Origin of the sequence: Kribbella pittospori, assembly GCF_004331465.1 — a bacterium.
GTDB lineage: Bacteria > Actinomycetota > Actinomycetes > Propionibacteriales > Kribbellaceae > Kribbella > Kribbella pittospori.
Genome location: NZ_SJKB01000002.1, coordinates 394,443 through 448,297, shown reverse-complemented (window position 1 = coordinate 448,297; position 53,855 = coordinate 394,443). Strand labels below are relative to the sequence as shown.

At 67.9% G+C, this 53,855-nt stretch carries 60 protein-coding genes and 1 riboswitch (2 of these 61 cut by a window edge); of the genes, 30 read left to right on the top strand and 30 right to left on the bottom strand.

Annotated features, from left to right (window positions below; all coding sequences use genetic code 11):
• Together E0H73_RS08675 and otsB are read left to right on the top strand one after the other, a co-directional pair.
• Window positions 1-146: the 3' portion of a LytR C-terminal domain-containing protein gene (locus tag E0H73_RS08675; RefSeq protein WP_131352966.1), read on the top strand. It extends 490 nt beyond the left edge of the window; only the last 146 of its 636 coding nucleotides appear in the window; the start codon falls outside the window, past its left edge; it ends in the stop codon at window positions 144-146.
• The gene (otsB, locus tag E0H73_RS08670) at window positions 143-976 is read left to right on the top strand and encodes a trehalose-phosphatase (protein ID WP_131352965.1); all 834 of its coding nucleotides are present in this window, start codon (window positions 143-145) and stop codon (window positions 974-976) included. Before E0H73_RS08675 ends, otsB begins: the two co-directional genes overlap by 4 nt.
• On the opposite strand, the gene E0H73_RS08665 is transcribed toward otsB, so the two are convergent.
• On the bottom strand, window positions 942-1,355 hold the full coding sequence (locus tag E0H73_RS08665; RefSeq protein WP_238163922.1) for a hypothetical protein: 414 nt from the start codon (window positions 1,353-1,355) through the stop codon (window positions 942-944). The two genes, otsB and E0H73_RS08665, sit on opposite strands and share 35 nt — an antisense overlap.
• Before the next feature lie 240 nt (window positions 1,356-1,595).
• Between E0H73_RS08665 and E0H73_RS08660 the strand changes: the two genes are divergently transcribed.
• The 7 genes from E0H73_RS08660 (at window position 1,596) to E0H73_RS08630 (ending at window position 7,415) form a co-directional block, all read left to right on the top strand.
• A complete protein-coding gene (locus tag E0H73_RS08660) occupies window positions 1,596-2,543 on the top strand; it encodes a DNA-3-methyladenine glycosylase family protein (protein WP_238163893.1) in 948 nt (315 codons plus the stop codon).
• A 27-nt stretch (window positions 2,544-2,570) separates the two neighbouring features.
• Window positions 2,571-3,809 (top strand): cation:proton antiporter, encoded by a 1,239-nt coding sequence (locus E0H73_RS08655; protein WP_131352962.1) that lies wholly within the window; start codon window positions 2,571-2,573, stop codon window positions 3,807-3,809.
• A 76-nt stretch (window positions 3,810-3,885) separates the two neighbouring features.
• Window positions 3,886-4,027, top strand: a riboswitch (SAM riboswitch).
• Between the two features lie 13 nt (window positions 4,028-4,040).
• Window positions 4,041-5,300: a threonine synthase gene (thrC, locus tag E0H73_RS08650; RefSeq protein ID WP_131352961.1), complete on the top strand. Its 1,260-nt coding sequence runs from the start codon at window positions 4,041-4,043 to the stop codon at window positions 5,298-5,300.
• Window positions 5,297-5,572 carry a ubiquitin-like small modifier protein 1 gene (locus tag E0H73_RS08645; RefSeq protein WP_131352960.1) on the top strand — a complete coding sequence of 92 codons (276 nt, stop codon included), beginning with the start codon at window positions 5,297-5,299 and terminating at the stop codon, window positions 5,570-5,572. The genes thrC and E0H73_RS08645 overlap by 4 nt, the downstream gene beginning before the upstream one ends.
• Before the next feature lie 50 nt (window positions 5,573-5,622).
• Window positions 5,623-6,003 (top strand): VOC family protein, encoded by a 381-nt coding sequence (locus E0H73_RS08640; RefSeq protein WP_131352959.1) that lies wholly within the window; start codon window positions 5,623-5,625, stop codon window positions 6,001-6,003.
• Between the two features lie 13 nt (window positions 6,004-6,016).
• Window positions 6,017-7,033 carry a zinc-dependent alcohol dehydrogenase family protein gene (locus E0H73_RS08635; RefSeq protein WP_131352958.1) on the top strand — a complete coding sequence of 339 codons (1,017 nt, stop codon included), beginning with the start codon at window positions 6,017-6,019 and terminating at the stop codon, window positions 7,031-7,033.
• A 28-nt stretch (window positions 7,034-7,061) separates the two neighbouring features.
• Window positions 7,062-7,415: a putative quinol monooxygenase gene (locus E0H73_RS08630; protein WP_131352957.1), complete on the top strand. Its 354-nt coding sequence runs from the start codon at window positions 7,062-7,064 to the stop codon at window positions 7,413-7,415.
• Window positions 7,416-7,540: 125 nt separating this feature from the next.
• Here the strand turns inward: E0H73_RS08630 and E0H73_RS08625 are convergent, their stop codons facing one another.
• From E0H73_RS08625 to E0H73_RS08610, 4 genes are all read right to left on the bottom strand, one after another.
• Complete coding sequence (locus tag E0H73_RS08625; protein WP_131352956.1) at window positions 7,541-7,981, bottom strand: Imm1 family immunity protein; 441 nt, start codon at window positions 7,979-7,981, stop codon at window positions 7,541-7,543.
• Window positions 7,982-7,984: 3 nt separating this feature from the next.
• Window positions 7,985-8,812: a DddA-like double-stranded DNA deaminase toxin gene (locus tag E0H73_RS08620; RefSeq protein WP_238163892.1), complete on the bottom strand. Its 828-nt coding sequence runs from the start codon at window positions 8,810-8,812 to the stop codon at window positions 7,985-7,987.
• A gap of 18 nt (window positions 8,813-8,830) precedes the next feature.
• Window positions 8,831-9,091, bottom strand: a complete 261-nt coding sequence (locus E0H73_RS08615; RefSeq protein ID WP_131352955.1) for a hypothetical protein — start codon at window positions 9,089-9,091, stop codon at window positions 8,831-8,833.
• A gap of 438 nt (window positions 9,092-9,529) precedes the next feature.
• Window positions 9,530-9,718 carry a hypothetical protein gene (locus tag E0H73_RS08610; protein WP_131352954.1) on the bottom strand — a complete coding sequence of 63 codons (189 nt, stop codon included), beginning with the start codon at window positions 9,716-9,718 and terminating at the stop codon, window positions 9,530-9,532.
• Between the two features lie 238 nt (window positions 9,719-9,956).
• Here E0H73_RS08610 and E0H73_RS08605 point away from each other — a divergent pair, with 238 nt between their 5' ends.
• On the top strand, window positions 9,957-11,156 hold the full coding sequence (locus tag E0H73_RS08605; RefSeq protein ID WP_131352953.1) for a helix-turn-helix domain-containing protein: 1,200 nt from the start codon (window positions 9,957-9,959) through the stop codon (window positions 11,154-11,156).
• A gap of 19 nt (window positions 11,157-11,175) precedes the next feature.
• Window positions 11,176-11,733, top strand: coding sequence for a flavoprotein (locus E0H73_RS08600; protein ID WP_131352952.1), 558 nt, complete (start codon window positions 11,176-11,178; stop codon window positions 11,731-11,733).
• 230 nt (window positions 11,734-11,963) lie between these two features.
• Here E0H73_RS08600 and E0H73_RS08595 read toward each other — a convergent pair whose 3' ends face one another.
• From E0H73_RS08595 to E0H73_RS08585, 3 genes are all read right to left on the bottom strand, one after another.
• The gene (locus tag E0H73_RS08595) at window positions 11,964-13,187 is read right to left on the bottom strand and encodes a response regulator (protein WP_131352951.1); all 1,224 of its coding nucleotides are present in this window, start codon (window positions 13,185-13,187) and stop codon (window positions 11,964-11,966) included.
• A 66-nt stretch (window positions 13,188-13,253) separates the two neighbouring features.
• Window positions 13,254-14,216: a dihydrodipicolinate synthase family protein gene (locus tag E0H73_RS08590; RefSeq protein ID WP_131352950.1), complete on the bottom strand. Its 963-nt coding sequence runs from the start codon at window positions 14,214-14,216 to the stop codon at window positions 13,254-13,256.
• 8 nt (window positions 14,217-14,224) lie between these two features.
• Entirely contained in the window at window positions 14,225-15,340 is a 1,116-nt protein-coding gene (locus E0H73_RS08585; RefSeq protein WP_202867262.1) for a mandelate racemase/muconate lactonizing enzyme family protein, read from the bottom strand.
• A gap of 96 nt (window positions 15,341-15,436) precedes the next feature.
• On the opposite strand from E0H73_RS08585, the gene E0H73_RS08580 reads away from it, so the two are divergent.
• Window positions 15,437-16,405 (top strand): LLM class flavin-dependent oxidoreductase, encoded by a 969-nt coding sequence (locus tag E0H73_RS08580; RefSeq protein WP_131352949.1) that lies wholly within the window; start codon window positions 15,437-15,439, stop codon window positions 16,403-16,405.
• Window positions 16,406-16,532: 127 nt separating this feature from the next.
• Here the strand turns inward: E0H73_RS08580 and E0H73_RS08575 are convergent, their stop codons facing one another.
• Window positions 16,533-17,009, bottom strand: a complete 477-nt coding sequence (locus E0H73_RS08575; RefSeq protein ID WP_420323420.1) for an AI-2E family transporter — start codon at window positions 17,007-17,009, stop codon at window positions 16,533-16,535.
• Window positions 17,010-17,338: 329 nt separating this feature from the next.
• Here E0H73_RS08575 and E0H73_RS08570 point away from each other — a divergent pair, with 329 nt between their 5' ends.
• From E0H73_RS08570 to E0H73_RS08560, 3 genes are read left to right on the top strand one after another with little or no spacing between them, the layout of a single operon-like run.
• Window positions 17,339-17,749, top strand: a complete 411-nt coding sequence (locus tag E0H73_RS08570) for a DUF7144 family membrane protein (RefSeq protein ID WP_131352948.1) — start codon at window positions 17,339-17,341, stop codon at window positions 17,747-17,749.
• A 16-nt stretch (window positions 17,750-17,765) separates the two neighbouring features.
• The gene (locus E0H73_RS08565; protein ID WP_202867261.1) at window positions 17,766-18,887 is read left to right on the top strand and encodes a hypothetical protein; all 1,122 of its coding nucleotides are present in this window, start codon (window positions 17,766-17,768) and stop codon (window positions 18,885-18,887) included.
• Window positions 18,874-19,410: a DUF7144 family membrane protein gene (locus E0H73_RS08560; protein WP_131352947.1), complete on the top strand. Its 537-nt coding sequence runs from the start codon at window positions 18,874-18,876 to the stop codon at window positions 19,408-19,410. Before E0H73_RS08565 ends, E0H73_RS08560 begins: the two co-directional genes overlap by 14 nt.
• On the opposite strand, the gene E0H73_RS08555 is transcribed toward E0H73_RS08560, so the two are convergent.
• The 9 genes from E0H73_RS08555 to E0H73_RS08515 form a co-directional block, all read right to left on the bottom strand.
• Window positions 19,400-20,272, bottom strand: a complete 873-nt coding sequence (locus E0H73_RS08555) for a carbohydrate ABC transporter permease (RefSeq protein WP_131352946.1) — start codon at window positions 20,270-20,272, stop codon at window positions 19,400-19,402. The two genes, E0H73_RS08560 and E0H73_RS08555, sit on opposite strands and share 11 nt — an antisense overlap.
• Window positions 20,272-21,177, bottom strand: coding sequence for a carbohydrate ABC transporter permease (locus E0H73_RS08550; RefSeq protein ID WP_165555537.1), 906 nt, complete (start codon window positions 21,175-21,177; stop codon window positions 20,272-20,274). The genes E0H73_RS08555 and E0H73_RS08550 overlap by 1 nt, the downstream gene beginning before the upstream one ends.
• A complete protein-coding gene (locus E0H73_RS08545) occupies window positions 21,174-22,451 on the bottom strand; it encodes an ABC transporter substrate-binding protein (protein WP_131352945.1) in 1,278 nt (425 codons plus the stop codon). The genes E0H73_RS08550 and E0H73_RS08545 overlap by 4 nt, the downstream gene beginning before the upstream one ends.
• Window positions 22,452-22,541: 90 nt before the next feature.
• Window positions 22,542-24,554 carry a hypothetical protein gene (locus E0H73_RS08540; RefSeq protein WP_131352944.1) on the bottom strand — a complete coding sequence of 671 codons (2,013 nt, stop codon included), beginning with the start codon at window positions 24,552-24,554 and terminating at the stop codon, window positions 22,542-22,544.
• A 115-nt stretch (window positions 24,555-24,669) separates the two neighbouring features.
• Entirely contained in the window at window positions 24,670-25,245 is a 576-nt protein-coding gene (locus tag E0H73_RS08535) for a hypothetical protein (protein WP_131352943.1), read from the bottom strand.
• Entirely contained in the window at window positions 25,242-26,396 is a 1,155-nt protein-coding gene (locus tag E0H73_RS08530) for an L-histidine N(alpha)-methyltransferase (protein ID WP_131352942.1), read from the bottom strand. Before E0H73_RS08530 ends, E0H73_RS08535 begins: the two co-directional genes overlap by 4 nt.
• Before the next feature lie 138 nt (window positions 26,397-26,534).
• Window positions 26,535-26,735 (bottom strand): cold-shock protein, encoded by a 201-nt coding sequence (locus tag E0H73_RS08525; protein WP_131352941.1) that lies wholly within the window; start codon window positions 26,733-26,735, stop codon window positions 26,535-26,537.
• 239 nt (window positions 26,736-26,974) lie between these two features.
• Window positions 26,975-27,154, bottom strand: coding sequence for a hypothetical protein (locus tag E0H73_RS08520; protein ID WP_131352940.1), 180 nt, complete (start codon window positions 27,152-27,154; stop codon window positions 26,975-26,977).
• Entirely contained in the window at window positions 27,151-28,494 is a 1,344-nt protein-coding gene (locus tag E0H73_RS08515; RefSeq protein WP_131352939.1) for a PspC domain-containing protein, read from the bottom strand. The genes E0H73_RS08520 and E0H73_RS08515 overlap by 4 nt, the downstream gene beginning before the upstream one ends.
• A 183-nt stretch (window positions 28,495-28,677) precedes the next feature.
• Between E0H73_RS08515 and E0H73_RS08510 the strand changes: the two genes are divergently transcribed.
• Together E0H73_RS08510 and E0H73_RS08505 are read left to right on the top strand one after the other, a co-directional pair.
• The gene (locus E0H73_RS08510; protein ID WP_131352938.1) at window positions 28,678-30,225 is read left to right on the top strand and encodes an ATP-binding protein; all 1,548 of its coding nucleotides are present in this window, start codon (window positions 28,678-28,680) and stop codon (window positions 30,223-30,225) included.
• Complete coding sequence (locus E0H73_RS08505; RefSeq protein ID WP_131352937.1) at window positions 30,222-30,863, top strand: response regulator; 642 nt, start codon at window positions 30,222-30,224, stop codon at window positions 30,861-30,863. Before E0H73_RS08510 ends, E0H73_RS08505 begins: the two co-directional genes overlap by 4 nt.
• Window positions 30,864-30,916: 53 nt before the next feature.
• On the opposite strand, the gene rpsR is transcribed toward E0H73_RS08505, so the two are convergent.
• Window positions 30,917-31,159 (bottom strand): 30S ribosomal protein S18, encoded by a 243-nt coding sequence (gene rpsR, locus E0H73_RS08500; protein ID WP_131352936.1) that lies wholly within the window; start codon window positions 31,157-31,159, stop codon window positions 30,917-30,919.
• Window positions 31,160-31,298: 139 nt separating this feature from the next.
• Between rpsR and E0H73_RS08495 the strand changes: the two genes are divergently transcribed.
• Window positions 31,299-32,621, top strand: coding sequence for a C1 family peptidase (locus tag E0H73_RS08495; protein WP_131352935.1), 1,323 nt, complete (start codon window positions 31,299-31,301; stop codon window positions 32,619-32,621).
• A gap of 10 nt (window positions 32,622-32,631) precedes the next feature.
• Here the strand turns inward: E0H73_RS08495 and E0H73_RS08490 are convergent, their stop codons facing one another.
• Window positions 32,632-33,363, bottom strand: coding sequence for an alpha/beta fold hydrolase (locus tag E0H73_RS08490; RefSeq protein ID WP_131352934.1), 732 nt, complete (start codon window positions 33,361-33,363; stop codon window positions 32,632-32,634).
• A 40-nt stretch (window positions 33,364-33,403) separates the two neighbouring features.
• Window positions 33,404-34,132: a PIG-L deacetylase family protein gene (locus tag E0H73_RS08485; protein ID WP_238163891.1), complete on the bottom strand. Its 729-nt coding sequence runs from the start codon at window positions 34,130-34,132 to the stop codon at window positions 33,404-33,406.
• A gap of 58 nt (window positions 34,133-34,190) precedes the next feature.
• On the opposite strand from E0H73_RS08485, the gene E0H73_RS08480 reads away from it, so the two are divergent.
• On the top strand, window positions 34,191-35,321 hold the full coding sequence (locus tag E0H73_RS08480) for a serine hydrolase domain-containing protein (protein ID WP_131352933.1): 1,131 nt from the start codon (window positions 34,191-34,193) through the stop codon (window positions 35,319-35,321).
• On the opposite strand, the gene E0H73_RS08475 is transcribed toward E0H73_RS08480, so the two are convergent.
• A complete protein-coding gene (locus E0H73_RS08475; protein ID WP_131352932.1) occupies window positions 35,301-35,909 on the bottom strand; it encodes a ClpP family protease in 609 nt (202 codons plus the stop codon). The genes E0H73_RS08480 and E0H73_RS08475 overlap by 21 nt on opposite strands.
• Before the next feature lie 76 nt (window positions 35,910-35,985).
• Window positions 35,986-36,585, bottom strand: coding sequence for a ClpP family protease (locus tag E0H73_RS08470; RefSeq protein WP_131352931.1), 600 nt, complete (start codon window positions 36,583-36,585; stop codon window positions 35,986-35,988).
• Between the two features lie 97 nt (window positions 36,586-36,682).
• On the opposite strand from E0H73_RS08470, the gene E0H73_RS08465 reads away from it, so the two are divergent.
• Window positions 36,683-37,060 (top strand): hypothetical protein, encoded by a 378-nt coding sequence (locus E0H73_RS08465; protein ID WP_131352930.1) that lies wholly within the window; start codon window positions 36,683-36,685, stop codon window positions 37,058-37,060.
• On the opposite strand, the gene E0H73_RS08460 is transcribed toward E0H73_RS08465, so the two are convergent.
• Window positions 37,057-37,938 (bottom strand): alpha/beta hydrolase, encoded by an 882-nt coding sequence (locus tag E0H73_RS08460; protein WP_131352929.1) that lies wholly within the window; start codon window positions 37,936-37,938, stop codon window positions 37,057-37,059. The genes E0H73_RS08465 and E0H73_RS08460 overlap by 4 nt on opposite strands.
• The gene (locus E0H73_RS08455) at window positions 37,938-38,582 is read right to left on the bottom strand and encodes a class I SAM-dependent methyltransferase (RefSeq protein WP_131352928.1); all 645 of its coding nucleotides are present in this window, start codon (window positions 38,580-38,582) and stop codon (window positions 37,938-37,940) included. The genes E0H73_RS08460 and E0H73_RS08455 overlap by 1 nt, the downstream gene beginning before the upstream one ends.
• Before the next feature lie 108 nt (window positions 38,583-38,690).
• Here E0H73_RS08455 and pcrA point away from each other — a divergent pair, with 108 nt between their 5' ends.
• The 4 genes from pcrA to E0H73_RS08435 all read left to right on the top strand — a co-directional run bounded on the left by pcrA (window position 38,691) and on the right by E0H73_RS08435 (window position 43,467).
• Window positions 38,691-41,009, top strand: a complete 2,319-nt coding sequence (gene pcrA / locus E0H73_RS08450) for a DNA helicase PcrA (protein ID WP_131352927.1) — start codon at window positions 38,691-38,693, stop codon at window positions 41,007-41,009.
• A gap of 117 nt (window positions 41,010-41,126) precedes the next feature.
• The gene (locus E0H73_RS08445; protein ID WP_131352926.1) at window positions 41,127-41,690 is read left to right on the top strand and encodes a hypothetical protein; all 564 of its coding nucleotides are present in this window, start codon (window positions 41,127-41,129) and stop codon (window positions 41,688-41,690) included.
• Window positions 41,691-41,730: 40 nt separating this feature from the next.
• Window positions 41,731-42,408, top strand: a complete 678-nt coding sequence (locus tag E0H73_RS08440; RefSeq protein ID WP_202867260.1) for a TetR/AcrR family transcriptional regulator — start codon at window positions 41,731-41,733, stop codon at window positions 42,406-42,408.
• A gap of 78 nt (window positions 42,409-42,486) precedes the next feature.
• Window positions 42,487-43,467 (top strand): NAD(P)-dependent alcohol dehydrogenase, encoded by a 981-nt coding sequence (locus E0H73_RS08435; protein ID WP_131352925.1) that lies wholly within the window; start codon window positions 42,487-42,489, stop codon window positions 43,465-43,467.
• On the opposite strand, the gene E0H73_RS08430 is transcribed toward E0H73_RS08435, so the two are convergent.
• From E0H73_RS08430 to E0H73_RS08415, 4 genes are all read right to left on the bottom strand, one after another.
• Window positions 43,457-44,755, bottom strand: a complete 1,299-nt coding sequence (locus E0H73_RS08430) for a lanthionine synthetase LanC family protein (RefSeq protein ID WP_202867259.1) — start codon at window positions 44,753-44,755, stop codon at window positions 43,457-43,459. The two genes, E0H73_RS08435 and E0H73_RS08430, sit on opposite strands and share 11 nt — an antisense overlap.
• Window positions 44,752-45,270, bottom strand: a complete 519-nt coding sequence (locus tag E0H73_RS08425; RefSeq protein ID WP_131352924.1) for a DUF6886 family protein — start codon at window positions 45,268-45,270, stop codon at window positions 44,752-44,754. Before E0H73_RS08425 ends, E0H73_RS08430 begins: the two co-directional genes overlap by 4 nt.
• A 42-nt stretch (window positions 45,271-45,312) precedes the next feature.
• Window positions 45,313-46,038, bottom strand: a complete 726-nt coding sequence (locus E0H73_RS08420) for a M23 family metallopeptidase (RefSeq protein ID WP_238163890.1) — start codon at window positions 46,036-46,038, stop codon at window positions 45,313-45,315.
• Window positions 46,039-46,433: 395 nt separating this feature from the next.
• The gene (locus E0H73_RS08415) at window positions 46,434-47,294 is read right to left on the bottom strand and encodes an esterase/lipase family protein (protein ID WP_131352923.1); all 861 of its coding nucleotides are present in this window, start codon (window positions 47,292-47,294) and stop codon (window positions 46,434-46,436) included.
• Between the two features lie 133 nt (window positions 47,295-47,427).
• Here E0H73_RS08415 and E0H73_RS08410 point away from each other — a divergent pair, with 133 nt between their 5' ends.
• From E0H73_RS08410 to E0H73_RS08390, 5 genes are all read left to right on the top strand, one after another.
• Window positions 47,428-47,847, top strand: coding sequence for a coenzyme B12-dependent isobutyryl CoA mutase small subunit (locus tag E0H73_RS08410; protein ID WP_131352922.1), 420 nt, complete (start codon window positions 47,428-47,430; stop codon window positions 47,845-47,847).
• A gap of 315 nt (window positions 47,848-48,162) precedes the next feature.
• A complete protein-coding gene (locus E0H73_RS08405; protein WP_131352921.1) occupies window positions 48,163-49,488 on the top strand; it encodes an ABC transporter substrate-binding protein in 1,326 nt (441 codons plus the stop codon).
• Between the two features lie 93 nt (window positions 49,489-49,581).
• Window positions 49,582-50,643, top strand: a complete 1,062-nt coding sequence (locus E0H73_RS08400; protein WP_131352920.1) for a carbohydrate ABC transporter permease — start codon at window positions 49,582-49,584, stop codon at window positions 50,641-50,643.
• A gap of 131 nt (window positions 50,644-50,774) precedes the next feature.
• The gene (locus E0H73_RS08395) at window positions 50,775-51,521 is read left to right on the top strand and encodes a carbohydrate ABC transporter permease (RefSeq protein WP_202867299.1); all 747 of its coding nucleotides are present in this window, start codon (window positions 50,775-50,777) and stop codon (window positions 51,519-51,521) included.
• A 104-nt stretch (window positions 51,522-51,625) separates the two neighbouring features.
• The gene (locus tag E0H73_RS08390; protein WP_131352918.1) at window positions 51,626-51,874 is read left to right on the top strand and encodes a hypothetical protein; all 249 of its coding nucleotides are present in this window, start codon (window positions 51,626-51,628) and stop codon (window positions 51,872-51,874) included.
• Window positions 51,875-51,931: 57 nt separating this feature from the next.
• Here the strand turns inward: E0H73_RS08390 and E0H73_RS08385 are convergent, their stop codons facing one another.
• Window positions 51,932-53,569, bottom strand: a complete 1,638-nt coding sequence (locus tag E0H73_RS08385) for a glycoside hydrolase family 13 protein (protein WP_131352917.1) — start codon at window positions 53,567-53,569, stop codon at window positions 51,932-51,934.
• 189 nt (window positions 53,570-53,758) lie between these two features.
• On the opposite strand from E0H73_RS08385, the gene sucC reads away from it, so the two are divergent.
• Window positions 53,759-53,855 carry the 5' portion of an ADP-forming succinate--CoA ligase subunit beta gene (sucC, locus tag E0H73_RS08380; protein WP_131352916.1) on the top strand. It continues 1,076 nt past the right edge of the window, so only the first 97 of its 1,173 coding nucleotides appear in the window; its start codon is at window positions 53,759-53,761; its stop codon lies off the right edge, out of view.

Sequence of the window (53,855 nt, the reverse complement as noted above, 5' to 3'; positions counted from 1 at the left end):
AGAGCACCGTGTACTACCCGCCGGGGATGCTCGACGCCGCCAACCAGCTCGCCCGCGACCTCGGCATCAGCCGGACCAAGGGCGCGCTGGACAACATGAAGAAGGACCGCCTCACCGTGATCCTCACCTCGGACTACACCGGATGAGTACTCCGGTCATCCAGACGGACGCAGGTCAGGAGGGCTGGGAGGCGATCGTCGCCGACCCGGCCGGAGCGGTCATCTCGTCGGACTTCGACGGGGTGCTGTCGCCGCTGGTCGAGGACCCGGCGCGGGCTCGTCCGGTTGACGGCGCCCTGGACGCTCTGGCGCGGCTGGCGCGGTCGGTCAAGCAGGTCGCGATCGTCACCGGCCGCCCGGCACTCGTGGCGACGGAGCTCACGGGTGTCACCGGCCACGCTGGTTTGGGGAGTCTCGTCGTACTCGGGCACTACGGTCTGGAGCGGTGGGATGCGTCGACTGGACGGGTGACGAGCGAGCCGGTGCCTGAGGGTGTCGCTGTGGCTCGCTCGCGGCTGCCGGGGCTGCTGCAGGAGGCTGGTCTGGCGGACGCCTTCGTCGAGGACAAAGAGAGCTCGCTGGCAGTGCACACCCGCCGGCTGCCCGATCCGGTCGGCGCGCTGGAGCGGCTGCGTACGCCGTTGACTGAGCTGGCCGCGGCCACCGAGCTGCGGCTGGAGCCGGGCAACCTGGTGCTCGAGCTGCGGCCGCCCGGCATCGACAAGGGTGTCGCGCTACGCGGTCTGATCGAGTCGACCGGCGCTCGGTCGGTTCTGTATGCCGGGGACGATCTCGGCGACCTGGCGGCGTTCCGGGCGATCGACGAGCACCGCAAGGCCGGACTGCGCGCAGTACTGCTGGCCACGCGGTCGTCGGGCGCGACCGAGCTGATCGAGGCCGCGGACATCGTGGTCGACGACCCGACCGGTGTGGTGACGGTACTCACGGCCCTTTCGGACGCGATCGCAGCACGCTGAACGCCTGGGTCAGGGTCTGACCGATCGGCTGGATCGGCCGCTCGACGTACCCGCCGTCCTTGAGGCTCGCCATCCGCTCGAACGGGTTGCGTGACGCCGGATCGCCGGTGAGCAGGAACGAGACGATCACACCGACGACGTACAGCGGCAGCATCGGCAACCCGAGCAGCCAGAAGTACTGCCACGAGTGCCGCTCCTCGTGCCGCACCAGCGCCTCGTCGTCGAAGTACGACCGCTCGTGCTTGCTCAGCACGACGTTCCCGATCGTGAACGCCCCCGCCACCGGAAACTTGATCCGGTACCCGTTCGCGAAGTACAACCCCCGCGGCCCCCGACTGACCCGAGCCCGCCCGATCACCCCCACCAGCAACCCCGTCACAGTCGACAAATTCAGAAAGTTCCAAACCACCTTCACTCGCTGCCACCCACCCATGGGGCTCAGTATGTCTCGATGTCTCAATTCTTAGGACATGTGCAGACCGACAGGAGGTGTGTCCTGTCCTGCCGCCCATCGCCTGCTCACCCCGCAGGCGGGACGTCAGCGCACCTCGACACCTCCTGTCGAGCTGTACGCGGTCCCATGGAATGGAATGTCCGTGGGGTGAGTAAGACTTGGCGGGTGAGTTCGGTGGTGCGGGTTTGGCGGGCTGGGCGGATGGTTGATCCGCATTCGGTGATCGGAGGGTTGCGGAAGGGGCCTGGCGACCCTGCGTACTACTTCGAGGGTGGCCGTCGTACGGTCTGGCGGGCTACCCGGACGCCGGATGGGCCGGTGCTGCTGCGACTGACGCCGTACGCCGGGGAGGTCGAGGCGGAGGCTTGGGGTCCGGGAGCGGCCTGGGTGCTTGATGGGGTGCCGGAGTTGCTCGGTGAGGCGGACAGTTGGGACGGGTTCGAGCCGTTGCCGGAGCATCAGGCGCTGGTGGATGCGGCGCGGCGGTTCCCGCACGTACGGGTGCCGCGGACTCGCGCTGTGTTCGAGGCGATGGCGGCGGCGGGGATCGAGCAGGTCGTGACCGGCAAGGAGGCGTTCCGGGCTTGGCGGGTGCTGCTGCGTGAGTACGGCGAGCCGGCGCCGGGCCCGAGCACGCGGGATGGGCGCGTGATGATCGTCCCGCCGTCGCCGGAGGAGTGGCGGCAGATTCCATCGTGGCAATGGCTGCGGGCAGGAGTGGAAGGCCGGCGTTCGCGGGTTGTGCTGACGGCTGCGACGCGTGCCAAGGCGCTGGAGCGGACGCTGGAGCTGACCGACTCGGCGGAGATCGAGCGACGGCTGCGGTCGCTGCCCGGAGTTGGGGTGTGGACCGCCGCCGAGGTGCGGCAGCGGGCTCACGGCGACGCCGACGCGTTCTCGTTCGCGGACTACCATGTGCCCCGCGACGTGTCGTACGCGCTCATCGGCGAGGAACTCGACGACGACGGCTGCGCCGAACTGATCGAGCCGTACCGCGGCCACCGGTTCCGGGTCCAGCGCCTCCTCGAAATGGCCGGCATCCGTCATCCCCGCCACGGCCCACGCAAGTCCCTCCCCACCCACACCCCGGGAGCAACCCATCGCTTGAGGTAGCCGTCGCCGGGGCACTGGAGCGGCACCATGACGATCGACGGGGACGGGCTCTACCTGGTGGCGGGGCTGGCTCTGCTGCTCGGCGCAGTGCTCCCGCGTCTCCTCCGCCGGTACGCCGTTTCCGCGCCGATCGCGTTCCTCGGCGCCGGCCTGCTCCTCGGCCTGGCGGTCGGCGACCGGGAGCTCAGCCCGCTCGCCGAACCCGAGATCACCAAACACCTGGCCGAACTGACGGTGATCGTCGCCTTGATGGGCGTCGGCCTGGCCATCGACCGCCCGATCAGCCTGCTGCAGTGGAGCGTCACCTGGCGACTGCTGTTCGTCGCGATGCCCGCAGGCGTCGCGGCACTGACCGGAGTCGGCTGGTTGCTCGGCCTCGCGCCGGCGACTGCGCTGCTCATCGCCGCCGTACTGGCGCCCACCGATCCGGTGCTGGCGTCCGACGTCCAGGTCGGCGGGCCGACCACAGGGGAGGAAGCCGAGCTCGACGAGGACGACGAAGTACGGTTCGCGCTGACCTCAGAGGCCGGCCTGAACGACGGCCTGGCCGCTCCGCTCGTCTACCTCGCCGTGTTCATTGCCACCAAGAGCCTCTCGCCGGTCGAGTGGCTGGCTTGGGACGTGGTCGGCAAGTCGGTCATCGGAGTCGCCGTCGGCTTCGGGGCGGGTTGGCTGCTGGGGAGAATGACCTTCTCGGCCCCGTCGCGGACCTTCCGGCTGGCGGACTCTCGCGAGCCGGTGCTGGCGCTGGCCATGACGCTTGGCGTCTACGGGCTCACCCAGGTTCTGCACGGCTACGGCTTCATCGCGGTGTTCGTCGCGGCGCTCACGCTCCGGTCAGCCGAGCGTCGTCACGACTTCCACGAGGAGCTGCACGACTTCATCGGTGAGCTCGAACACATCCTGACCTGGGGAGTGCTGCTGCTCCTCGGTGTCGCGATCACCGGCGGTCTGCTCAGGCCACTCACGCCGGCCGGCGCAGCGATCGGCGTACTGCTCGTGCTGGTGGTGCGGCCACTGGTTGCCTGGCTGTCGCTCGCGCGCACGGAGCTGGACCGGTCGGAGCGCTGGGCGACCGCCGCCTTCGGGGTCCGAGGGGTGTCGTCGATCTACTACCTGGCAGCGGTCGGCGCGCACTTCCGCTCCGATCTGCCGTGGTTGTGGGCGACTCTCGGTTTCACCGTGGTCCTGAGCGTCGTGCTGCACGGCGTCGCGGCCACGCCAGTAATGCGCTTCCTGGAACAGCGGAGTCAGCCCGTCGGCTAGTAGTGCGCTGAGATCGGGCGTCTCGGATGCTGGGAAGCGAGGACACAATATGGACGTGATTGGGTAATCTCGGGGGAGCTCATCCAGAGGGACTGAGGGAAACGGCCCGTTGAAGTCCCGGCAACCCTCCCCGTTGAGGTCCCCTCCTGGGATCCCTCGCGGCGGAACGGTGCCAAATCCGTCCCGCGCCGAGATCCGGCTCCCGGGGAAGATGAGAGGGGAACCTCACTCATGAGCCAGACCGCCACCCACACGATCCGTGAAGGTGCCTTCGGCAACGGAACGCACCTGAGCTGTCGCGCCTGTGGGGCGAAGTCGCCGCTCGGTCCGTTCTACGCCTGTATGGAGTGCTTCGGTCCACTCGAGGTCGGGTACGACTACCCGACCATCACCCGCGAGCAGATCGAGGCCGGACCCAAGAACATCTGGCGCTACCAACCGCTGCTGCCCGTCCCGGTCGACGTGGCCGGCTTCCCGAACACCGAGCCGGGCTACACCCGGCTGATCGACGCCGGCAACCTCGCCCGTGAACTCGGCCTGCGCAAGCTGTGGGTCAAGGACGACTCGGGCAACCCGACCCACTCCTTCAAGGACCGCGTGGTCGCGAGCGCACTCAGCGCAACCCGCGAGCTCGGCCTGAAGGTCTTCGCCTGCCCCTCCACCGGCAACCTGGCCAACGCCGTCGCCGCGGCCGCCGCCCGGGCCGGCATCCGCTCGGTCGTGTTCATCCCGCACGACCTCGAGCGCCCGAAGGTGATCACCACCGCCGTGTACGGCGGCACCCTGGTCGCCGTCGAGGGCAACTACGACGACGTGAACAAGCTGGCGTCGGAGATCGCCGGCGAGGAGGAGGGCTGGGCGTTCGTCAACGTCAACGTCCGTCCGTACTACTCCGAGGGCTCCAAGACGCTGGCCTTCGAGATCGCCGAGCAGCTCGGCTGGCGGCTGCCGCAGCAGATCGTCATCCCGGTCGCCTCCGGTTCGCAGCTGACCAAGATCGACAAGGGCTTCACCGAGCTCGGCAAGCTCGGCCTGGTCGACGCCACGGACTACAAGGTGTACGGCGCTCAGGCGACCGGCTGCTCGCCCGTCGCGCAGGCGTTCCGTGACGGCCACGACGTGGTCAAGCCGGTGAAGCCGTCGACCATCGCGAAGTCGCTGGCGATCGGCAATCCGGCCGACGGACCGTACGTGCTGGACGTCGCCCGCCGTACCGGTGGCGCGATCGCGGACGTCAGCGATGAGGAAGTCGTCGAGGGCATCCAGTTGCTGGCCCGGACCGAGGGCATCTTCACCGAGACCGCGGGCGGGGTGACGGTCGCGACGCTGAAGAAGCTCATCGAGACCGGTCAGCTCGACCCCGAGGCCGAGACGGTGATCATCAACTCCGGCGACGGGCTGAAGACGCTCGACGCCGTGGCCGACCGGGTCGGCCCCAAGGTGACCATCCCCGCGTCGTACGACGCCTTCGTGAAGGCAGGCCTGCAGTGAGCGTGAGCGTACGGGTCCCGACCATCCTGCGGCCCTACACCCAGGGCGCGTCCGAGGTGTCCGCCGAGGGCGCGACGCTGGTCGAGGTGCTCGACTCGCTGGACAGCTCCTACCCCGGGATCAAGGGCCGGGTGCTGGACGAGTCGGGCGAGCTGCGCCGGTTCGTGAACGTGTACGTCGACGATGACGACGTACGGTTCGCCGACGGCCTGCACACCTCGATCAAGGACGGCGGCCAGGTCTCGATCATCCCCGCGGTCGCCGGCGGCTGAGCTGCTGTTCCGGGCGTGAACTGTCCGGAATAGGCGCTACCGTCGCCTGCATGGCGACTCACTGGACCATCGGCGGGGATGCGGCTGATCCGCAGCGACTGGCGGAGTTCTGGGCGGCTGCGCTCGGCTACATCCTCGAGCCCGGGTACGACGACCCGGACGGAGCCTCGATCGTCGATCCCGATGACGTGGGACCGGCGATCGGGTTCCTCCGCGTCCCCGAACCGAAGACCTCGAAGAACCGGCTGCACATCGACATCCGGGTGGCCGGGCCTGGCGAACGCGACGCCGCCTCCGCGGAACGCATGCGCACGAAGGCCGCGTCGTTGGTGGAGCTGGGCGCGACCCAGGTACGCGAGGACTTCTACGGCCCCGAACTCGGCCACATCGTGATGCTCGATCCCGAGGGCAACGAGTTCTGCGTGGGCTGACTACGATGCCGCCATGCGCGCTGTCGTTGTCGAGCAGTACGGCGTACTGCCCGTCGTACAAGAGGTTCCGCGGCCTGAGCCGGCGGATGGTTCGGTCGTCCTGAAGGTCGAGGCGACCGGGTTGTGCCGGAGCGACTGGCACGGGTGGATGGGGCACGACTCCGACATCGTGCTGCCGCATGTGCCGGGGCACGAGCTCGCCGGGACGATCGCTGCGGTCGGTTCCGGCGTACACGGATGGCAGGTCGGGGAGCGCGTGACGACGCCGTTTATCTGCGCGTGTGGCGCGTGCGAGCAGTGCCGCGAGGGGAATCAGCAGGTCTGCCCCAACCAGTTGCAGCCTGGGTTCAACTACTGGGGTTCATTCGCGGAGTACGTCGCGGTGCCCTACGCCGAGGTGAATCTCGTCAGGCTCCCCGACGACCTGGACTTCGCCACTGCTGCGGGTCTGGGTTGCCGGTTTGCCACGTCCTTCCGCGCGATCCACCAGGTGGGCAAGGTCGTCGCCGGGGAGAACGTGGTCGTCTTCGGTTGCGGAGGCGTCGGGCTGTCGGCCGTCATGATCGCGGCGGCTCTCGGTGCGCGGGTGATCGCTGTCGACACCAATCCCGATGCGTTGAAGCTCGCCCGCGAGTACGGCGCATCCGACACCCTGCAAGCCTCGTCGACCACCGTGCAGGAGATCCGGGACCTCGGTGGCGCACACGTGACCATGGACGCCCTGGGCTCCAACGACATCGTCCAGCAAGCTCTGCTCTCACTGCGACCCCGCGGTCGCCACCTCCAGGTCGGCCTCCTCCCATCGGGAGTGCAACTGGACGTAGGCCGCCTCATCGGCCAGGAACTCCAATGGCTAGGCAGCCACGGCATGCCCGCCCACGCCTACCCCGAAATGCTCACCTTAGTTGCCACCGGCAACCTCAAACCCGCCGACCTGATCACCCGCACCATCACCCTCGAACAAACCCCCGCCGCCCTGGCCGCCCTCACCAACGGAACCCCGGCCGGCGTCACAGTCATCAAGCCGTAGGCAAATCAGATCGCGCTAGCCTCGGTGGATGACGGCTGCATCGAACGAGATCCACGGCACGTCCCGGATCGTGATCCACGACGGCAAGCTCGAGGAGTTCAAACGGCTCGCCGCACAGTGCGTCGAGATCGTCCGCACCAAGGACACCGGCACCCTGGAGTACGACCACTTCCTGAACGCAGACGGCACGGAGTGCTTCGTCCACGAGCGCTACCGCGACTCCGCCGCGGGCCTCGAACACATGGTCAACATCCCCCCCATGTTCGAGCCCCTCTCCAAGGTCTGCACCATCACCGGCGAAGTCTGCGGCACCCCCACCCCCGAACTACGCGAGGCCCTCGAATCCGCCGGCGTCCCGATCTACACCCCACTCACCCTCTGACTATCCCGGGTGAGCATCGGCCGCCGAAGAACCCTGAGTACAACGGACCAGGCTGAGCGATCGCTCGAGTCGGCCAACACGAAAGTCGGACGCCTGCCACGCGGAGTTCACTCGCGCCAACGGTGTCACTGGCGCTTCGGCCACTCCAGCCATTCGACACCGCGGGGACGCTCGCTTCCACCGACCTCGAGGAAGCTGTTAGCGACCCCAAGCAGCGTGTCTAGTTCAGCCAATGAGTCGGCCGGAAAAAGATCTTCATGGCCCATGTACTGATACCGGATCGGGCCAACGCCGTCGGAGTGCCCCGAAGCGTAGACCGCGTCACGACCGTTGACGAAGCGGGCACTCCCGAGCTTCCGATCGGCCAGGACTCCGATCTTCAGCTCGTGGTCGGGCACACCAATCTCGTGCAAGGGACGCTCGTTGATGTAGAGCACGACGACCGACGTCTGTCGCGGCTGGGAGAGCATCGCGTCGATCAAGGCTCGTAGGTCATCAGTACCGTCGATCTCGATCGGCTCGTCCTCGTGCTCAGGCAGGTAGTAGGCCTTGGCCGTGTAGGTCATCGTTCAGCTCTTTCCGTCGAAGGTTTCTGGTCCGCCATCTGGCCAATGGATGGTGAGTTTGGCGCCGGGGGGCAGGAACGAACCAAGCCATCGTCGACAACTCGCGGGACCCTTGCATGGGTCGTTGTTGAGGTAGATCGTCTCATCGCGCAATCCTCGCTCCCGCATGAACATGGCGAACTTGATCTCGACGTGCGTCGCTTTCGCGAGGGGACCGAGGCCAAGACGCTCGTCCGCGTACCGGTCCGCCATCTCCTGATATCGGTCGTAGCCGCTGACAAGTGGAGACTCAGAGCCATCTCTTCCAAACCACAGTCCCCGCGTCTTGCCGGTGTTCTCTTCCCGCACCGGCAACCGCCGGATGATCGCTTGCGCCCTCGGATCTATCTCGGTCTCATTGGCCGATGGATCCTGCTTGAAGCCCTCGCGCGGCGAGCCGCCACCTTGACCGCCAGGGCTGCCCGTCTGACGGCCCGCGTCGCTGCCCTTGTCGGGCCGAGTCCCTGTCCCTTGTCTGTCCTCGAGCGCTCTTCGGGGCGTCGATCCACCCGCGGGCTCGGATGTTCGGATTCCGCTGACCATCTGCCCGACCCAGTCACGTGCCCTCGGAGGCGCCATCGACAAGTAATGAGCAGCCTCCTCACAGCGCTGGGCAGCGGAGTCCAGTTGTACGGCGGCTATGTGAGTTTGGGAGTTGCCACTGAGACTGCCGATCCAGGCAGCCGCGTCACCGTACTTGCCGGCTCTGTCGTGCAGGTAGTTCACGACGCGCGGGATCTCATCCAGTGCGTTGAGCAGTTCCTGCGCGACCCGTTGTAGCTCCGAGGGCATGCCTGACGCCTTGGCCGGCTAGATCTGGTTGGCGTAGCTTCGGCAGCCCGCCTCAGCAATCTGCAAGGCCTGAACGGCTTGGTCTACCGACTTTGCCGCGGCCTCGAGCATCGTTGTGATGTCCTGGTCGGCGCTCGTCGCCGTACCGCGGATGAGGGCCTGAACGTGTTGGCTCGCCTGCCCGAAGCGCTGTTTGAAGCCAGCCAGGCTGCCCGCCCCTTGCCGCGATTGGTCGGCCAGACCATGAAGTTGCATTTTGAGTTGTTCGACTTGCGACATTGCTCTCCTGACGTGGTTGGACTGCCAGCGGGCTCTGGTCCAGATCGGAGCGCGTCGGCGTGGCATGGAACAGCAGGCGGGCGTCCGCTCTGCAGGCTGTGCGCCCGCCTGCTGGTAGCTGGAGGAGCCTTCAATCTCGGGAGTTCGCAGGCTCCTGGTTGGCGGGTGAGACAGGCGCCGCGAGGTGGTCCTTCGTCGCAGCGATCGGGGGCACATCTCGCGGAGCAGACGTGTGCTTCTCGGTTCCGCGGATCGTTGGGCGATCGCCGGGATACGTCGCTTCAGGCACCGTGATCCTGTCGCAGCGGATCTGGTCGTTCGGATAGAGCAGCCCGAGCACCTTGGCGTACTGCTCTGCGAGTTCGGTAGGTGCCGAGCGGCTGGTGACAATCGCGGAGCCGCGCACAACACAGACTCGCCACCACATGCGCGCCGTCATCAGCTGTTGTGGGCTACGGACTCGTTGGTCATGCGGAGCGCGCGGAACAGTCGTCGCATTGCCGCTTCGTACCGGGAGGCGTGGCCGGGATCTCCGATCCAGTCTGAAATCAGGTGATCTCCAAGCCAGAGCTGGATTCGCCGCAACTCGCACTCACGCTCGCCCGGCGCTGTCATCAGAAGCTTCATGTCGCGGCTCAATTCGCCCTCCGTCCAGGTGGCGCTCCCCTCGGAGCCAGCCCTCGAACGCTGACCGGTTCTCGGGCGGACAACGTCTGACGTAGTCCTCGATCTCGTCGTCGGTCAGTTCGAACATTTCTCCAACCCTCCGTGTCACCGCCTGGTCGCGTACGGTTGATGGTGGAGGACGCTGATTGCCTGGGGCGCCACAAAATCGACACAGCTGGGTTGGGTAGGAAAGAGGACCATGAGCGAGACGAGGGCCACACGCATCGGCCGTCGCGTCGCTGAGCTGCGAAAGATCCACGGCGCAACACAGATCGGCCTGGCTCAGCGGGCGAACGTGTCCGAATCGGCCATCAGGAAGATCGAGTCCGGCGAAAGGGTGGCGTCGCCCGCGATGGTCGCGGCCATTGCGCGGGCGCTCAGCGTCAACGTCACAGATATCACCGAGCAGCCGTATGGCGCCTGGAACGCCAGCCCTGAGTCCGATCAGGCTGCAGTGCCGGCTGTCCGGCAGGCGCTGGTAGAGGGTGAAGATCCAGACCTGGACGTACCTACGCGCGCTATCGATGAGTTGCGGGCCGAGGTCTCTCGGCTCAAGGAGTGGGATCGGCGCACCTCGCATGCCGAGGTCATTCGTGCTCTACCCGACCTACTTCGTCACCTTCATCGTGCGCATCAAGACGCACCGACTGCTCAGCGAGCGATGGTCGCAGAGTTGCTGGCCTCCACGTACTGTTTCGCTGTCATTGGGCTGTACCGGCTTGGGCATCTGGACCTTGCCCACCTGGCCGACGAACGGGCCCGCCGCATAGCTGCGGATGGAGACGATCCGCTGAGGGCTGCGGCCGCGGAATGGCACCATGCACTGATCCTGCTCTGCGACGGCTCATATCGTGCCGGTCTCCGAACTGTCGACCGCGCGGAGGGGCTCGTCGATCAGTCACTTCATCCCGAGGCGGCCCGCGCGATCCGTGGCGCGCTGCATCTACGGGCATCGATCCTCGCCGCTCGCATGACTGATACCGATCTCGCGGATGTCCACCTCGCTGAGGCGCATCGACTGGCTGACCCGGCCCAAGAGGCGGCCAATTTCTACGGGACCAAGTTCAGTCCAAGAAACGTCGACATCCATCGTGTTGCCGTCCCAGTCGAGATGGCAGATGGCACCACGGCGGTGTCCCGCGCTGCCGAAATTCGACTTCCGAGCGACATTGCTCCGAGTCGGTCTGGGCACTACTGGATCGACCTCTCACGGGGTTGGCTGTTGCACGGCGATCGGCAGCGGGCCTTGGAGGCACTCAACACGGCAAGGGGAATTGCACCGCTGCTGACCAGGTATCACCCGCAGGTCCATGAGACCGTACAGTCGCTCGCGAACAATGACTCGCGGATGACTGTCAGCCTGGCTCGCTTCGCAGCTTGGTGTGGCATCCGCACTTAGCCGGAGGTGCCAGAACCTGATGAGCGATTCGCGAGTTCTGTATGCGATCGTGACGGGGTCTCCAGCCGCTCGGGATATCGGGAAGCTGGTCGACATCGCTCAGGCTGACGGTTGGGAAGTCTGTGTCATCGCGTCGCCGAGCGGGTTGCGTTTCATCGATGCGGACGCGCTGGCGTCGAAGACCGGGCATCAGGTTCGCAGCTCGTACAAGGAGCCGGATGCACCTGATGTCTTGCCGCCGGCCGATGCGATGATCGTCGCTCCCATCACCTGCAACAGCCTTGCAAAGTGGGCGGCTGGAATCAGTGACACGCTTCCGCTGGGCTTCCTGGTCGAGGCCGTCGGTAAGCGTCAGCCGGTGGTGGCCATGCCGTTCTCCAACTACGCTCAGATCCGGTTTCCAGCCGTGCAAATGGCGATGAAGAATCTCTCGGACTGGGGCGTCACGGTTCTGGTCGGAGACGAGGTCTACAAGCAGCATGAGCCTGGAACGGGCGAGCGATACATCCATCTGTTCCCGTGGAAGCTCGCCTGGCAGGCACTACTCGATCATCCGTGGCTCGACAACGAGTCGTGATCAGCGGATCCGGTCGCGTCGAGGACAGTCAGCTCGATCACAGGCGGTCGCCGGGTGCGCGGCAGCGCGCAGACCGCGGGCGGTAGCCCGCACAATGCGGCGACAGCCGCAAGGAAGATCCGGGTGGGTGGGAGCGCGCGTAGCTGCCGCGACGAAGGAGTGGCTGCGTAGCACGCGTGGGATGGTCTCTCGGCGCGGGCGGTAGCACGCGTGGGGCAGACCCAGTCGTTCTACAGACGGATGAGATACACCGTGGGTGGGCGGCCGGTTCGGCCGTGTTGTTGGCTGCCTATGGGGTCGGCGAGGCCGGCTCGTTCGAGGCGTTTGAGGACTCGGCGGGCGGTGCGGAGTTGGACGGCCAGGTGGTCGGCGACGTCTTGGGTGGTGAGGCCGTCGGGGAGGGCGGCGGTGAGTTCGCGCATCCGGGCCAGGGTTTGCGTGTTCAGGCCGACCCGTCGCGCCAGGAGCGGGAGGCTTTCGGTGCCGCGGGCGGCGGCCGGGTGGTCGCCGGATGGTTCGATCACGATCTCCACGTCGTCCGACATCGACACCACCCCGGCGACCGTGCCGATCGAACCCGCCCGGCTGACGGCGCGACGGGCGAGTGCCTCGGCTTCGGCCGCAGTACGTCCGACGCCGAAGCCGACGTACGCCGTGCTGTGCCTTGCAGCGAGGTGGTCGAGCAGGGGCATGCGGGAGAACTGTTCGGTCGCCTGCTCGAGTAGGCCGCGGGTGGTGACGACGAGGTGCCGGCCGTCGGGGAGTGCAGCCAGGCTGCCGCCGAGGGTGATCAGGTCGGCGGCCAGGGCGTCGTCCGGTTCGGGGAGATCGATGACGCCGAGCGCGACCTGCGCGTCGCCGACGTGCTGGCCGGTGGTGGTCAGGACCAAGGCTTGCAGCGTCGACCGGATCGAGTACCGCGACGGCGCGAGCCGGACCGAGGGCATCTCGTTCTCGAGCAGGTGGAAGGCGGAGCCGAGGCAGCTGATCGCGACCTTGGTGTCGTGCTTGTCCCGCGCGGTCCGGTGGAACTCGACGATGTCGTCGGAGGTGAGGCCGGGCCGGTACGGCAGCACCTCGATCTGGTCGGTCGGCAGCTTGGCCTCGATCAGCGTCTCCATCACCTCGCTGCGGCGCAGGGTGTCGATGGAGAACTGGGTGACGTTGTGCCCGAGCCGCAGCAGTTCGACCAGTGCCCGCAGCAGGGTGGCGCCGTCGTACGAGACGTACATCGCGGGCCGGTCGATCACGCCGGCCTCGGTGGCGATCGTGTACGGCACGACGCCGGTGAACAGCAGCGCGTCGACCTTCTCGTGTGCCTGCTCGACCAGTTCGACCGCTTCGGTCTCGTGCCGGTAGGGCAAGGGGAGCAGATTCGCGCCGCTCGGCGGACCGACGGCGATGACGCGCTGGACCAGGTCCTCGGGGCCGACGACGCCGACGGTGAGGGCCATCAGGCCACCGCGCCAGGGGCTGAGCTCATCTGCACGGCACTCCTTCGAAGACTTCTGGTCTGGCCCTTAAATCGCAGGATAGTGGCTGAGTTCCTCGAGGCAGCGGATCACCAGGTCGCGCTCACCGGCCGGCAGGTCCGGACCGTAGGGGTCGTGGGATGCGTCCTCGGGGATCAGGCCCTCCCACACGGCCGCCCAGAGCATCCGCTGCACGTAGCCCTCGATAGGTGCGTAGAAGGTCGCGGCAGCGAAGCGGTCCAGCCGTTCGGAGGCCGTCAGGAAGCCGCTGTGGTCGCCGGCCGTCCAAGTTCGCAGCACGGCGGCCGACAGCTCGACCTGAGCCGCAGCGATCCCGACCAGAGCCGTGTCAGCGCCCCACATGAACGACGGGCCGTACATCCGGTCTTCGCCAGTGATCAGGAGCTTGCCAGTGCCGCGCCCGGCCCAGATCGCGTCCTGGCAGCCGATGGCGCGGTCCAGAGTGGCCGTCTTGACCCCGAGCATGGAGTCCAGGCTCAGCAGGTCGCGGATCAGCTCAGGCGAGTACGGGTACCCGCCCGCCTCCCCGTGCAGGTAGAAGCCGACCAGCGGCAGCCCACTCTCGGCCGCCACGCGCTCGTGCAGTGCCACCGCCTGCGCATCCCCGTCCGGCATGTCTCCCAGCGCAGCCAGCGGGTAGACCATCACCGCATCGGCGCCACCCGCCGCCGCCTGCTGTGCCATCGCCACAGTCGCGTCAGAAGCCTCCTGCAGGCTCTGAGCCGATTCAGACCGAGGTACGCCGACTCCCGCGACGATCGGGAGGTCCGTGGCCTGTCGCCACGTCTCCAGCACTTTGGACCGGTCAGCCGCCGTCAGGTAGAGCCCCCGCCCGGTGTGAGCCCAGACGGCCAGCCCGCCGATGGGCTGAGCAGCGAGAGCACCGGCGTACGACGCCAGTACGTCGTACGCGACGACACCCTCGGTGGACATCGGAGTGACGACCGCGGGAAGCAGTGTGCCGCGGAGTCGTGAGACGAGTGCGTGCATGGGACCTCTCAGACGTCGTGGCCGAGGCCTGGTCGCTTGGGTACGTCGATCCAGCCGTCACAGTCGGCGAAGACGGTCGGAGCGAGTGGATCCTCGTGCACCATCAGCGGACCGACCAGATCGGCCGCGACAGTGGCACCCGGTACGGCGGCGGCCAGGTGAACAGCGGCCAGTGTGGCCACGCCCAGCTCCGGCATGGAGCCTACCTTCACCGCCAGCCCGGCGGCCTCGGCCACGTTCGCGATCTGGAGGGCGCGGTGCAGTCCGCCGACCTTGAGGATCTTGATGTTCAGTACGTCGGCCGCACCGCGGCGCGCGATCTCGAGAGCGTCGTGCAGCGAGTGCATGCTCTCGTCGACCATCAGCCGTACGTCGAGGCGCTCCCGCAGCCGGACCAGGCCGGCCAGGTCCCAGCGCGGCAGCGGCTGCTCCAGCAGCGTCAGACCGGCGTCCGCCATCTTCGCCAGGTACGGCAGCGCGGTCGCGTCGTACCCCTCGTTGGCGTCGAGACACAGCTCGGCGTCGGCGGGGATGACGGAGCGGACCGCGCGGATCAGCTCCAGGTCGTCGGCCGGTACGTGGCCGCCCTTGACCTTCAGATGGCTGAAGCCCTTGGCGGAGTACTCGGCGGCCTCGGCCGCCATCTCGTCCAGCGTGCCCAGCCCGACCACCCAGGTCGTCTGCACACGGTCCCGGACGCTGCCGCCGAGCAACGTGTGCACCGGCCAGCCACTGATCCGGCCGGCCAGGTCGAACAGCGCGATGTCGAGGCCGGACTTGGCCACCTGCTGGCCGCGAAGGACTGTGTCCATCACCACATGCGCCCCGGCCCGGTCGAGCGGGTCGCGGCCGATCAGAGCCGGGGCGAGATGTTCCTCGATCGCGGCGGTGACCCCGGCCAGCGTCTCCCCGGTGTACGCCGTCATCGGGGACGTCTCACCGATGCCGATGGCACCGTCGGCGGTGTGTACCTCGACGACCAGGCTGACCAGTTCCGTGCTGGTCCCGCTGCTGATCCGGAACGGCCGGCGGTACCGCGCACTCACCACTCGGGTCTTGATCGCGCTGATCGGCCCCGAGCCGGTCCCGGCGGGCAACCCGACCGGCTGCGATGCAACACTCAATTCCGGCTCCTAAGGGTCGCATTCTGACGCGAAAGCATTTACGGTCAAGACCGTAAATACCGCGAGCGCTCTCTGTCAACGGAAGGTGGCACCCCGATGCGGCTGGGTCTCTATCTGAACCTCTACGGCACCCCCGGCGAGCGGCCCTTGCTGGCGGACGCGGTGGAGCAGGCACGGCTGGCCGAACAGGCCGGGTTCGAGTGGATCGTGCTCGGGGAACGGCACCTGCACCGGCCCGGGTACCACGAGATCCTCACCTCGCTGACCTGGCTGGCGGCGAAGACCGAGCGGATCGGGATCGCCACCGCGGGGATCGTTGCCCCGCTCTACCACCCCGTTGTCCTGGCCGAGACGCTCGCTCACCTCGACGTACTCTCCGGCGGCCGCGTCACCGCCGGATTCGTGCTCGGCTACCGGCCGGAGGAGTTCGCCCTGTACGGCGTGACGCAGCCGGAGCGGGTCGCGCGGTTCGAGGAGTGCCTGGAGATCGTCACCCGGCTCTGGACCGAGGACGAGGTCTCGTACGACGGCAAGTTCACCAGCATCCGTGAGGCGTATCTCTCACCGCGCCCGCTGCAGAACCCACGGCCGCGGCTGTGGAACGGCGGCCGGGTGTCCGCCGTACTGGAGCGGACCGCGCGGATGTGCGACGGCTGGACCACATCGTTCAACGAACTGGACTCCGACCTGCCGGACAAGATCGCCGAGTACCTGTCGTACCCGCGCGGCGAGGGCACGCTCGGTGCCGAGGTGATCCTCTGCCGGGAGGGCTTCTGCGCCCCGACCTCGCAGGACGCCCGGCAGACGCTGGAGGAGCCGCTGCGCGACCTGTACGACGCCTACACCGGCTGGAAGCGCACCTCGACGGACGCGAGCCGCTACACGCAGGGCTGGGACGACATCGCCGCACGCAGCGTGATCGGGTCCCCGGCCGAGTGCGCCGAGCGACTGGCGCACTACGAGGAGATGGGGGCCGACGGCATCATCCTGCGGATCCAGCCGCCCGGGATGCCGCAGGCCGACGTACTCCGCTCGATCGAGGCGTTCGGGGAGCTCAGCAACTAAACCTCAGCCTCCGACGGCTCCTCCGCCGGAGCGGGCTCGACCGCCGCCTCCTCCTGCGGGTCGTCGCCGGAGATGAGCCCGCTCAGCCAGGCGGTGGAGGGGTCCGCGTCCACCAGCAGCGCCCTCGTCAGCAGCGACAGCGGAATGGCGAGAATGGCGCCCAGTTGGCGATCACCCAGAGCATCGTCATCCACCCGCTGTCGAGCAGGCCGAGCAGCGCGGGCGGGACGAGGCCGATGAAGAACCCGACGTTCGGGATGTAGTTGGTGATGAACGCGGGCAGCCCCCACAACCACGGGAGCGGGATGTCGAGCAGGTAGAGCACCCCGATGTCCACCAGCGCCACGACCAGTCCGAACACGCTCGAGACGATCAGATAGCGCGTTGTATCGCGGGCGAAGCCGATCAAGGCGCCGGCGAACGCGGGCCGGACCAGCCTCGTCTCGGTCATCCGGTCGGTGAACCGGATGGCGTCGATGCCCAGGAAGAACAGCAGCACCACGATCAGACCGAGATCGGAGAAGACCCCGAGCAGGCTGGTCAGCCAGCTTTGCAGGAGGTCGAGGACCGTGCCGAAATCGAACGCCTGGAGCGCGGTCTGGATCTCCTGGTCGCCGATCCCGCGTTCCGCGAGCCAGCCCCAGCAGGAGGGCGTTGACCGCTACCAGCGAGACCAGCCCGGCCAGCAGTACGACGACCCCCCGCGGGAGTGCGGCGGCCGCTGGAGCGGGGAGCGGGTCGTCTGCGGGCGGGGCGGGGGAGTCCGGTACGTCGAAGCCTCCCTCCGGGGTGGGTCCGGACCTCGAACAGCGCTCGCATCCCCCACGCCGACATCACCCAACTCGGATGATCCTCTGACCGCCCGTGCGCGCTTAGTGTCGATGAGCACTCGGCATCCATTCGGGGTGGCCGACCACTGAGGGGTGGGCGCAGATGACCCAGGAAGAGACCGACGACCGGCGAGAGCAATCCGTCTTTGCGATGACCGGTGTCATGTTCGCCGCGACCATGATGGTCCTGATCGGCGCGTTCCAGGTGATCACCGGGCTCGCCGCGATCATCGACGACCGGTACTTCGTGACCGCCCAGGGGTACGCCTTCCACCTCGACACCACGGCCTGGGGCTGGATCCACCTGCTGCTGGGCCTGCTCATGGTGGTGGCGGGCTTCGGCCTGTTCTACCGGGCCACCTGGGCCGGGGTGACGGCGCTGGTGCTGGCGATCCTGAGCGCGATCGACAACTTCTTCTTCATTCCCTACGCGCCGGTGTGGTCGTTGCTCGTGATCGCCCTCGATGTCTGGGTGATCTGGGCCGTGACTCGGCCGCGAATGATCCACAGCTGACCGGGTCCCGCCGGACATGGGCGTCGACGTTGTCTTCTGGACGGTGGTGCTGGCGCGGTTCCTCCTGCCGCTGCTCATCCCGCGCTACCCGCTGCCCGCGATCGTCGCCTGCCTGTTGCTGGACGGCGTCGACCAGACCATTTTCCAGACCTTCGGATTCGACCCGCCGAACTACCAGAGCTACGACAAGGCGATGGACGTGTTCTATCTGGCCGTCGCCTATCTGGCCAGCCTGCGCAACTGGACCAATCACGCGGCGGTCAAGATCAGCCGGTTCCTGTTCTTCTACCGGCAGGTCGGCGTGGTGGCCTTCGAACTCAGCGGCGCCCGGTTCCTGCTGATGGTCTTCCCGAACACCTTCGAGTACTTCTTCATCGCCTACGAACTGGTGCGCAGCCGCCGCAATCCGCTGCGCTACTCGTTCAGGTTCTGGGTCTTGGTGGCCGGAGGGATCTGGATCTTCATCAAGCTGCCGCAGGAGTACTGGATCCACATCGCCCAGCTGGACCTGACCGACACCATCCGCGACGTCTCGTGGTTCGGGCCGGCCCTGGTGATCGCGATCCTCGCGCTCGCCGCGGTCCTGTGGTTCGTGGTCCGGCCCCGGCTCAGTCCGGCCGACTGGTCGCTGCGACTGGCGGCCGACCCGCTGCCGGTCGAGATCGACGAGGCCAGTGAGCGGGCCGCGTACCAGGCCGCGCACCGCAAGGTGTTCGACCTGGCCTCGGTGGAGAAGATCTTCCTGATCGGCCTGATCAGCGTGATCTACGGACGGGTGCTGCCGGGGGTCGAGGCGACCGATCTGCAACTGTTCTTCGGTATCGCCGTCTTCGTCATCCTGAACTCCGCGATCGGGCTCTGGTCGGCCCGGCGGGGCTACGGTTGGGACTCCGCAGTGATCTCCTTCGGCGTCGTCTTCGCGGTCAACATCGGACTGGTCATCGTCGACTACATCCTGCTGCGGCGCTTCGGCGGCGGCGATCTGCGGCTGTCCGACACCCTCTTCTTCGTCTTCCTGGTGAGCATTCTGACCATGCTCTACGACCGCTACCACCCGGTCGCCGACTACCGCGCCGCCCATCCGGAGGCCGTGCAACCCCCGCCACCACGAGTAGGAGGTCACGATGTCGGAGACTGACGCCAACCCCACCGCTGCCAACGCCACCCCTGCCAACCCCGCCGCTGCCAACCCCACCGCGGCGAGGCACCGGCAACCGCCGGGGCCGGGAGAGGTCGAGGTTCCGGAGTGGCCGAGCCGCTGGGTCGGCTGGATCCTGTTCGCCGGCGTGATGATGATCGTGCTCGGCATGTTCCACGCGTTCCAGGGGTTCATCGCGCTGTTCGAGGACGACTACTACCTGGTCGGCCGGCGCGGTCTCACCATCCACCTCAACTACACGGGCTGGGGCTGGATCCACCTGTTCATGGGCCTGGTCGTCATCGCGGCCGGGATCGGGCTGCTGAACGGCCGGTTGTGGGGCCGGATCGTCGGCGTGATCCTGGCGGTGATCAGCCTCATGGTCAACGTGGCGTTCCTCGCGGCGTACCCGCTCTGGTCGACGATCATGATCGCGGTCGACATCCTGGTCATCTGGGCGCTGACCGTCCACGGCGACGAGATGCGCGTCATCCGGGAGGGCTCGCCGGACGTCAGCCCTTGAGGCCGGACATCGCGATGCTGTCGGTCAGGTAGCGCTGCAGCAGGCCGAACACGAGCAGGCTCGGTACGACGGTGATGGTCGCGCCGGCCATCACCTGGTTGATCGGCACCGCCTGCGTCTGCAGTGTCGCCAGGCCGACGGTGAGCGTCTGCATCTCGGCGGACTGGCCGATCACCAGCGGCCAGAGGAAGTCGTTCCAGTGCCACAGGAACACGAAGATGCCGAGCGTGGCCAGCGCGGGCCGGATCAGCGGCAGCACGATCTGGGTGAAGATCCGCCACTCCGGCGCACCGTCGATCTCGGCCGCCTCGAACAGTTCGTCCGGCAACTGGCTGATGAACTGCCGCAGCAGGAACACCGCCTGCGAGTTCGCCAGCGTGGGCACGATCAGACCCCAGAAGCTGTCCACCCAGTCCAGCCGCGAAACCAGGATGTACGACGGGATCAGCGTGGCCTGGAACGGCACCATCAGGGTGGCCAGGAAGGCCCAGAACATGATGTCCCGGCCGGGGAACCGCTTCTTCGCGAAGGCGTAGCCGGCCATCGACGCGAACAGCAGAACGCAGACCACTGATACCAGCGAGTACAGCAGCGAGTTGACCGTCCAGCGCGGGATGTCCGAGCTGGACAGCACCCGCTCGAAGTTCTCGAACGTGAAGTTGGCCGGGTTGAGTGCGTCCGGGAACGTCCGGCCGCTCGGCGGCGCGAACGCGACCAGGACCATCGCCGCGAACGGTACGACGGTGACGATCGCGGTCAGCGCCAGCAGCGTCGGCAGGGTGAGCCGGGCGACCGGCCGGCGGTCGACCCGCGGCGACTCGGTCCGGTCCTGGACCTTGGGTCGTTCGAGCAGGTTCACCATCAGTCGTCCCTCCCGACGAGCCGTCGCTGTACGAGCGAGACGATGAGCACGATCAGGAACAGCACCAGTCCGATCGCACTGGCGTAGCCGAAGTCGAAGTACTTGAATCCGCTGTCGTAGAGCAGATAGACGAGCGAGTAGCTGGAGCGGACCGGCCCGCCACCGGTCATCACATACATCGCGTCGAAGACCTGGAACGCACCGATGGTCTCGATCACCAGCACGAAGAACAGCACCGGACGCAGCTGCGGCAGTGTGATGTAGCGGAACCGCTGCCAGCTGCCGGCGCCGTCGATCATGGCCGCCTCGAGGTACGACTTCGGCACGGCCTGGAGCCCGGCCAGCAGGATCAGCATCGAGTAGCCGAAGCCCTTCCAGGCCGATGTCACCGCGATCGACGGCAGCACCGACCCGGACTGGCCGAGGAAGTCCACCGGTCCGACCGACACCAGCCCGAGGACCGCGTTCAGCAGGCCGTCCTGGGCGTCGTAGATCCACTTCCAGATGACCGCGGCCAGCACGATGCTGGTCACGTACGGCAGGAAGAACACACTGCGGAAGAAGCCGCGGTTCCAGACCACCTGCTGCAACATGATCGCGGTGCCCAGCGACAGCAGCACGGTCAGCGGGACGAAGATCACCGTGTAGGTGAGGGTGACCACCAGGCTCTGCCGGAACAGGTCGTCCTGGAGCAGCCGCGTGTAGTTGTCCACGGCAACGAAGGTCCAGCGGCCGCTGAGCCGGTAGTCGGTCAGCGAGAGCAGGAACGCGCCGACCACCGGCAGGAACCGGAACACCAGGAACAACGCCAGCATCGGGGCCACGAACAGCAGCCCGACCCATGGCCTACGGCGGGGCCCGCGCCGCCGGAGCGACGACGCGGGCTGCCGGAGTGTCTCGGTCAACGCTGTCTCGACAGAAGGTCGTTGGCCTGCTTGGCGGCGTCGTCGAGCGCCTGCTGCGGCTGCTTCTTGCCGGTCAGCACGGCCTGGATCTCGACGCCGAGCAGCGAGTTCACCTGCCGGGCGGCCGGGTTCGGCTCACCCGGGAAGGCGTACTGCAGTGCGTCGGCGAACTTCGCCGCCGTCGCGTCCGCGGCCGGCGCCTTCACGTCGGTCCGCGGGGTGTAGAACCCGGACGCCTTGCTGAGCGCCTCCAGCTGGGGCGGCTGGATCATGAACGACATGAACTTCTTCGCGGCGTCCTTGTTCTCCGAGGCGGCGTTCAGCACGAGGCCACCGGGGAGACCGAAGCCGACCTGCTTCTGACCGGTCAGCGGCGTACCGATCTCGATGTTCGCCGCGCCCCAGGTCTTCGCCACGGTGCCTGCGTCGGCCGGCGTGCTGGTGAAGGCCATCGCCACCTGGCCCTTGCCCAGCGGCGAGTCGGCGACCGTGTTGCCGTTGCTCAGGGCGCTCTTCGGGATGCCGCCCTCGTCCCACAGGGACTTGAGGAAGGTGAGCGCCTCCAGACCCGGAGCCTGGTTGAAGGCGACGGACTTGCCGTCGTCGGCGAACACCTTGCCGCCGGCCTGCCACAGCAGCGGGTAGAAGTTCAGGTTCAGCGACGCCTCCGGCGAGGCGGAGTAGTCCAGCGTCGAGAACCCGGCCGCCTTGATCTTCGGCGCCGCGGCCTTGATCTCGTCCCAGGTCTCCGGCGGCTTGGTGATGCCGGCCTTGGTCAGGATCGTCTTGTTGTACATCGTCGAGGTGACGGTGTGGTAGATCGGTGCGCCGTACACCTTGCCGTCGACACTCAGGCCCGGGATCGCGGCCGGCAGGAACTTGTCCTTGTCCGGCGTGACCACGTCGTCGACCGGCTCCAGCGAGCCGTTGGTGACGTACTGCGGGATCTGGTCGGGGATCATCAGCAGGACGTCCGGGCCCTTCTTGCCGGAGAACGCCGCCGCGACCTTCTCCTCCCGGTTCGCCCAGGGCTGCATCTCCAGTTTCAGGTCGATGCCGGAGTTGGCGGCCTCGAAGTCCTTCTCGACCTTCTGCCAGTAGGCGTCGCTGGCCGCCTGGTCGCCGATCACCGGATACATCCAGAGCGTGATGCTCTTGGTCTCGGTCGACGACGAGCCCGAGTCGCCGCCGCACGAGGAGAGCGCGGCGGCCAGTACGAGCGCCGTGAGTGGTGCCGCGATGCGGCGGACGGTCGTGTGAAGCGTGGAAGACATCGCACCCCCAGGGTGTCCGGAAGTCAGGGCCGGAAAGTAGATCGCCGAATAACGGTCAGGACCGAAAGTAGCTGGGTCGAATTTCGGCTGTCAACGGCTGATATCAACTCGGAACAGCTCGGAGCCGCTGGTGAGCAGCAGCTGGTGATCTCCCCGGACCCCGAGCCGCCGGTGGGCGTGCTCGACGAACAGCGTCGGGGTTTGCTTGTTCCCCGGCGCGATCCGGTAGACCTTGGTGAGGTCGATGCTCACGTACACCGCCTCGTTGGTGGCGACGATGTCGCCGCTGGACGTGGTGGTCCCGAGCGTGAAGGACTTGACCAGCTTGCCGTCTCGGGGGTCCACCGCGAACGCGGTCTTGCCGGCCACGCCGTACAGCAGCCCGTCCGGGCCGAAGGTGACGGACGAGACCGTGGCCGCACCGGGCACCGGCACGGTCTCCCACAGCTTGCGGGACTTCGCCGCGTCCCAGGCGAACACGGTGCCTGCGTCCCGGGTCGGCGGGGTGGTGGACAGACCGCCGACGATCGACGTACCGCCGTAGACGATGCCGCGGCGGGCGGTCAGGCCGAAGATGCTCTCGTCCTGGACCACGTTGCGGAAGGACTGGGTGGTCCCGGTCTTCGGATCGAAGATGGCCAGTACGCCGCCGAGCCGGTCGCCGTCGGGGACGGTGCCGACCGCGATCTTGCCGTTCACCTCGGCCAGAGCGCGGGCACGGGTCTGCAGCTCGGAGTGCAGGTTGACCGCCAGCGTCGGGTTGTCCGGCGTACCGGGCGGTCCAGGGGAGTACTCCGGACTACTCCAGGGCTGCGTCTGGTCGTACGAGTAGAGCCGGGCCTCCGGGTAGGCGCCGATCCACAGCTTGCCGTCGGAACCCTCCATCAGCGCCTCGGTCTGGGAGAACCGGTTGTACGACGCTTCGCCGGTGGCCGGGTCGACTACGGAGACGCCACCGTTCAGGAACCCACCGGCGTACACCTTGGACTTGCCGCCCGCGACGGACAGGATCTCGATCGGCTCGCGGCGGACCTTGGTCTCGAAGATCTCCGACTTGCCGGTCTGAGGGTTGTACCGGAACTCCTCGCCGCGCCAGAGCGTGCCGACGACGCTCGTGCCCGGGTAGTCGGGCAGGCCGAGGTCGGCGTACCCGATCGCGCGGGCGTTCTGGATCCGGCCGGTGAAGGTCAGGCCGGTCCCGGTCAGTGTGTTGGTCGCCGGGTCGTACTTCTTCAGCTCACTGGCCTGGATCAGGTACAGCGACCCGTCTGCGCCGACCGGGGAGATGTCCAGGCCGTGCGCGTTCGGGATCTCGTCCATCCAGGTGCGGGAGGCGATGTCCCAGACATACAGCGGGCCGGGGAAGGCGGTGCTGATCCGGGCGTAGACGCGGCCGCCGCGGGCGTTCAGGTCGTACACGACCTTGTCGGTCGGGTCGCCGAGCCCGGGTGGGGACGGCAGTTCGGTGATCGCTCCGCTGGCGACGTCGAGCTCCATGATGTGCGCGTCGGGCAGCGAGCCGGTGTAGATCTTGCCGTCGGCGTAGTCGATGCTCTTGACGTACGGCTGGCCGGCCTTGAGCTGGCCGTAGTCGCGGACGGCGCCGGTCTGGTCGTCGTACCGGAACACCTTGCCGTTCGGGAACGTGCCGCCGTACACGTTGCCTTGGTCGTCGGTGGTGATGCGCCAGATGAACGTCTCGGACGCGATCGGGCGGCCGAGGTCCTCGACCGTGCCGCCGGGGCGAAGGCGATAGAGGTGGCCGTTGTTGTACGTGCCGACGTAGATCGTCCCGTCCGGGGTCGCGGCGACCGCGTAGCTGCCGTCGGCGCCGGGCAGTGCGGCGGACAGCAGGCTCTCGCCGGTGGCCGGGTCGACGGCGTTCAGGTACGCCGGACTGCCGGTGGACACGTTCCAGATCGCGGCCTTGCCGTTCGGGCCGGGGGCGACGGTGCCCCCGATCAGCAGTACGTCGGACAGCGGGATCCCGAGTGACACGAGCTTGCCTGTCGGCGGATTGTGGTTCGCCTGGGCGGGAGTGGTCAGGGTCGACACGAGGACGGCGGCAAGTGCCACCGCGATGAGCGAGCGGGCTGATCGCATGCGAAGGCCTCCGGGGGTGCCGTATTTACGGTCCTGTCCGAAAGTGAAGCCCTGGGCATGTGGCCAAGTCAACCGCTCGGGCCAAATGCACACAGTCCATTTACGGCCTCAGCCGTTAAGACGCCGGCAGCCGGGTGAGCAGGGTCTCCAGCTTCTCCCGGGTGGCGGCGAAGTAGCTGTTCTCCCTATGCAGCGCCCGGTGGAAGGCGGCCAGCTCCTCGCTCGAGATGCTGTTGGAGAACGTGCTGATCTCGGTCAGGTCGAGCCGCCGGTTGAACAGGTTCACGGTGTCGCGCCACCGGTGCAGCAGGCCGACCAGCTCCGAGTCGCGGTGCAACCCGAGGGCTCCGGATACGAGCGCGAGGTCCACCGCGGACACCACGAGCCGCGGGTACACCTGCCGGGTCGTCGGCGTCGCCGGGGAGAACCGCTCGTCGTTCAGGAGCCGCTGGTTCTCCTGCAGTTCGTCAGCGACAGACCGGAGTACTTCGGTACGACGCTCCGCCTCGGCGGTCAGGCGCTCGACGAAGATACCGGTCAGCCCGGCGACCAGGGTGAGCGAGTTGACCGCCGGCTCCCACCGGGAGTTCTCCGGAAAGAAGAACCAGATCACGCCGAGCCCGAACGCGAGGCCGAGCAGTCCGTAGCTCAGTGCGGTGACCACGGTCCGCCGCGCACTGGCAGGGATCATGTCGACCAGATGTCGTCGGCCAGAGTGGTGGCGGCGGGGCCTTCGACGGTGCCCGGGGCGAGCAGCAGCAGGTCGAGACCGAACGGGCTGGGCCGGCGGGTGTGCCGGAATCCGGAGTGTGCGTGCTCGATCGGCGTCAGGTCACAGGCTGCGGTGAGCTTCTTCAGCCGCTCGGTGGAGAACTTGCGGGTCGTGTACAGCAGGATGGTGTCTTCCGGCTCCAGCACCACCTCGGTGTGGTCCGGCAGGCCCATCACGATCGGCTCTCCGGTGTTGTTCTGCCAGACGATCTTCACCCGCAGGGCGTCGTTCGTCTCGACCTCGCCGCGGAAGGCGATCCGGTCGTTGTCGATCTTGAGGTCGGTGTTGTAGCGCAGCGCGCTGGTGACGAACTCGGCGAACGCCCGGGTCTGGTGGTACTCGTCGGCCGCCGCGTTGGCGGCGTCCCGGTCCAGGCTGCTGGTGCTGGCCACCTCGAGCAGCAGCCGGTCCTGCGGGCGCAGCACCCGGGTGATGGTGCTGAGCACCTCCTCGTCGCTCTCGAAGTTGGCCAGTGTGTTGCCGGTCAGCGTGAACAGGATCGGGTCGTCGCCGATCAGCCGGGCCAGCATCTGGCCGAGCTCGTCCATGTTGTCGGCGATCGAGAAGTCGAGCTGCACCGGCAGCACCTGCGACATCGGGAAGCGGGCGCCGCGGACCGGCTCGAGGGTGCCCATCCGGAGCATCTCCGAGCTCATGTCGACCGGGATGTAGTACATGTTCCGGTTCTGCCGGCGCATGTCGCCGAGGATGGTGCGGTCCTTCACGCCGGTGCCGACCCCGAGGCTGACCAGGTGGAAGCCGCCGTTCTCGACGTGCGGGCGGACCTTGCGCCAGTGCCGCAGGAAGGACTCCGCGCCGGCCTTCATCACCAGGTAGAACGGATCGTTGGTGGCGTTCGCCCAGGCGATCGTCGGGCCGATACCCCAGTAGGAGAACCCCGAAGCGATCTGCTTGCCGTCACCGGTCTTCGAGTACGGTCCGCGGAGGTCGCCGGTCAGCGTCGCCAGTTTGTCGGTCTGGTCCTCGCCGACGAGCAGCAGTGACCAGGCGAAGTCGTCGTCGGCCAGCGCATGCTCAAGCCTCCGGATCACGTGTACCGGCTCTGTCACGTCTCTGACCCTCCCAAGGTGAGGTGGTCAGGTTATCGGTTGACGACTCCCCGTGCAGTCCGGAAACCGGGAAACGGCGTGGGCCGGGGGCAACAGCTTTGCGCGGTCAGCCTGTCGCGCGCGCCGACCTTCGCCCGGTCAGACCGGAGTGACCGTGTCGGCCTCGCGGCCCTTCGGCCCGTCGACGATCTGGAAGTCGACCTGCTGACCGTCCTCCAGCGTCTTGTAGCCGTCGGAGACGATCTTGCTCCAGTGGACGAAGACGTCGTCCTGTCCGTCGACGGCAAGGAAGCCATAGCCCTTGTCGGCGTTGAACCACTTCACGGTGCCGCGCACCATCGGAACTCCTTGACAACGGGGCCCGCTTCACCCGGGCCCCTCGGGTACTCGCCCAGGCCGAAGCCGATGGGCGGTCCACAAGCCTAACTGAGTCCCCGGTACCGGCCGGCCGCCAGGTGGGCGGCCGGCACCGGGGCCGACGCGGTCAGGCAGACACGCACCACCCGGCCAGCAGGATGCCACCGGCAACGAACACCAATCGGTTGCCGGCCCGGTCGCGTGACGGGGGTCTGTCGACTTCAGCCGCGGTGGGAGGCGGCGAGGCCGATGACGCCGGCTGCGACGAGCAGGAGGGCTGCGGTCAGGCCGAGGTCGTCGGTCTGCAGGACGCCGTTGTCGGTCAGCATCCAGACCGTGGCGCCGCCGGACAGGATGGTGCCCGCGATCACGCCCGGGACATCCGGCTTCGTCTTCCTCATCCGCGCTCCACTGTGATGCTGCCGAGCTTGAGGTCAAGGTCGAGGGTGACCTGCTGCGGCCCGGCCTTGCCGTCGGGGCCCAGGTCCTTGATGTTCAGTTCCGCGTTCCGGCCCTCGTGGTGCTCGTTCAGCCAGCTCACGTCACCCATCTTGGCGGTCAGGTTGCCGTCGATGTCAACGGTCTCCGGCAGTTTCACCACCACCTCGCCGACGCCGCCGTGCACCTCGACCTTCGCACCCGGTGCGAAAGTGGCCTTGGTCAGGTCCAGGTGCACCGATCCGGCGTCGAAGGTGTACGACTGCCCGGTCGCCCCGATCTTCTCACCGACCGGCGCGACGTAGTTGGTGTCGGCGAAGTTGCGCGGTACGTCGGTGAACACGGTGCTGACGATCGCGCCGACGGCGAGCAGGATGCCCAGCGGCAGCAGCGCGAAGGTCTTGCCGACGAAGCCACCGACCAGCATGCCGCCGCCCAGCGTGATCAGGCCGATGATCAGCATCGTGGCGGTCGAGGCACCGGCGGCCGCCGCGATCGCGATCGCGATACCGGTCAGCACGACGATGATCGACTTGACACCGCGCATCCCCTTCGCGGGCGGCTCGGCGTTCGCGGACCGGGCCGGCTCCGACTGCGGTCCGGCCGGCGGCTCGTCGACGTACAGGCCGAGAGGGTCGTCCTCGGTCCACACAGCCTGGACCGGTTCGACGGTGCGGTCCTGGGGTCTCTGTGTGGCCGAGGACGACGGACCCGTCGGGGGAGCTGACGGGCCGTTCTGGGGAGGCATGTACGCCGAGGTGCCGGCCATCGGCTCCTGGTTGGCCGCAGTGGAGTCCTGCGGACGCGGTGCGGTGGGCTGTCCGCCCTGCCACTGCATGGCCTGGCCGGTCCAGCCTGCGCGCCGGCTACGCCGATCCCTCCGGCGGTGCCGCGCGACCAGCCAGATCACGGCGAGCACGATCAGCGGCCCGGGGACCAACCGGCCGATGTTGAACGACGACATCATCGCGATGGCGACGAACACGCAGATACCGATGATGACGGGCCACAGCCACGGGTGGTCCGGCCGGACCCGGTCGCCGAGCAGACCCTGGGCCGCTGAGCGCTGGCTGCCCTCGTCGGGCATCAGCACCCAGGCGGCGATGTAGAAGATGATCCCCGGTCCGCTGATGATGAGTACCGCCATCACCACGCGGATCAGCACCGGGTCGATGTTCAGCGCGCGGCCGATCCCGCCGCAGACACCGGCCACCATCCGGTCCGACCGGCTACGCTGCCAGTTCTGCACGTCCTGCAGGCGGCTGCGGTCGAACCCACCGGGCCCGCTCGAGTTCTGCTCCATGTCATCGATACTGGCTCGCCCGGCGGCGGTACAACATCGGGGATCCCCCCTGAGCACCCCCGGAGTCGTGCCCGGATCGGGGTTGTCCCCGAGCGGACCCTGAGCCTGGCGGGTGTCCGCTGAGGAGCCGGCCCGGGACAAGCCTGCTGGTGTCGGCCCTTCCGGCGTGTGACGATCGTGGGGATGAGTCATCCAGCCGCAGCCGCGCCGTCGGGCGGGTCCTCAACGCAAGGGACCCCACCCGGGCAGCCGCCTGCGCCCGGAACCGGTCAGCAGAACGACGGCCAGTGGCAGTACAAGGGCTGGGGCCCGCAAGGACCTGGACAGTACCAAGGCCCGTACGCCGCCTACGCCGGACAGATCCCGCCGTACGCCGGCCCGCCGTACTCGGGCCAGGGCCCGTACGCCGGTCCGACCGGGACCGCGCAAGCCGGACCAGGCCAGCAGAAGGCGGCTGACGCCCCGCCGGTACGCCGGGCCTACCGCCGGACCGAGGGACGGATCATCGCCGGTGTCGCCGGTGGGATCGCGGACCACCTCGGGATCTCGGACACCGTCGTACGCCTCGTGCTGATCGCCACCACCGTGTTCGGTGGGTTCGGCGTCCTGATCTACGCCGCGCTGTGGTTCCTGATGCCGCTCGCGACCCCCGGGATGCCGACGGCGCCGGGGCTGGCCGCGCACACTCGAAGCGGACTGCGGTCCGACGAGACACCGCCACCGGTGACCGAGGCCAAGGCGCGGCGGCGGGAGAAGAGCAAGAGCCAGGTCACGGCCCTGGTCGCGATCGGAGTCGGGCTGCTGCTGCTGTTGCAGGTGGCCGGGCTCGGGATCGCCGGCAAGATGTTCTGGCCGCTGGTGTTCGCCGTCACCGGTCTGGCACTGATCTGGCGGCAGGCCGACGAGAGTCAGAAGGCTGCCTGGACCCGCGACTACGGGCGCTTCTCGTTCCTCGGCATCCTGCTCGGCAAGGGCGGCTGGAAGTCGCTGATCCGGATCGGCATCGGCCTCATCCTGCTCGGGACCGCGGTGACCGTGTTCCTGGTGCAGAACGGCCGGCTCTCGATGGTCGGCGACGTACTGATCGCTCTGCTGCTCGCGGTAGTCGGTATCGGCGTCATCGCCGGGCCGTGGGTGCACAGACTGACCCGCGACCTGAACACCGAGCGGTCCGAGCGGATCCGCTCCCAGGAGCGCGCCGACATGGCCGCGCACCTGCACGACTCGGTGCTGCAGACGCTGGCGCTGATCCAGAAGCAGGCGAACGATCCGCGCGCCGTCGCCACGCTGGCGCGGTCGCAGGAGCGTGAACTGCGGTCCTGGCTGTACGACGAGGACGACAAGACCGACCAGACGCTGGCCGGAGCCGCCAAGCGGGCCGCTGCCGAGGTCGAGGACTCGCACGGGGTTCCGGTCGAGGTGGTCACGGTCGGCGACTGCGACATGACCGAAGGGCTGTCGGCGATGGTCCGGGCCGCCCGCGAGTCGATGGTGAACGCGGCCAAGCACTCCGGTGCGGCCAAGATCGACGTGTTCGTCGAGGTGGACGGCGACCGGGCGGAGATGTTCGTCCGGGACCGTGGCAAGGGGTTCGACGTCGACGGCGTGCCGGACGACCGGCTCGGCCTGCAGCACAGTGTGTTGGGCAGAATGGAACGGCACGGCGGCCGCGCAACGGTGCGGTCCGATCCGGAGACAGGCACCGAAGTGCGACTGGAGATGGACAGATGAGCAGCAGGCGCGTTGTCGTCGTCGACGATCACGACATGTTCAGGGCCGGGGTGCGCAGCGAGATCGGCGCCTCGGTCGACATCGTCGGGGAGGGATCCGACGTCGACACCGCCGTGAAGGCGATCGTCGCGACCGAGCCGGACGTGGTGCTCCTCGACGTGCACTTGCCCGGTGGTGGTGGCACCGAGGTGATGAAGCAGGTGCACCAGCGGCACCCTGAGATCAAGTTCCTCGCGCTGTCGGTGTCGGATGCGGCCGAGGACGTGATCGGCGTGATCCGGGCCGGCGCCCGCGGCTACGTCACCAAGAACATCAGCGGCGCCGAACTGGTCGACGCGATCAGCCGGGTCGCCGACGGTGATGCGGTCTTCTCACCGCGGCTGGCCGGCTTCGTGCTGGACGCCTTCTCCGGTGCCATCGACATCGCCTCGGTCGACGAGGACCTGGACCGGCTCTCCCAGCGCGAGCGCGAAGTACTGCGCCTGATCGCCCGCGGCTACGCGTACAAGGAGGTCGCCCGGGAGTTGTACATCTCGGTCAAGACGGTCGAGACGCACGTCTCCTCGGTACTGCGCAAGCTGCAGTTGTCCAACCGCCACGAGCTGACCCGCTGGGCCACCGACCGACGCCTGGTCTGATCGCCTCGTCAAATTGCCTCGTCTAATTGCCGAGGGCAAGCAGTTGGTGACGGTCAGCGGTTGGCCGAGGTGTAGGGCAGGAGCGCCATTTCCCGGGCGTTCTTGATCGCGCGGGCGACCTGCTTCTGCTGCTGCACCGACAGGCCGGTGACGCGGCGGGAGCGGATCTTGCCGCGGTCGGAGATGAACTTGCGCAGCAGTGCGGTGTCCTTGTAGTCGATGTAGGTGATGCCGTCGCGGTCGAGCGGATTCTGCTTCGGCTTGCGCTTGCCGGTCGGGGCCGGACGTCGGGGCATCTGCGGTCCTCCTTATTTGAATGTCGTTTTCATTTAGCATAACGCAAGGCCTCGCCGGTGGCGGGTTTTGGACAGGGCATTGATTCGCCACCCCGGCGGAGGCGCTACCGGCTTGGTCGCTGTTATACCGTCGACAACTATGGAGCGGAATCTCACAGCCGAACAGCTCGCGCTCTTCGAGAAGGAGTTCGCATCGAACCCGCAGTACCGGGTCATGCAGAACGCCGTCACGCAGACGCCGGTCAACACCATCGCCCTCGACCGCCAGGTCGTCACCTCGATCGACCACTCGGTGTCGAACTTGCTGGACGACTGGAAGGTGACCAACCAGAAGAAGAGCGGCCGTTGCTGGCTGTTCGCCGGACTCAACCTGCTCCGCGCCGGCGCGGCCGGCAAGCTGGGCGTCAAGGACTTCGAGTTCTCGCAGAACTACGTCCTGTTCTGGGACAAGTTCGAGCGCTCGAACTTCTTCCTCGAGGCGATCATCGAGACCGCCGGGCGGGACGCCGACGACCGGACCGTCGCGCACCTGCTGTCCGACCCGATCGGTGACGGCGGCCAGTGGAACATGTTCGTCGCATTGGTCCGCAAGCACGGCCTGGTGCCGAAGACGGCGATGCCGGAGACCGAGAGCTCGTCGGCGACCGCGCAGATGAACGACATCCTCCGCAAGCTGCTGCGCCAGGGCGCGCGCGACCTGCGGGCGCTGGACGGCCTGGAAGCGCAGCGGTCCCGCAAGCAGGAGATCCTGACCACCGTGCACCGGGTGCTGAGCATCCACCTGGGGACGCCGCCGCAGAAGTTCCTGTGGCAGTGGAAGGACAGCGACAAGGCCTTCCACCGCGACGGCTGGACCACGCCGGCCGAGTTCGCCGCGGCGTACGTGCAGCTGCCGGTCGACGAGTACGTCTGCCTGGTGCACGACCCGCGCGAGTCCAGCCCGGTCGGCAAGACCTTCACCGTCGACTACCTCGGCAACGTCATCGACGCGCCGCCGGTGGTGTACCTGAACGTCGAGATCGACCTGATGAAGCAGCTCACCCAGGACGCGATCGTCGGCGGCGAGCCGGTCTGGTTCGGCTGTGACGTCGGCAAGCAGATGAGCGGCGACCTGGGCTTCTGGGACGCCAAGCTGTACGACTACGGCTCCGTCTACGACACCGAGTTCTCGCTCGACAAGGCCGAGCGGCTGGTGTACCACGAGACGCTGATGACACACGCGATGCTGTTCACCGGTGTCGACGTGGTCGACGGCAAGCCGCGTCGCTGGCGGGTCGAGAACAGCTGGGGCGACGAGAAGGCCGACAGCGGCTTCTGGACCATGAACGACTCGTGGTACGCCGAGCACGTCTTCGAGATCGCGGTCCGGCGCTCCGCCCTGCCGGCCGAGCTGCAGGCGCGTCTCGACGACGAGCCGATCGTGCTCCCGGCGTGGGACCCGATGGGCGCCCTGGCCGACTGAGGTTAGACCGTCAGCTGATGAGCGCCCCGGCCTCGCCGGGGCGCTCCAGCGTCGGCAGGTGCCCGGCCCACGGCAAGTCGATCCGCTCGACATTCGGCAGCCGTTCGGCCAGGTACGTCGCGCAGTCCGCGAAGAACTGGAAGTCGTGCGCACCGGTGATCAGCCGCACCGGCATGGTCAGCTTCTCCGGCTCGACGGCGTACTCCTCGTTGTCGACGTCACCTGCCGCGATCTGAAGCTCGTACGCTCGCTTCTGCATCGCCCGGAGCAGCTCCCGCGCGTCGTCGTCCGCGTCCGGCCCGATCCAGCTCCGCACCATCAGGTCCGTGGCGCCGTCGACGTCACCGGCCTCGATCAGCTCGTTCTCTTGGGCCCACACCGCGCGCAGGTCGTCCGTCGGGTGCACGTCATCCGTCGGTGCGCAGAGCAGCACCAGCCGATTGAACCGCTCCGGCTGCCGGCTCGCCGCCTGCTGTACGACGTACCCGCCGTACGACGATCCGATGGCGGCCACCGAATCGGCGCCGACCTCGTCGAGCACCGCGAGCAGATCGCCCGCGTCGGAGTACTTCGCCCCCACCTCGAGCGGAGTCTCGCCGTACCCGCGCAGATCCAGCGTGATCACCCGGTGGTTCTCCCGCAGCTCGTCGACCTGCCGCGCCCACATTCGTGCATCCGCCACGCCGGCGTGCACCAATAGCACGGCAGGCCCATCTCCAACCACCCAATGATTGATCGTCATGCCCGCACCCTGTCTCCTCGCCGACGTGCCCGCAAAGCAATTAGCGCAGCCGGATGACCGTGAAGTCCTCGGCGTAGTGGTTCGCCGGCATGCCCGCGTCGGTGGCGACCTGGGCGAAGTGGGCCCGGATCCCGGAGCGGAGGCCGTCGGGGTCGCGGTGCTGGCTGGTGTGTGACATCAGCGCGGCCAGTTTCTGGTCGAAGGTGTCGGTGATGTCGACGTAGTGGTTGATCTCCGGATGGTCCATCATCCAGAGCTCGTCGACGTCCCAGGCTTCCTCGGCCAGGTCCGGGTACGCGTACGGGTTGCCGGCGGCTGGGTAGAACGCCCGGACCGTGGCCTCGGCCGCCGCCAGGTGGTCGGGGTGCGAGACCTGCAGGCGCGACCACACCCGCTCCGGTGACTGGGTGAGCAGGCGCTGCGGACGGACCTTGCGGACGATGCGGCTGATGTCGCGGACCAGCTCGAGCGTCGGCTCGACCGCGCCGTCGACGTACCCGAGGAAGTGCAGGTCCCGGACGCCGACGTGCTGCGCGGCGGCGGTCTGCTCGGCTCGCCGTACGGCGGGAATCTCGGCACGGTCCCGATCCGGTTCGAAGCCGCCCGCCTGGCCGTCGGTGACGATGCAGTACTGCACCTCGATGCCGGCCTTGGTCCAGAGCGCCACCGTGCCGGCGCCGCCGAAGTCGATGTCGTCCGGATGGGCGACCACCACCAGCACCCGCTCGATCTCGTTGTCCGGACGCGGATTCCCCACAGGCACGCTCATCTGATCGACCCTAACTTGTCCTGCGCGGCAAGCTGGGTGACAGGGGGAGGTGAGAACGATGGATTTCGGCGGCGACTGCGAACCGCGCGACGCCGGTCTGGATGCCGACCGGCTGGGCGAGGCGGTCCAGCTGGTCCGGGGCCGTCCTGGGGTCGCGCAGCTGTGTGTGATCAAGGACGGCCGGGTGGCCGTCGACCTGTCGTTCGGTTGTCCACCTGATGCGCTCTTCTGGCTGTTCTCGGCCGGCAAGCCGTACATCGCCGTCGTGATCCACCAGCTTGTCGAGTCCGGGCGTCTGCACCTGGACGACGCGGTGGCGGCGTACTGGCCCGGGTTCGCGCACAACGGCAAACGCGACATCACGGTCCGCCACGTGCTGCAGCACCGCTCCGGCCTGACTGTTGGCAAGTCGTACCTCGGCGACGTCCGCTCGATGGCGGACTGGGGCCGCTCGCTGGAGCGGATCGAGGAAGCCGGACCACGCTGGCCGCTCGGCACTGTTGCCTACAGCCCGCTCGCCTTCGGCTTCATCCTCGGTGAGGTCGCGCACCGGTGCAGCGGTCTCCCGATCGACGAGCTGGTACGGCGCTCTGTCCTCGGACCACTGGGCGTCGCCGACACCTACCTCGGGCTGCCCGCCGACCTGTGGGACCGGCACGTCCCGGTCCGGGTGTCCGGACCCGCCGGCCCGTTCATCCAGTCGGTTCTGAATCGGCGCAGTACTCGTGAGGCCGTCGTACCGGCGGCTGGGATCTCCACCACCGCGCGGGATCTGGCCGCGTTCTACCTGGCCCTGTTGAACGGCGGGGTCGGTCCGGTCGGGCGGGTGCTGCGACCCGAGTCGTTGGCCGTGGCGGTGGAGCCGACCAGCGAGGGTGAGCTGGACCGGACCGTGCGGGCACCGATCCGGTGGTCGCAGGGCTTCCAGCTCGGCGGACCGCGGTTCCTGCCGGACGCTATCTCGTCGCTCGGCGCGACGAGCAGCCCGCGTGCGTTCGGGCACAACGGCAGCAACTGCTGTGTCGGCTGGGCGGACCCGGACCGGCGGATCGCTTACGCGCTCCTGACCGACCGGCTCGGGCGCCCGAAAGCCGACATGGCCCACCACGCCGCTGTCGCCGACGCGGTCCTCGCGGCCGCTGACTCCACCTCGCCCGGGGGCACAGCCTCAGGCGAAGGCGGCCAGTGACACCCGGTGCTGGATCACCTGGTCGACGATGCCGTACTCCTTGGCCTCTTCGGCGGTCAGCACGTGGTCGCGGTCGGTGTCGTGCCGCAGCCGCTCGATCGACTGACCGGTGTGCTCGGCCAGGATCGACTCCACCTGTCCGCGCACCCGGACCACCTCGTCGGCCTGCAGGATCAAGTCCGGGATGGTGCCCTGACCGCGGGCTGCCGGCTGGTGCAGGACCACGCGGGCGTGCGGCAGGAGGGCCCGGCGACCCTGCTCTCCGGCGGCCAGCAGGACTGCGCCCGCCGCGATCGCCTGCCCGACGCACAGCGTCGAGATCGGCGCCTGGATGTACTGCATGGTGTCGTAGATCGCGAGCATCGCGGTCATGTCGCCGCCCTCGCAGTTGATGTAGAGGTTGATCTCCTGGTCGGGCTTGTCCGCCTCCAGGTGCAGTAGTTGCGCGATCAGGGCGTTCGCCACACCCGCGTCGATCGCCGTACCGAGGTAGATGATGCGTTCGCTGAGCAGGTGCGAGTAGACGTCCATGATCCGCTCGCCCCGCGGATGCTGGGCGATGACGTTCGGGATGGTGTAAGTGCTCATCCACGTCCTCGCTTCGCTCCGGGCGCGGATGAGACACGAGATGCACTGTGCTTGATGATGAACTCACTTCGTTCGTTCATGCGGCGGCCGCCTTTGCTTTGGGCATGACTTGGTCGAAGCTCTCGACGATGTGGTCGATGAAGCCGTACGTGCGGGCCTGTTCGGCGGTGTACCAGTGGTCGTGCAGCGAGTCCTCGTGCACGGTGTCGAACGACTGCCCGGTGTCCTCGGCGATCAGGGCCAGCACGGTGTCGCGGATGTGCCGCAGGTCGTTGGCCTGGATCTCGATCTCCACCGCGGACCCGCCGATCCCGGCCGAGCCCTGGTGCATCAGGACCCGCGCGTGCCGCAGTGCGTAGCGCTTGCCCGGCGTACCTGCCGACAGCAGGAACTGCCCGGCGCTGCAGGCCAGGCCGATCGCCAGTGTGGACACGTCGCACGGCACCAGCCGCATCACGTCGCGGATCGCCAGCATCGACGGCACCGAGCCGCCGAGGGAATGGATCCACAAGGCGATGTCGGTCTTCGGGTCCTCGGCCGCGAGCGTCAGCATCTGGGTCGCCAGCAGCGTCCCGTTGTCGTCGTCGAGCTGCCCGTCCAGGACGACGATCCGCTGCGCGAGCAGCCGTTGCCGGGTGGTCTCGTTGAACAGCGGAGGTTTGTTGTCTTCAGCCATGTCCTCAACACTGACCGGGCGAACCGGCGTACCCCAGTTTTTCTGCTGACGGCAAGTCTGCTCAGAGCAAAGCTGTTCCTGTGGCAGGCTCCTGCGGGTGAATCTGGGCGACAACGCGATCCTGGTGGCGGACGACCTGTCCGATCAGGAACGCCTCCTGCTGGAACTGATGGCCACCCCGTCCGCCACGCTGCTCGGCGCGGTCTCGGACATCCTGCGCACGACGCTGTTCGGCGAGGACCCGGCCGGGTGGGTCGACATGTGGCAGGCGCGCCACAACCTGGCCCGGGTCGAGTGGCTGGACGGCCCCGAGCTCGCCCACGTCGTCGCCCACCTGGCCGCGAAGGACTGCGAGGGCACGATCGAAGGCGTCCCCGGCCTGCGCGTCACCTCGTGCGACGACCACACCGCCAAGATGCTCTGGCTAGGCGCTGCCATCCCGGTGGAACTCCACCTGACCCGCCAGCTGTCCTAACGCAGGAGCTCGGCCAACCGGTCGGAGAAGTCGGTCGGGAAGCCATGTCCCAGACCGGGCAGTCGCTCGATCGTGCAACCGAAGCCGGTCAGGCGCTCCGCGGCCTGGTCGACGGTTTCCACCAGCCCGTCGTCCGCGCCGATCAAGATTGATGCCGGAGACAACGATCCGGCCGCGGTCGTGGGAAGCTCGCGCAGCGCCGGCGCCATCGCGATGACACCGGCCACCTGGACCGGGCGAGCGGTGAGCGCCCAGTCCAGAGCCACCCGGCCGCCGGCCGAGAACCCTGCGGCGATCAGGGGGACGCCGTCCAGCTCGGTGGGCAACTGTTCGAGCGCGCGGGCGATGTCCGCGGCCGCGTGGTCCCGGTCGGGCCAGGTCCGGTACATCGGCGACATCCGCTGGGACGACTCGAGGCAGACCAACGCATGGTTCAGCGGCAGTACGCCGGCCCAGTCCCGGGCGGAGTGTGCCGCTGTCAGGCCCGCGCCGTGCAACGCCACGACCACACCCACCGGCGGCCCGTCGGGCAGCAGGACCAGAGGCGGTCGCGGATCTGCCGTGACCCGGTCTCGCGACACCTCCACCAGAGTGCGGAACTCAGGCCGTTCCCGCAGTGCGGTCAGGTCGTCGTCGTCGGTGAGGATCGACGGATGCCACCACGCACCGACCGCACTCGCGTCCTGCAGGACGCGCAACGCTGCGTCCGGGTCGCCGGTGACGGCCAGCAGGCACGCCTTGATGTGGGCCAGATCCGCGGCCCAGGCTTCGAGGCCGGGGCTCTCGGCATCGAGCAGCCCGATGGCGTCGCGACGGCGGTCCTCGTCGTACAGGACCTCGATGCGATCGACCAGAGCGTCGAACCGCGAGGTGTCCATCAGGAGTCCTCCGGGCGGATGGCGCGGCCGAGGATGTGCGGGGCGGCCGGGTTGGAACCTGTGGGCGGGAACTTGAAGTGGTCGAGCTCGGTGATGGTGAAGCCGGCGGCGGTGATGGCGGCAGCGGTGTCCCGGTGCAGATGGCAGCCGCCGGACACCCGCGGATAGATGGTCGCGTCGAGGACCTTCTGAACGGTCTCCATCCGGCCGGCTGCGGCAGCGACGTGCTCGTAGAAGCGCAGTTCGCCGCCAGGACGCAGCGCGCGGAAGGCCTCGGCCAGCGCGACCGCCTGGTCCGGGACGGAGCACAGCACCAGCGACGTCACCACGGCATCGACCGAGCCGTCCGCGAGCGGCAGGCGTTCCGCCGTACCGTTCACCACCTCGACGCGGACGTGTGCGAGCGTGGCCTGCCGTTCGGCCTTCGCGCGCAGATACGGCTCCGGCTCGACCGCGATCACGCGCGTCACCTCGGCCGGGTAGTGGGCGAAGTTGCCGCCGTCGCCCGCACCGATCTCGACGATCTCGCCGGCCAGTCCGTCCAGCAGGCGCTTGCGGTGCCCGGCCACGCCGTGCTCGTCCAGGCCAGGACGGATGCGCGCGTAGATCCGCGCGAACACCGGATGCGACCCCCGCTCACTCATCGATGCCACCCAAGGCCCATCCGTGGGGTGCTGTCAACCACGAACGCCGACACCCGATTCGAACCGGCGTTCGGTAACTGTCGGCGGGAGCGCCTAAGGTGTTGGGTGATGACTACGCTGTTCTCGCCTGATGAACTGCCGGTGCCGCTGGAGGAGCCCACGACGCACCGGGCCGATCCGGAGGCGCTGCTCGAGGGGCTCAATCCGCAGCAGCGCGCCGCCGTCGTGCATGGCGGCAAACCGCTGCTGGTGGTCGCCGGTGCCGGCTCGGGCAAGACCCGGGTGCTGACCCGGCGGATCGCCTACCTGCTGGCGGCCCGCGACGCGCATCCGGGATCCATCCTGGCCATCACGTTCACCAACAAGGCCGCCGCCGAGATGCGCGAGCGGGTGGTGGACCTGGTCGGTCCGCGGGCGAAGCTGATGTGGGTCTCCACGTTCCACTCCTCCTGTGTGCGGATCCTGCGCCGCGACATCAAGCGGTTCGGGATCAACTCGACGTTCTCGATCTACGACGACACCGACTCGCGCCGGCTGATGACGCTGGTCTGCCGCGAGCTCGACCTGGACGTGAAGCGGTACAACCCGCGCGCCGTGCTGAACTGGATCAGCACCCAGAAGAACGAGTTGATCGACCACGAGACCGCCGCGGCGAAGACCTCCAACCACCTGGAGGAGACGTACGCCGAGTGCTACCGGATCTACCAGGAGCGCCTCGCCCAGGCGAACGCGCTGGACTTCGACGACCTGCTGATGACCACGGTCAACCTGCTGCAGGCCTTCCCCGAGGTCCGGGAGTACTACCGCCGCCGGTTCCGCCATGTCCTCGTCGACGAGTACCAGGACACCAACCACGCGCAGTACACGCTGATCCGCGAGCTCTGCGGCGCGGACGAGCCGGGCCGGATGGGCCCGACCGCGCCGCCGGCGGAGCTGATGGTGGTCGGCGACGCGGACCAGTCGATCTACGCCTTCCGCGGTGCGACGATCCGCAACATCCTCGCCTTCGAGGAGGACTTCACCAACGCCGAGACGATCCTGCTGGAGCAGAACTACCGCTCCACCCAGACGATCCTGTCCGCGGCGAACGCGGTGATCAGCCGCAACGAGGGCCGCAAGGCGAAGAACCTGTGGTCCGACCAGGGCCAGGGCGAGCAGATCGCGGTGTACGTCGCCGACAACGAGCACGACGAGGCGCAGTTCGTCGCCGACGAGATCGACCGGCTCACCGACGCCGACGGGGTGAAGCCGTCCGACGTGGCGGTGTTCTACCGGACCAACGCCCAGTCGCGAGTGTTCGAAGAGGTCTTCATCCGCACCGGCCATCCGTACAAGGTCGTCGGCGGCGTCCGGTTCTACGAGCGCAAGGAGGTCCGCGACGCGCTCGCGTACCTGCGCGTGCTGGTGAACCCGGAGGACACCGTCTCGCTGCGCCGGATCATGAACGTGCCCAAGCGTGGCATCGGCGACCGGGCCGAGGCGGCGATCGAGTCGCTGGCCGCGCGGGACCGGATCTCGTTCGCGCAGGCGATGCGGCGGGCCCAGGACGCGCCGGCGATGGCTTCGCGGTCGGTGAACGCCGTGCAGGCCTTTGTCGACATCCTCGACGAGCTGACCGCGATGGTCGACTCGGGCGCACCGCCGGACGACATCCTGGACGTCGCACTGCACCGCTCCGGGTACTACGAGGAGCTGCAGAAGTCGACGGATCCGCAGGACGAGACCCGGCTGGAGAACCTGGACGAGTTCATCTCGGTGGCCCGCGAGTTCGTCGAGGAGCGCACTGCCGCCGGTGAGGCCTCCGACCTGCAGGCATTCCTGGAGCGGGTCGCCCTGGTCGCCGACGCGGACCAGATCCCGGACGCGGCCGACGACGGTGGCGTGGTCACGCTGATGACCCTGCACACCGCGAAGGGCCTGGAGTTCCCGGTGGTGTTCCTGACCGGCATGGAGGACGGCGTCTTCCCGCACTCCCGGTCGCTGACCGACATGAAGGAGCTCGAGGAGGAGCGCCGGCTCGCCTACGTCGGCATCACCCGGGCCCGGCAGCGGCTGGCGATCTCCCGGGCCGCGGTCCGTTCGGCGTACGGCGCGCCGCAGCACAACCCGCCGTCACGGTTCCTGGAGGAGATCCCGGCCGAGCTGCTCGACTGGCGCCGGGACGAGTCGGCCATCACCCGCTGGTCGGGCACCGGGACGTCGACCGGCAGCGGCATCCCCAGTCGCTACGAGCCTGCCCGTCGTACGGCGTCCGACAAGCCCGTGATCAGCCTGAATCCAGGCGACCGGGTGGTTCACGACAGCTTCGGGATGGGCACCGTCGTGGTGGTCCGCGGCGACGGCCAGCAGGCGCAGGCCGACATCGACTTCGGGTCCGAAGGAGTCAAACGCCTTCTCCTCCGCTACGCGCCGGTAGAGAAGATCTGAGACCACTTCTGTCACGGCCGGGCATATCCCCGTCAAGCTTTGGACGTTTACATTGCGTCCCAGCCGGAGATTGAGACAATCAAGGCTTCTTCGGCCCCCTCCCGGAAGCGTCCTCCCATGTCCAAGTCGTCGGCTGGTAGCAACCGCCGGATCATCCTGGCGGGGGCCAACCCTGGGCTGCGGCTGTTCGACGAGAACGGCAAGGTGACGGCGTACGCCTCGATCTGGATGGTCGACTGGTCCATCCGCGGCTCCGGTACGGCGGTTGTGCTCTGGTTCGACGGGATCGTCCGGGTCGTGTCGGAGGACGTCGATCTGGCCTCGTGGCTGGAGCGGTACTTCGTCCGCTCGTTCATCGAGGTGCAGGGCCTGCCATGGCACGAGCCCGCGGTCGAGCGCGACCTGGTCCAGGTGTCGATGAACCTGGCCAACGGACTCAGCGCCAAGGCGGCCGACATCCAGATCGAGATGGGCGGCGTACTGGACCGGCGGCTGTTCGCCACCGACGACTTCCCGCTCGCCGAGGGCACCCACAGCCTGAGCCTGGTGATCGCCCCGGTCCGGTCGGCGACGGTCTCGATCGGCGGCGCCTCCGTGCCCGGCTTCGTCCAGGTCGACGGCTCGCCCGACAAGCCCGGCTCGTCCGCGTTCCTCACCACCGCCGAGGTTTGGCAGCGCTGAGCCTTACGCTGTACGAATCAAGCGTAGGAAGGGGATCCGGGTGGCGGTGCAGGCGAACTCCGAACCCCGGATCCCGTTGAGCCGGGACCGGGTACTGCGGGCCGCGGTCGCGATCGCCGACTCCGACGGGCTGGAATCCGTCACGATGCGCCGGATCGGCGAGGCTCTCAGCGCCGAGGCCATGTCGCTGTACTACCACGTCGCCAACAAGAACGATCTGTTCGACGGCATCGTCGACGTACTGATGGCCGAGCTCAACGAGAGCGTCGACCGCGACGACGGTCAGCCGGGCGACTGGAAGGCCGCGATGCGGCGGCGGATCCTGACCGCGCGGCAGATCATGCTGCGCCATCCCTGGGCGCCGAGACTGCTCGAGACTCGTACGACGATGCGCCCGGCCGTGGTGCTGTACCACGATCGCCTGGTCGGGCTGATGCGGTCCGGCGGCTTCTCGTACGACCTCGCCCACCACGCCCTGCACGCGCTCGGCAGCCGGGCGCTGGGGTTCTCCCAGGAACTGTTCGATCCGTCCGCCGGCGCGGGTGACCAGTCCGAGCGGATGCTCGCGGACCTCGCGGACCAGCTGCCGAACCTTGTCGGCATGCTGTCGGAGATCGCCCACGACGACCCGGAGTCCACGCTGGGCTGGTGTGACGACCAGGCCGAGTTCGAGTTCTCCCTCGATCTGATCCTCGACGGTCTGGATCGGCTCAAGTAGCTCGCTGCCGTCGCGAGCTCTTGCATTTTCTTACGCCGTAAGGCAGCCTTACGACGTAAGAAAATGGGGGTGGTTGCGATGAAGGCCATCGTTCAACACCGGTACGGATCGCCGGATGTCCTGGAGTTCACCGACGTCGAGCGGCCGGTCCCGGCCGATCGCGAGGTGCTCGTCAAGGTCCGTGCGGCGTCGGTCAACGCCCGCGACTGGCACGTACTGCGCGGCGATCCGTACGTCGCCCGCCCATCCGCTGATCTCGGCTGGCGCCGGCCCAACGTCCCGATCCGCGGCACCGACTTCGCCGGCACGGTCGAGGCGGTCGGACCGGCAGTGACCGGGGTCCAGATCGGCGACGAGGTCTACGGCGAAGCGCCCGGAGCCTTCGCGGAGTACGTCGCCGTCCGCGTGCAATCGTTTGAGACCAAGCCCGCCAACCTCAGCCACGAGCAGGCTGCCGCCATCCCGCTGGCCGCGAACACGGCCCTGATCGGCTTGCGCGACACGGCGAAGCTCCAACCCGGCCAGCGCCTGCTGATCAACGGCGCGTCCGGTGGCGTGGGGATGTTCGCAGTACAGATCGGCAAGGCCCTCGGCGCGGAAGTGACCGGCGTGTGCAGCACCGGGAACGTCGAATTGGTCCGTTCGCTCGGCGCCGATGAGGTCATCGACTACCTGCGGACCGACTTCAGCCGGAGCGGCCAGCAGTACGACGCCGTGCTCGACCTGGTCGGGAATCGGTCCCTGACGGCTCTCCGCCGGGCGCTGATTCGCCGCGGCACCCTCCTCCTGTCCGGAGGCGGGCTGTTCACCGGTGGCAGCCTCTTCGGGCCGCTCGGTCTGATGGTCAGAGGGAAATTGTCAGCACCCTTTGTGTCGCAGCGAGTGACGCTCTTCAACGCGGTCCCGAGCCGGGGCAATCTGGCGACACTCCGCGACTTCGCCGAGGCCGGCAAGCTCACGCCGGTGGTCGACCGGACCTACCCGCTCGCAGCCGCCGCCGACGCGATCCGCCACATCGAGTCCGGCCACGCCCGGGCCAAGGTCGTCATCACCGTCTGAGCGCCCACCAGTTGTCCATCCGCTCCACAGCGTCCTGACCGCCGCCCAGCACCCGCTCGATCCGGAACAGGTACGCCGCAATCCCCGCAGCACCCTGCATCCAGCCGACACCCGGCGGCAGCAGCGGATCCTCGTTCTTGTGCTCCACAAACCGCCAGTACGCCTTGTCACCCTCGCGGATCGCCCGATCGACCACGGCATCCGCGAGCCGTACGGCGAACTCCAGGTCCTGTGGGTCGCCGTCGCGGTGCCACGCGTCCAGGAACGCGTCGCCGGCTCCCGCCGTACCGCAGCAGCGTCCGTCGTTGTCCCAGAAGCCTGGGTGGAGTCGCTCGGGGATCCCGGAGTACCGGACGCTGTCCAGACAGCGTCGGCGCCAGGTTGTTGGCGACTCACCGGCAACCTGGTCCACTCCGGCGTACTCGAGTGCGCTGAACAGCAACGCCGTACCCGCTCCGCCGTGGCACCAGTTGTACGTGTACTCGTCGCCGTGGCGCTCTGCCCACGGGATCACCCGCGGGACCCGGAAACCCTTGCTGTCATTGATTCCCAGCGTCACGAGATGCTCGGCACCGCGCCGTCCCGCGTCGACGCACTCCGGCTGCTCCAGCTCGACCCCGGCGACGGTCAGCATCGCCGCGATGCCCGCCAGTCCGTGCGAGAAGTTCGGCATCTCGATCGGTTCCTCGGTCTTGAACCGTCGCGACACGAACTGCCAGTTCAGCCCGGTCGGCAGCTCCTCCTTCTCGCCCAGCAGCAGGTCCGCGGACCGGTCGGCCAGCGGGCGGGCGTTCTCCCCGCGGCGGAGGGCCCACAGAGCGGCCATCAGTGCGGCCCCGGTCCCGAGCGTGACGTCGTTGGCCACTGCACCCGGGTAGTACCTGTCCTCCGCCTCGAGGAAGCGTTCAGGCCAGCCGTCCTTCGTAGCGATCTCCAGGGCCCGCCTGACCGCGCCGCCGGAACCAGGCTCGCCGAGCGCGGTGAGGACACCGATCGAGCTGGCCAGGCCGTCGAAGTACGTGATCGAGGTGTCCGCCGGGATCGTCGTGCGGATGCGGTCGGCGAGGGCCGATGCGAAGCGTTGCTCGTCGGCGGTCCACGGGCGGGTGAGCCGGATCTCGGCCAGGGTGTGGGCGAGGCCGCCGATGCCGCTGTGCAGGCCGTCGCGGTACTCGGTCGGCTTCTCGCCACCGGCCGCCTCCGGGATCCACGGCCCGTCGTCGTCCCACTGCACCTGCTCGAGCACCCAGGTCCAGGCTGCTTCCGCGAGGTCGCCGTACGGCGTCATGGGCGGGCGTTGCGGAGCCGGATGCCGCTCCACTCGAGGGTGCTGGTGGTGGTCTCCGCCCAGAAGTCGTGCAGGCGGGGCAGCACGCGCAGCTGAATGCCGGCCTCGTCGTGCAGCTCGAACAGGTCGCCGACGCGCTCGGGTGCACCGAGTGGCCGGACCTCCGTGGTGGCGACGAACGCCGCGTCGAACTTGTCGAACTGCGTGGCCGGCAGCCGGTAGCCGTACAGCTCGACGGAGCGCATCGCGTCCAGCCAGCCGTACTCGACCGCGTGCACGCGGGTCCCGGAGCCGACGCCGATGATGCGGTCACGGTCGTCAGGGGTGGTGTCAGGCCCGACCCACGCCATCGCGCGGGGGCACTGCCGGGGGAACCAGTAGTCGGGGGCGCGGTCGTAGCCGACGGCCCAGACGTACGGAGTGGCCTCTCGCGTCGTCTTGGCGACGTGCGGCCGGAAGACCTCGATGGTCGGATCTTCGGAGAAGTGCAGGACCTCACCAGGTGCCGGGCGCATGCTCGGCAGCTTAGTCAGATCGCCGGGTGAGGGTCTGAGAATTTACGGGTTCAGGCCGCAGTGGTCGCGCAACCACGGTGCCGGGTCGATCGCCTCGCCGCCGTCGGGGTGAACCTCGAAGTGCATGTGCGGCCCGGTGGTGTTGCCGGTCATGCCGACCGCGCCGACCTGGTCACCGGCGTACACGGTCTCGCCGACCGACACGCTGAACTTCGACATGTGGTTGTACCAGGTGACGGTGCCGTCCTCGTGCCTTACCTGGACCTGGCGACCGTACGCGCCGGCCCAGTCGGCGAAGATCACGACGCCCTTCATCACACTGCGGACGGTGGTGCCGACCGGAGCCGCGAAGTCCAGGCCGGTGTGGTTGCGGGCCCAACGGCTGCCGCCCTGACCGAAGGTCGCGGTGATGTGGTAGCCCGTCAGCATGATCTCGCAGCGGGTGGCGGACTCGCGGGCCTTCTTCTCCGCCGCGTCGGCCGCGGCCTTGGCCTTGGCGAGGGCGGAGGCGCGCTTGCTGGTCAGCGCCTGGGTCGCGGTGAGCTTCGCCGCCCGGGCCTTGGCCAGCTGAGCGGCCGCGGCCTGCTTCTTGTTCGTGTCGTTGCCGGCCAGCTGGACCCGGGAGGAGTCACGGGTGGCAAGCTGACGCGCCTGGATGCGGGCCGTGGTGATGCCGGACATCGACCCGTTGTCCAGGCTGAGCGCGGCGAGGTTCACCGCCGAGTTGGCCTGTGTCGGCGAGGCGAGGGTGCTGTGGCTGAATCCCACAGCTCCTGCCGCCGCAGCCAGGGCTGCGGTCAGACCGACGATCTGGGTACTGCTGGGGGTGTTACGCCTGGCGACGCGATGCTTGGCACTGTGACGTCCTGCGCCGGGATTGCGCGCAGCGTTGCCGGGCGTGACGCGGTCTCCCGCGGCACGGTGCTGGGACACAACGTGGCCTTTCGGTCACAGGGGAGGGGCTGGAGGTTCGGGAGGGACTAGGAGGGGCTTGAAGCTGTGCACCCTCCGGGAGGTTTTATTCCCCCGGCGGGCTCATGCACCATAACGGATGGGTCACGAGGCCACAAACCCCGCCACCCCCTTTTGGGCCCGTCCTTCACGAAACTTTTGCATGAGCGGCTGCACGTGCATTCGCCGTCGGTGCCCGGAAAGCTGCCTTGTCAGGCAGTTCCCGCGGTGGCGTCCTGCTCGTCCAGGTGGGCCAGCATCTCGGTGATCTGATGCACGACCTCGCCGTGGAACGGCAGGGACAGGTGGCCCACGCCGCGAACCCGCAGATTACTCGCGACCAGGTCGGTGTGCCGGATTCGGGCCCGCCGCTGCGGCACGATCAGCTGGTCGACATCGCTGTAGAACGCGACGAACCTGGTCCGGCATCCGGGCGCCGGCTCGGCCAGCTCGGTCATCAGGTCGCTGTCCGGCCGCACCTGCTTCACCAGCGGCCACGGCAGCAGCCGGGCCGCGACGGTGCCCTGATGCGGCGTCCCGAGCGTGACACAGGTGTGCACCCGCTGATCCCCGCCGAGCCGCTGGACGTAGTACCGCGCGATCAGCCCGCCGAGACTGTGCCCGATCACGTGGATCTGGTCCGACCCGGACGCCTCGCAGATCGCCTCGATCTCCTCGCCCATCCGTTCCGCGGTACGACGGACGTCCAGCGTCAGCGGTGAGTACGAGAACGTGTGGATGCTGCTGAACCCGCGACGCACCAGTTGCCGGCGCATCAGCGCGAAGATGGTGTGGTTGTCGATGATCCCGTGCGCCAGCAGGATCGGCGTACCGGCGGCTCTGACGTCGCTGACCAGCAGGCTGCGCTGGGCCGGAGTCAGGCCGGTCAGGGTGAGCCGCTCGGTGCGGGAGCCCGAGCTGCCGACCAGGCCGAGTGGGTACATCGCCAGGTGGGTGGTGAGCCAGCCGATCTCGACGGCCGCGCCCTGGAGTACCCGCGGTGAGAGTGCGGACCGGGCGCCGTACAGGAGTCCGTCCACTGCGCCACGTACTTCGTCCTGCCAGGCGCTCATCGGCGGCTCCTCACGCAACCAGACCCCCCGATTGGTCCGATCTCTTCCACGGTAACCGGTTCCCACCTGGCGTGGCGGGGAACACACACGTTCGTGTCTTATCCGCGATGAAGGGACCGGATAGCCTGCGAACATGCCTGCTACGAGTCCTCTCCGGGTCGTTGTCGCCAAGCCTGGCCTGGACGGCCACGACCGTGGCGCCAAGGTGGTCGCGCGGGCACTGCGCGACGCCGGCATGGAGGTCATCTACACCGGCCTGCACCAGACTCCCGAGCAGATCGTCGAGACCGCGATCGCCGAGGACGCCGACGCGATCGGCCTGTCGGTGCTGTCCGGGGCGCACATGACCCTGTTCAAGCGGGTCCGCGAACTGCTCACCGAGCGGGACGCCGACGACATCGTGGTGTTCGGCGGCGGCATCATCCCGGACGCCGACCTGCAGCCGCTGGCCGAGCTCGGCGTGCACAAGATCTTCACTCCCGGCGCGACCACCACCGAGATCGTCGAGTGGGTTCGCGCGAACGTCGGCGACGCCTCCGCCTCGACGGCCTGACGGGCGATCCGCTCCGGAGCGTGATGACGACTGCCCGGAGTCGTTCTGAACAGTCACGGCGCGTTCAGTCAGGTTACTAACCGGTAATACCGAATCGTTAAGAAACACCTGGTTGTGCGGGCAGTCGAATCGCGGTCGCATACAGCCATGCGGCTGTCCGTTTCAGGGCTGTTCAGCGGCGGGCTGTGTGGCACAGAACACAGAGCCCTCGATGTCGGTTACTGTCCGGACAGGCGGGGACACGGTGCGGTGGGGGACGGTGACCCGTTCTACGCAGGACCAAGCGATATCCCATCGGGAGAGGGCAGGTAGACGATGAGGTTTGAACGATCACATACACGCAAGGCCGCGTTCGTGGCCGTCGCCAGCAGCCTGGTGCTGCTCGCGTCAGCGTGTGGTGGCGGTGACGACGGGAGCAGCAGCGGTGACAGCGGCTCGTCCGGGGGCGCAGCGCTCGAAGGCCGCGGTCCGATCACGTTTGCCACCGGCAAGGACACCTCCGGGAACCTGACGAACCAGGTCGCGGCGTGGAACTCGCAGCACCCGGACGAGAAGGTCACTGTGTCGGAGCTGCCCGAGTCCGCGGACCAGCAGCGCGCGCAGATGATCCAGAACGCGCAGATCAAGTCCGACGCGTTCAGCGTGCTCAACCTCGACGTGGTCTGGACCGCTGAGTTCGCCGCGAACCGGTGGGTCACCGAGCTGCCGCCGGACCAGTTCCCCGACCTGGGCAAGCTGCTCCCGTCGACGCTGGACACGGCGAAGTACCGCGACAAGCTGTACGGCGTCCCGGTCACGTCCGACGGCGGGTTGCTCTACTACCGCAAGGACCTGCTGGACAAGGCCGGCGTCCAGCCGCCGAAGACCTGGGAAGAGATGTCCGCGGCGTGCGCCAAGGTGAAGGCGCTGCCCGAGGGCAAGTCGATGAACTGCTACGCGGGACAGTTCGAGAAGTACGAGGGCCTCACGGTGAACTTCTCCGAGGCCGTCAACGGTGCGGGCGGTGTGGTCGTCGGTGACGACGGCAAGCCGAACGTCGACACCCCGGAAGCGCTGGCGGGCCTGAACTTCCTCGTCGACGGCCTCAAGTCCGGCGAGTTCCCGAAGGCCTCCATCACCTACAAGGAGGAGGAAGGGCGCCGCGCGTTCCAGGAGGGCAGCCTCGTCTTCCTCCGCAACTGGCCGTACGTGTACGCGCTGGCTCAGAAGACCGACGGCTCGTCGAAGATCAACGGCAAGTTCGCGGTCGCACCGTTGCCGGGTATGTCCAGCGGCGGCGTGTCCACCCTCGGTGGCCACAACTACGCGATCTCGGAGTTCGCCAAGAACAAGGCGACCGCGGCGGACTTCATCAAGTTCATGTCCAGCGAGGAACGCCAGAAGGCGAACATCGAGAAGACCTCGCAGGCACCGACCTGGGCGTCGCTGTACGACGACCCGGCGCTGAACAAGCAGTTCCCGTACCTGGCCCCGCTGAAGGCCTCCATCGAGTCCGCGAAGTCGCGGCCGAAGGTGGTCAAGTACGGCGACGTGACGACCGCGATCCAGGAGGCGGCGTACGGCGCGATGACCGGCACGATGCCACCGAAGGATGCGTTGGCCGGACTGCAGACCAAGTTGAGCACGCTCATCACGCAATGACCCATCGCGGGGCCGGCGCGTAGTGGCAACGCTGCGTGCCGGCCCCGGCCTGTCACCGCCCGCCGGAAGGCGGACGGAGAGAAGGAGGCAGAGGTGAGTACATCCGCGCCGGTCGCAGAGCGACCGAAGCAGGAGACCACCAAGAAGCCACGGCGGAGCTCGTTCAACGAAGGCACCGGACGGCTGGCCGCACTGCTGCTGTCACCGACCCTGATCGTGCTGCTCCTGGTGGTCGTGTACCCGATCCTGTCGGCGCTGCGCGAGTCGCTGTACACGAGCGGTCAGCGCATCGACGAGAACGGCTTCGTCGTCCAGGGGTCCGAGTTCGTCGGGCTCGAGAACTACTCCGCGATCTTCCACGGCGAGACCGCGGACCGATTCTGGAACGCCTTCTACAACACCACGTTCTTCACCGTCACCTGCGTGGTCCTGGAGACCATCATCGGCGTCGCGATGGCACTGGTGATGCACAAGGCGTTCAAGGGCCGCGGCATCGTCCGGGCCAGCATCCTGGTTCCCTGGGCGATCCCGACCGTCGTGTCGGCGCTGCTGTGGAAGTGGATCTTCCAGGCCGACGGCATCGCCAACGCCATGCTGGGCACGCAGATCCTGTGGTCGACCGAGGGCTGGCAGTCGGTCCTGTCGGTGATCATCGCCGACACCTGGAAGACGGCGCCGTTCATCGGGCTGCTCGTGCTGGCGGGTCTGCAGACGATCCCGGACGAGGTCTACGAGGCGGCGAAGGTGGACGGCGCGAGCGTCTGGAAGACGTTCAGCCGGATCACGTTGCCGCTGGTGAAGCCGGCGCTGCTGGTGGCGGTGCTGTTCCGCATCCTCGACACGCTGCGCATCTTCGACCTGCCGTTCGTCCTGGTCGGCCCGAACAAGGAGTCGGTCGAGACGCTGTCGATCCTGGCGTACCTGGAAGCCAACCAGACCCGCTACGGGCCGGCGGCGGCGTACGCGACTCTGCTGTTCATCTACGTCGCCGTGGTCGCGTACGTGTTCGTGCGGCTGCTCGGTGCGGACGTGATCGGCGAGGCTCGACAGGCCAGGAAGAACGGTGGTGGCGGTGGCCGCCGTCGGCGCGACAAGGTGGGGACTGGTGTGGTCGTGGGTTCCGCGGCCGCCAGTTCCTCGGGGAGTGGTGTGTGATGGCTGTCGCTGAGAAGGCTCCGAGGAGGGCCGTCAACGTCAAGTCGGCCGAGGCGCCGTGGTACCGGCGGTGGGCGCCACTGCTCGGTATCGCGATCATCATTCTCTACTGCCTGGCGCCGTTCTACTGGATGCTCGTGTCGGCGCTGCGCCGGCCGACCGACCAGTTCGAGAACTCGCTCCTTCCGACCACCTGGTCGCTGGACAACTTCAAGGACGTGTTCAAGCCCGGCACCGGGTTCGGGCGCGGCCTGCTGAACAGCCTGATCGTGGCCGGCACGGTGACGATCCTGACCCTGATCATCGGCCTGGTCGCGGCGTACACGCTGGCCCGGCTGGAGTTCCGCTTCAAGAACGTCGTGCTGGCGATCATCATCACCACCTCGATGTTCCCCGGTATCTCGCTGGTGATCCCGCTGAAGAAGCTGTTCAGCGACATCAACTGGATCAACACCTACCAGGCGATGATCGTGCCCAGCCTGTCGTTCGCGCTGCCCCTGGCGGTGTGGAACCTGACCGCGTTCTTCCGGCAGATGCCGAGGGAACTCGAGCAGGCCGCCATGGTCGACGGGTGTACGCCGGCGCAGGCGTTCCGCAAGATCATCCTGCCGCTGGCGGCACCGGGTGTGTTCACGACCGCGATCATCACGTTCATCGCGGCCTGGAACGAGTTCCTGATCGCGCTCAGCATGGTGAACAAGAAGGAGATCCAGACCGCGAACGTGATCATCTCTCAGTTCACCGGTACGTCGGGCCGTGACCAACCGTTCGGCAGTCAGATGGCGGCCGGCGTCGTGGTCACGATCCCGCTCGTGATCGCGGTACTGATCTTCCAACGACGCATCGTCGCCGGCCTGACCGCAGGCGGCGTCAAGTAACAGAAGCCGGACGAAGGCCGGAGTCGCGCAAGCGGCTCCGGCCTTCTGTTGTCAGTGGCAACAGTCGATCGTTGCCTTTTGCATCAACCTGCAGTCGCGGAACCTTGCCTGTTCCCGCTCCCGTCAATAGCGTCAATGTCCTCGGCAGCGGCTCCGCGACCGGTCTGGTCTCGGGGAAGCCGTGCAGTACGACGGACCAGCATCAATTGTGGAAGGCTCACATCACCGGCGCGGAGTTCACGTACCTCGGCCAGCGCTGTCTGGACAGCAATTCCCGCGGTGCGGCGTACAACCTGCAATGCAACGGATCGCAGAACCAGATCTGGGCGAAGGTCTACTTCTCCACCCCGTGATATTCGCTAACTTGAGGGCTGGAGTCGCGTGAACGGCTCCGGCCCCTGGTGTTGCGGTCAGAGTTGCAGCCAGGCGGTGGCGTCGACGGGTAGGTGGTTGCCGGTCAGGGGCTCGCTGGACAGGAGGATCTGCTGGTGCGGCGGGAGGGGGATGGGGGCGTCGCTGAGGTTGACCAGGCAGCGGAACGAATCGCGGGTGAAGGAGAGGACGCCGGCTGGGGTTTCGTCGTCCCAGGTGAGGCGGCCTTCGCCGAGGGCTGGGTGTGAGCGGCGGATACGCAACGCGGCCTTGTAGAGGTTCAGGTGGCTGCCGGGGTCATTGGCCTGCGTCTCGGCGGTCAGGGCTGACCAGTCGGCTGGCTGGGGAAGCCAAGGCTGGTCGGTGCCGGGGCCGAAACCGAAGGGCGGCTCTGAGCCGCTCCACGGGATCGGGACGCGGCAGCCGTCGCGGCCGCGGACGGTGTGGCCGGAGCGTTCCCATGTCGGGTCGTCGAGAACGTCCTCCGGCAGATCCTCGACCTCGGGCAGCGCAAGCTCGTCACCCTGGTAGACGTACGCACCACCCGGCAGCGCGAGCTCGAGCAGCGCCGCGGCGCGTGCCCGACGCCGGCCGAGCTCCAGATCGGTCGGTACGACGCCCGCACCCTCCAACGCGTCCCGCTGGTCCCGGCCGTAGCGCGTGCGATGCCGGATCGTGTCGTGGTTGCTCAGCACCCAGGTCGCCGGTGCCCCGACCGCCCACAGATTCTCCGTGGTGTGGTCGATGACCTGCCGCAACTCCTTCGCGTCCCACGCACACTGCAGTACGTCGAAGTTGAACGCGGAGTGCAGTTCGTTCGACCGCACGTACTGCGCCAGCCGCTCGGCCGGCGACAGCCAGGCCTCGGCCACGAACACCCGTGGCCCTTGCGGCGTATCGGCGTACTCGTCGGCGATCGCCCGCCAGCGCTGATGGATCGTGTGGACGCCGGGCTGGTCGTAGAACGGGTTGCCGACGTACTTCTCCCGCGTCGGCTCCCCGTTGTGCAGCGGTACGTCGGGCAGCGCGGGATCCTTGGCCATCGAGTCGGCCACGTCGATCCGGAACCCGTCGATGCCGCGGTCGAACCAGAACCGCAGGATCGCGTCGAACTCCTCGATCACCGCCGGGTTGTCCCAGTTCCAGTCCGGCTGCGAGATGTCGAACAGATGCAGGTACCACTGGCCGTCGTCAATCTGCTGCCAGGCGCCGCCGCCGAACGCGGCCGGCCAGTTGGTCGGCGGCAGACCGCCCTCCTTACCGTCGCGGAACCAGAACAGGTCGCGCTCCGGAGAGCCTTTACCCGCCGCCAGCGCGGCCTTGAACCACGGGTGTTCCCAGGAGCAGTGGTTCGGCACCAGGTCGATCAGGATCCGCAGGCCGAGTGCGTGCGCCTCGGCGATCAGCGCGTCCGCGTCCGCCAGCGTGCCGAATTCGGGGTTGATGTCGCGGTAGTCGGACACGTCGTACCCGCCGTCGAGCAGCGGGGACGGGTACCACGGACTGATCCAGATCGCGTCGATGCCGAGGTCGGCGAGGTACGGCAGCCGGGCACGGATGCCGTTGACGTCACCCGTCCCGTCACCGTTGGCGTCGGCGAAGGATCGCGGGTACACCTGGTAGACGACGGCGCTACGCCACCAGTCGTCAGCTGGTCTGGTTGCTGGATCGGTCATGCGTCCCAGCCTGGCACGGCCTCGGAAGAATCCTGTGACGGTCGTCTCAGCGTGTACCCCGGCTGGTGCCACGCCCGGCACGGTGGCTAGTCTCAGGCCGACGGAACGCGCCGGCGACCGTGCCCCTCCATTGGGTTCAGCCCGCCTGCCGCGGCCTACTCGAACAGGTGCGAGAGAGGGACCACAGTCGTGGACTTGATGGAATACCAGGCGAAGACGGTCTTCGCCAAGCACGGAGTGCGGACGACCGTGGGTGCGGTCGTCACGACTCCGACCGAAGCCCGCG

Bases quoted from the DNA above. Each gene is read 5' to 3' on its own strand.
- E0H73_RS08515 (WP_131352939.1), bottom strand. From the start codon at position 28,494: ATGGAGCAGAACTCGAGCGGGCCCGGTGGGTTCGACCGCAGCCGCCTG.
- E0H73_RS08600 (WP_131352952.1), top strand. From the start codon at position 11,176: ATGAGCGATTCGCGAGTTCTGTATGCGATCGTGACGGGGTCTCCAGCC.
- E0H73_RS08395 (WP_202867299.1), top strand. From the start codon at position 50,775: ATGCTCGTGTCGGCGCTGCGCCGGCCGACCGACCAGTTCGAGAACTCG.
- E0H73_RS08445 (WP_131352926.1), top strand. From the start codon at position 41,127: ATGTCCAAGTCGTCGGCTGGTAGCAACCGCCGGATCATCCTGGCGGGG.
- E0H73_RS08635 (WP_131352958.1), top strand. From the start codon at position 6,017: ATGCGCGCTGTCGTTGTCGAGCAGTACGGCGTACTGCCCGTCGTACAA.
- E0H73_RS08590 (WP_131352950.1), bottom strand. From the start codon at position 14,216: ATGCACGCACTCGTCTCACGACTCCGCGGCACACTGCTTCCCGCGGTC.
- E0H73_RS08615 (WP_131352955.1), bottom strand. From the start codon at position 9,091: ATGTCGCAAGTCGAACAACTCAAAATGCAACTTCATGGTCTGGCCGAC.
- E0H73_RS08485 (WP_238163891.1), bottom strand. From the start codon at position 34,132: ATGAGCGTGCCTGTGGGGAATCCGCGTCCGGACAACGAGATCGAGCGG.
- rpsR (WP_131352936.1), bottom strand. From the start codon at position 31,159: ATGCCCCGACGTCCGGCCCCGACCGGCAAGCGCAAGCCGAAGCAGAAT.
- E0H73_RS08385 (WP_131352917.1), bottom strand. From the start codon at position 53,569: ATGACCGATCCAGCAACCAGACCAGCTGACGACTGGTGGCGTAGCGCC.
- E0H73_RS08405 (WP_131352921.1), top strand. From the start codon at position 48,163: ATGAGGTTTGAACGATCACATACACGCAAGGCCGCGTTCGTGGCCGTC.
- E0H73_RS08655 (WP_131352962.1), top strand. From the start codon at position 2,571: ATGACGATCGACGGGGACGGGCTCTACCTGGTGGCGGGGCTGGCTCTG.
- E0H73_RS08555 (WP_131352946.1), bottom strand. From the start codon at position 20,272: ATGGTGAACCTGCTCGAACGACCCAAGGTCCAGGACCGGACCGAGTCG.
- E0H73_RS08625 (WP_131352956.1), bottom strand. From the start codon at position 7,981: ATGACCTACACGGCCAAGGCCTACTACCTGCCTGAGCACGAGGACGAG.
- E0H73_RS08510 (WP_131352938.1), top strand. From the start codon at position 28,678: ATGAGTCATCCAGCCGCAGCCGCGCCGTCGGGCGGGTCCTCAACGCAA.
- otsB (WP_131352965.1), top strand. From the start codon at position 143: ATGAGTACTCCGGTCATCCAGACGGACGCAGGTCAGGAGGGCTGGGAG.
- E0H73_RS08435 (WP_131352925.1), top strand. From the start codon at position 42,487: ATGAAGGCCATCGTTCAACACCGGTACGGATCGCCGGATGTCCTGGAG.
- E0H73_RS08460 (WP_131352929.1), bottom strand. From the start codon at position 37,938: ATGGACACCTCGCGGTTCGACGCTCTGGTCGATCGCATCGAGGTCCTG.
- E0H73_RS08610 (WP_131352954.1), bottom strand. From the start codon at position 9,718: ATGAAGCTTCTGATGACAGCGCCGGGCGAGCGTGAGTGCGAGTTGCGG.
- E0H73_RS08535 (WP_131352943.1), bottom strand. From the start codon at position 25,245: ATGATCCCTGCCAGTGCGCGGCGGACCGTGGTCACCGCACTGAGCTAC.
- thrC (WP_131352961.1), top strand. From the start codon at position 4,041: ATGAGCCAGACCGCCACCCACACGATCCGTGAAGGTGCCTTCGGCAAC.
- E0H73_RS08520 (WP_131352940.1), bottom strand. From the start codon at position 27,154: ATGAGGAAGACGAAGCCGGATGTCCCGGGCGTGATCGCGGGCACCATC.
- E0H73_RS08605 (WP_131352953.1), top strand. From the start codon at position 9,957: ATGAGCGAGACGAGGGCCACACGCATCGGCCGTCGCGTCGCTGAGCTG.
- E0H73_RS08505 (WP_131352937.1), top strand. From the start codon at position 30,222: ATGAGCAGCAGGCGCGTTGTCGTCGTCGACGATCACGACATGTTCAGG.
- E0H73_RS08595 (WP_131352951.1), bottom strand. From the start codon at position 13,187: ATGGCCCTCACCGTCGGCGTCGTCGGCCCCGAGGACCTGGTCCAGCGC.
- E0H73_RS08425 (WP_131352924.1), bottom strand. From the start codon at position 45,270: ATGCGCCCGGCACCTGGTGAGGTCCTGCACTTCTCCGAAGATCCGACC.
- E0H73_RS08545 (WP_131352945.1), bottom strand. From the start codon at position 22,451: ATGTCTTCCACGCTTCACACGACCGTCCGCCGCATCGCGGCACCACTC.
- E0H73_RS08455 (WP_131352928.1), bottom strand. From the start codon at position 38,582: ATGAGTGAGCGGGGGTCGCATCCGGTGTTCGCGCGGATCTACGCGCGC.
- E0H73_RS08490 (WP_131352934.1), bottom strand. From the start codon at position 33,363: ATGACGATCAATCATTGGGTGGTTGGAGATGGGCCTGCCGTGCTATTG.
- E0H73_RS08430 (WP_202867259.1), bottom strand. From the start codon at position 44,755: ATGACGCCGTACGGCGACCTCGCGGAAGCAGCCTGGACCTGGGTGCTC.
- E0H73_RS08415 (WP_131352923.1), bottom strand. From the start codon at position 47,294: ATGAGCGCCTGGCAGGACGAAGTACGTGGCGCAGTGGACGGACTCCTG.
- E0H73_RS08525 (WP_131352941.1), bottom strand. From the start codon at position 26,735: ATGGTGCGCGGCACCGTGAAGTGGTTCAACGCCGACAAGGGCTATGGC.
- E0H73_RS08570 (WP_131352948.1), top strand. From the start codon at position 17,339: ATGACCCAGGAAGAGACCGACGACCGGCGAGAGCAATCCGTCTTTGCG.
- pcrA (WP_131352927.1), top strand. From the start codon at position 38,691: ATGACTACGCTGTTCTCGCCTGATGAACTGCCGGTGCCGCTGGAGGAG.
- E0H73_RS08560 (WP_131352947.1), top strand. From the start codon at position 18,874: ATGTCGGAGACTGACGCCAACCCCACCGCTGCCAACGCCACCCCTGCC.
- E0H73_RS08410 (WP_131352922.1), top strand. From the start codon at position 47,428: ATGCCTGCTACGAGTCCTCTCCGGGTCGTTGTCGCCAAGCCTGGCCTG.
- E0H73_RS08540 (WP_131352944.1), bottom strand. From the start codon at position 24,554: ATGCGATCAGCCCGCTCGCTCATCGCGGTGGCACTTGCCGCCGTCCTC.
- E0H73_RS08470 (WP_131352931.1), bottom strand. From the start codon at position 36,585: ATGGCTGAAGACAACAAACCTCCGCTGTTCAACGAGACCACCCGGCAA.
- E0H73_RS08640 (WP_131352959.1), top strand. From the start codon at position 5,623: ATGGCGACTCACTGGACCATCGGCGGGGATGCGGCTGATCCGCAGCGA.
- E0H73_RS08580 (WP_131352949.1), top strand. From the start codon at position 15,437: ATGCGGCTGGGTCTCTATCTGAACCTCTACGGCACCCCCGGCGAGCGG.
- E0H73_RS08630 (WP_131352957.1), top strand. From the start codon at position 7,062: ATGACGGCTGCATCGAACGAGATCCACGGCACGTCCCGGATCGTGATC.
- E0H73_RS08620 (WP_238163892.1), bottom strand. From the start codon at position 8,812: ATGCCCTCGGAGCTACAACGGGTCGCGCAGGAACTGCTCAACGCACTG.
- E0H73_RS08480 (WP_131352933.1), top strand. From the start codon at position 34,191: ATGGATTTCGGCGGCGACTGCGAACCGCGCGACGCCGGTCTGGATGCC.
- E0H73_RS08565 (WP_202867261.1), top strand. From the start codon at position 17,766: ATGGGCGTCGACGTTGTCTTCTGGACGGTGGTGCTGGCGCGGTTCCTC.
- E0H73_RS08495 (WP_131352935.1), top strand. From the start codon at position 31,299: ATGGAGCGGAATCTCACAGCCGAACAGCTCGCGCTCTTCGAGAAGGAG.
- E0H73_RS08475 (WP_131352932.1), bottom strand. From the start codon at position 35,909: ATGAGCACTTACACCATCCCGAACGTCATCGCCCAGCATCCGCGGGGC.